Annotated in this window: 49 protein-coding genes and 1 pseudogene (1 of these 50 only partly in view); 37 read left to right on the top strand and 13 right to left on the bottom strand. The window is 72.5% G+C overall.

The genetic code is table 11. The features are described from left to right. From FZ103_RS22890 to FZ103_RS22880, 3 genes are all read left to right on the top strand, one after another. Positions 1-1,378, top strand: partial view of a HAMP domain-containing protein gene (locus FZ103_RS22890; protein WP_156004064.1) — the 3' portion only. The gene continues 2,924 nt to the left of window position 1, outside the view; the window shows 1,378 of its 4,302 coding nt (coding positions 2,925-4,302); its start codon lies beyond the left edge, outside the window; the stop codon is at positions 1,376-1,378. Positions 1,379-1,395: 17 nt separating this feature from the next. After that, positions 1,396-2,034, top strand: a complete 639-nt coding sequence (locus tag FZ103_RS22885; RefSeq protein WP_186356731.1) for a response regulator — start codon at positions 1,396-1,398, stop codon at positions 2,032-2,034. A gap of 444 nt (positions 2,035-2,478) precedes the next feature. Further along, on the top strand, positions 2,479-3,222 hold the full coding sequence (locus FZ103_RS22880) for a hypothetical protein (RefSeq protein WP_156004060.1): 744 nt from the start codon (positions 2,479-2,481) through the stop codon (positions 3,220-3,222). Positions 3,223-3,311: 89 nt separating this feature from the next. Here the strand turns inward: FZ103_RS22880 and FZ103_RS22875 are convergent, their stop codons facing one another. The 4 genes from FZ103_RS22875 to FZ103_RS22860 form a co-directional block, all read right to left on the bottom strand. Then, positions 3,312-4,925, bottom strand: coding sequence for a CocE/NonD family hydrolase (locus FZ103_RS22875; RefSeq protein ID WP_156004058.1), 1,614 nt, complete (start codon positions 4,923-4,925; stop codon positions 3,312-3,314). 290 nt (positions 4,926-5,215) lie between these two features. Next, complete coding sequence (locus FZ103_RS22870; RefSeq protein WP_156004056.1) at positions 5,216-6,085, bottom strand: aldo/keto reductase; 870 nt, start codon at positions 6,083-6,085, stop codon at positions 5,216-5,218. 30 nt (positions 6,086-6,115) lie between these two features. After that, positions 6,116-7,132 (bottom strand): aldo/keto reductase, encoded by a 1,017-nt coding sequence (locus FZ103_RS22865; protein ID WP_156004054.1) that lies wholly within the window; start codon positions 7,130-7,132, stop codon positions 6,116-6,118. Between the two features lie 312 nt (positions 7,133-7,444). Further along, entirely contained in the window at positions 7,445-8,608 is a 1,164-nt protein-coding gene (locus tag FZ103_RS22860; protein ID WP_186356730.1) for a GAF domain-containing protein, read from the bottom strand. 176 nt (positions 8,609-8,784) lie between these two features. On the opposite strand from FZ103_RS22860, the gene FZ103_RS22855 reads away from it, so the two are divergent. Both FZ103_RS22855 and FZ103_RS22850 read left to right on the top strand, forming a co-directional pair. Continuing rightward, positions 8,785-9,537 carry a GAF and ANTAR domain-containing protein gene (locus FZ103_RS22855; protein ID WP_156004050.1) on the top strand — a complete coding sequence of 251 codons (753 nt, stop codon included), beginning with the start codon at positions 8,785-8,787 and terminating at the stop codon, positions 9,535-9,537. Between the two features lie 373 nt (positions 9,538-9,910). Continuing rightward, entirely contained in the window at positions 9,911-10,261 is a 351-nt protein-coding gene (locus FZ103_RS22850) for an STAS domain-containing protein (RefSeq protein ID WP_186356729.1), read from the top strand. Positions 10,262-10,289: 28 nt separating this feature from the next. On the opposite strand, the gene FZ103_RS22845 is transcribed toward FZ103_RS22850, so the two are convergent. Together FZ103_RS22845 and FZ103_RS22840 are read right to left on the bottom strand one after the other, a co-directional pair. Beyond that, positions 10,290-11,252, bottom strand: a complete 963-nt coding sequence (locus FZ103_RS22845) for a sensor histidine kinase (protein WP_156004046.1) — start codon at positions 11,250-11,252, stop codon at positions 10,290-10,292. Between the two features lie 89 nt (positions 11,253-11,341). Next, a complete protein-coding gene (locus FZ103_RS22840) occupies positions 11,342-12,577 on the bottom strand; it encodes a glycosyltransferase (RefSeq protein ID WP_186356728.1) in 1,236 nt (411 codons plus the stop codon). Between the two features lie 676 nt (positions 12,578-13,253). Here FZ103_RS22840 and FZ103_RS22835 point away from each other — a divergent pair. Both FZ103_RS22835 and FZ103_RS22830 read left to right on the top strand, forming a co-directional pair. Beyond that, entirely contained in the window at positions 13,254-14,006 is a 753-nt protein-coding gene (locus FZ103_RS22835) for an SDR family oxidoreductase (RefSeq protein ID WP_156004044.1), read from the top strand. 266 nt (positions 14,007-14,272) lie between these two features. Then, positions 14,273-15,034, top strand: coding sequence for a PP2C family serine/threonine-protein phosphatase (locus FZ103_RS22830; protein WP_156004042.1), 762 nt, complete (start codon positions 14,273-14,275; stop codon positions 15,032-15,034). Between the two features lie 55 nt (positions 15,035-15,089). Here the strand turns inward: FZ103_RS22830 and FZ103_RS22825 are convergent, their stop codons facing one another. Next, the gene (locus FZ103_RS22825; RefSeq protein ID WP_156004040.1) at positions 15,090-15,779 is read right to left on the bottom strand and encodes a copper resistance CopC family protein; all 690 of its coding nucleotides are present in this window, start codon (positions 15,777-15,779) and stop codon (positions 15,090-15,092) included. A 283-nt stretch (positions 15,780-16,062) separates the two neighbouring features. Further along, positions 16,063-16,329: a WhiB family transcriptional regulator gene (locus tag FZ103_RS22820; protein ID WP_186356727.1), complete on the bottom strand. Its 267-nt coding sequence runs from the start codon at positions 16,327-16,329 to the stop codon at positions 16,063-16,065. A gap of 815 nt (positions 16,330-17,144) precedes the next feature. On the opposite strand from FZ103_RS22820, the gene ectA reads away from it, so the two are divergent. The 18 genes from ectA (at position 17,145) to tsaD (ending at position 34,212) form a co-directional block, all read left to right on the top strand. Continuing rightward, positions 17,145-17,648 carry a diaminobutyrate acetyltransferase gene (ectA, locus tag FZ103_RS22815; RefSeq protein ID WP_394350135.1) on the top strand — a complete coding sequence of 168 codons (504 nt, stop codon included), beginning with the start codon at positions 17,145-17,147 and terminating at the stop codon, positions 17,646-17,648. Positions 17,649-17,729: 81 nt separating this feature from the next. Beyond that, positions 17,730-18,995, top strand: a complete 1,266-nt coding sequence (gene ectB, locus FZ103_RS22810) for a diaminobutyrate--2-oxoglutarate transaminase (RefSeq protein WP_156004037.1) — start codon at positions 17,730-17,732, stop codon at positions 18,993-18,995. Between the two features lie 121 nt (positions 18,996-19,116). Further along, positions 19,117-19,533, top strand: a complete 417-nt coding sequence (locus FZ103_RS22805; RefSeq protein ID WP_156004035.1) for an ectoine synthase — start codon at positions 19,117-19,119, stop codon at positions 19,531-19,533. 257 nt (positions 19,534-19,790) lie between these two features. Then, the gene (gene thpD, locus FZ103_RS22800; protein WP_255430263.1) at positions 19,791-20,666 is read left to right on the top strand and encodes an ectoine hydroxylase; all 876 of its coding nucleotides are present in this window, start codon (positions 19,791-19,793) and stop codon (positions 20,664-20,666) included. Between the two features lie 339 nt (positions 20,667-21,005). Further along, positions 21,006-21,920 (top strand): ectoine/hydroxyectoine ABC transporter substrate-binding protein EhuB, encoded by a 915-nt coding sequence (gene ehuB, locus FZ103_RS22795; RefSeq protein ID WP_156004031.1) that lies wholly within the window; start codon positions 21,006-21,008, stop codon positions 21,918-21,920. A 9-nt stretch (positions 21,921-21,929) separates the two neighbouring features. Continuing rightward, complete coding sequence (gene ehuC / locus FZ103_RS22790; protein WP_186356725.1) at positions 21,930-22,655, top strand: ectoine/hydroxyectoine ABC transporter permease subunit EhuC; 726 nt, start codon at positions 21,930-21,932, stop codon at positions 22,653-22,655. Continuing rightward, on the top strand, positions 22,652-23,290 hold the full coding sequence (ehuD, locus tag FZ103_RS22785; RefSeq protein WP_186356724.1) for an ectoine/hydroxyectoine ABC transporter permease subunit EhuD: 639 nt from the start codon (positions 22,652-22,654) through the stop codon (positions 23,288-23,290). Before ehuC ends, ehuD begins: the two co-directional genes overlap by 4 nt. Next, complete coding sequence (gene ehuA / locus FZ103_RS22780) at positions 23,277-24,116, top strand: ectoine/hydroxyectoine ABC transporter ATP-binding protein EhuA (protein WP_156004029.1); 840 nt, start codon at positions 23,277-23,279, stop codon at positions 24,114-24,116. The genes ehuD and ehuA overlap by 14 nt, the downstream gene beginning before the upstream one ends. Positions 24,117-24,421: 305 nt before the next feature. Next, positions 24,422-25,336, top strand: coding sequence for a CPBP family intramembrane glutamic endopeptidase (locus tag FZ103_RS26110; protein ID WP_186356723.1), 915 nt, complete (start codon positions 24,422-24,424; stop codon positions 25,334-25,336). 100 nt (positions 25,337-25,436) lie between these two features. Next, positions 25,437-26,123, top strand: a complete 687-nt coding sequence (locus FZ103_RS22770) for a GPP34 family phosphoprotein (RefSeq protein WP_156004025.1) — start codon at positions 25,437-25,439, stop codon at positions 26,121-26,123. Between the two features lie 261 nt (positions 26,124-26,384). Continuing rightward, complete coding sequence (locus tag FZ103_RS22765; RefSeq protein ID WP_394350134.1) at positions 26,385-28,412, top strand: RNA degradosome polyphosphate kinase; 2,028 nt, start codon at positions 26,385-26,387, stop codon at positions 28,410-28,412. Further along, positions 28,405-29,379, top strand: coding sequence for an NUDIX hydrolase (locus tag FZ103_RS22760; protein ID WP_156004021.1), 975 nt, complete (start codon positions 28,405-28,407; stop codon positions 29,377-29,379). Before FZ103_RS22765 ends, FZ103_RS22760 begins: the two co-directional genes overlap by 8 nt. A gap of 114 nt (positions 29,380-29,493) precedes the next feature. After that, complete coding sequence (locus tag FZ103_RS22755) at positions 29,494-29,958, top strand: SRPBCC family protein (protein ID WP_156004019.1); 465 nt, start codon at positions 29,494-29,496, stop codon at positions 29,956-29,958. Between the two features lie 165 nt (positions 29,959-30,123). Continuing rightward, positions 30,124-31,248 (top strand): alanine racemase, encoded by a 1,125-nt coding sequence (gene alr, locus FZ103_RS22750; protein ID WP_156004017.1) that lies wholly within the window; start codon positions 30,124-30,126, stop codon positions 31,246-31,248. Between the two features lie 129 nt (positions 31,249-31,377). Further along, positions 31,378-31,908: a tRNA (adenosine(37)-N6)-threonylcarbamoyltransferase complex ATPase subunit type 1 TsaE gene (gene tsaE / locus FZ103_RS22745; RefSeq protein ID WP_156004175.1), complete on the top strand. Its 531-nt coding sequence runs from the start codon at positions 31,378-31,380 to the stop codon at positions 31,906-31,908. Between the two features lie 11 nt (positions 31,909-31,919). Then, a complete protein-coding gene (tsaB, locus tag FZ103_RS22740) occupies positions 31,920-32,594 on the top strand; it encodes a tRNA (adenosine(37)-N6)-threonylcarbamoyltransferase complex dimerization subunit type 1 TsaB (protein WP_186356722.1) in 675 nt (224 codons plus the stop codon). Further along, positions 32,582-33,175, top strand: a complete 594-nt coding sequence (rimI, locus tag FZ103_RS22735; protein ID WP_343233664.1) for a ribosomal protein S18-alanine N-acetyltransferase — start codon at positions 32,582-32,584, stop codon at positions 33,173-33,175. The genes tsaB and rimI overlap by 13 nt, the downstream gene beginning before the upstream one ends. Further along, positions 33,175-34,212, top strand: a complete 1,038-nt coding sequence (gene tsaD, locus FZ103_RS22730; RefSeq protein ID WP_156004015.1) for a tRNA (adenosine(37)-N6)-threonylcarbamoyltransferase complex transferase subunit TsaD — start codon at positions 33,175-33,177, stop codon at positions 34,210-34,212. The genes rimI and tsaD overlap by 1 nt, the downstream gene beginning before the upstream one ends. A 923-nt stretch (positions 34,213-35,135) precedes the next feature. Here tsaD and FZ103_RS22725 read toward each other — a convergent pair. Further along, a complete protein-coding gene (locus tag FZ103_RS22725; protein ID WP_186356720.1) occupies positions 35,136-37,253 on the bottom strand; it encodes a hypothetical protein in 2,118 nt (705 codons plus the stop codon). Positions 37,254-37,649: 396 nt separating this feature from the next. Then, positions 37,650-38,921: a class I SAM-dependent methyltransferase gene (locus FZ103_RS22720; protein ID WP_186356719.1), complete on the bottom strand. Its 1,272-nt coding sequence runs from the start codon at positions 38,919-38,921 to the stop codon at positions 37,650-37,652. A gap of 193 nt (positions 38,922-39,114) precedes the next feature. Between FZ103_RS22720 and groES the strand changes: the two genes are divergently transcribed. From groES to FZ103_RS22685, 7 genes are all read left to right on the top strand, one after another. Continuing rightward, positions 39,115-39,426 carry a co-chaperone GroES gene (groES, locus tag FZ103_RS22715; RefSeq protein WP_186356718.1) on the top strand — a complete coding sequence of 104 codons (312 nt, stop codon included), beginning with the start codon at positions 39,115-39,117 and terminating at the stop codon, positions 39,424-39,426. Positions 39,427-39,525: 99 nt separating this feature from the next. After that, entirely contained in the window at positions 39,526-41,139 is a 1,614-nt protein-coding gene (groL, locus tag FZ103_RS22710) for a chaperonin GroEL (protein ID WP_156004011.1), read from the top strand. A gap of 192 nt (positions 41,140-41,331) precedes the next feature. Continuing rightward, a complete protein-coding gene (locus tag FZ103_RS22705) occupies positions 41,332-41,955 on the top strand; it encodes a sigma-70 family RNA polymerase sigma factor (protein ID WP_186356717.1) in 624 nt (207 codons plus the stop codon). 587 nt (positions 41,956-42,542) lie between these two features. Further along, a complete protein-coding gene (gene guaB, locus FZ103_RS22700) occupies positions 42,543-44,036 on the top strand; it encodes an IMP dehydrogenase (protein ID WP_156004009.1) in 1,494 nt (497 codons plus the stop codon). Positions 44,037-44,228: 192 nt separating this feature from the next. Next, entirely contained in the window at positions 44,229-45,335 is a 1,107-nt protein-coding gene (locus FZ103_RS22695; protein ID WP_156004162.1) for a GuaB3 family IMP dehydrogenase-related protein, read from the top strand. 202 nt (positions 45,336-45,537) lie between these two features. Then, complete coding sequence (locus FZ103_RS26105) at positions 45,538-46,422, top strand: lytic murein transglycosylase (protein ID WP_186356716.1); 885 nt, start codon at positions 45,538-45,540, stop codon at positions 46,420-46,422. 191 nt (positions 46,423-46,613) lie between these two features. Continuing rightward, the gene (locus FZ103_RS22685; protein ID WP_156004007.1) at positions 46,614-48,341 is read left to right on the top strand and encodes a glycerol-3-phosphate dehydrogenase/oxidase; all 1,728 of its coding nucleotides are present in this window, start codon (positions 46,614-46,616) and stop codon (positions 48,339-48,341) included. Between the two features lie 370 nt (positions 48,342-48,711). Here the strand turns inward: FZ103_RS22685 and FZ103_RS22680 are convergent, their stop codons facing one another. Continuing rightward, a complete protein-coding gene (locus FZ103_RS22680) occupies positions 48,712-48,900 on the bottom strand; it encodes a DUF397 domain-containing protein (RefSeq protein WP_156004005.1) in 189 nt (62 codons plus the stop codon). Beyond that, complete coding sequence (locus FZ103_RS22675; RefSeq protein WP_186356715.1) at positions 48,897-49,700, bottom strand: helix-turn-helix transcriptional regulator; 804 nt, start codon at positions 49,698-49,700, stop codon at positions 48,897-48,899. Before FZ103_RS22675 ends, FZ103_RS22680 begins: the two co-directional genes overlap by 4 nt. 178 nt (positions 49,701-49,878) lie before the next feature. Here FZ103_RS22675 and FZ103_RS22670 point away from each other — a divergent pair, with 178 nt between their 5' ends. The 4 genes and pseudogenes from FZ103_RS22670 to FZ103_RS26240 all read left to right on the top strand — a co-directional run. Then, entirely contained in the window at positions 49,879-50,535 is a 657-nt protein-coding gene (locus tag FZ103_RS22670; protein WP_156004001.1) for a hypothetical protein, read from the top strand. Between the two features lie 393 nt (positions 50,536-50,928). Then, on the top strand, positions 50,929-52,431 hold the full coding sequence (locus tag FZ103_RS22665) for a 3' terminal RNA ribose 2'-O-methyltransferase Hen1 (protein ID WP_186356714.1): 1,503 nt from the start codon (positions 50,929-50,931) through the stop codon (positions 52,429-52,431). A gap of 140 nt (positions 52,432-52,571) precedes the next feature. Continuing rightward, positions 52,572-55,124 (top strand): polynucleotide kinase-phosphatase, encoded by a 2,553-nt coding sequence (locus tag FZ103_RS22660; protein WP_156004156.1) that lies wholly within the window; start codon positions 52,572-52,574, stop codon positions 55,122-55,124. Between the two features lie 101 nt (positions 55,125-55,225). After that, positions 55,226-55,336, top strand: a pseudogene (locus FZ103_RS26240) (addiction module antidote protein, HigA family); the annotation flags it as partial. 708 nt (positions 55,337-56,044) lie between these two features. Here FZ103_RS26240 and FZ103_RS22650 read toward each other — a convergent pair. Continuing rightward, positions 56,045-56,803, bottom strand: a complete 759-nt coding sequence (locus FZ103_RS22650; RefSeq protein WP_186356713.1) for an SDR family oxidoreductase — start codon at positions 56,801-56,803, stop codon at positions 56,045-56,047. Between the two features lie 150 nt (positions 56,804-56,953). Between FZ103_RS22650 and FZ103_RS22645 the strand changes: the two genes are divergently transcribed. Continuing rightward, positions 56,954-57,643 carry a GntR family transcriptional regulator gene (locus tag FZ103_RS22645; RefSeq protein ID WP_156003999.1) on the top strand — a complete coding sequence of 230 codons (690 nt, stop codon included), beginning with the start codon at positions 56,954-56,956 and terminating at the stop codon, positions 57,641-57,643. Positions 57,644-57,671: the final 28 nt, after the last annotated feature.

Genomic DNA, 57,671 nt, shown 5'->3' with positions numbered 1-57,671 from the left:
CCTGGCGCGGCTGCTGGCCGACAACAGCGAGCAGAACCTCACCTCCAAGCAGGTGGAGTTCGCCCAGACCATCCACAAGGCGGGCAACGACCTGCTGCAGCTCATCGACGAGATCCTGGACCTGGCCAAGGTCGAGGCCGGCCGGGCCGAGGTGCAGGCCGCCGACGTGTCGATCAGCCAGCTGGTCGACTACGTCGAGGCGTCGTTCCGGCCGATGACCGCCGAGCGCGGCCTGGCCTTCGGCGTGGAGGTCTCGCCGGACATCCCGAGCTACCTGTGGACCGACGAGCAGCGCCTGCAGCAGATCCTGCGCAACCTGCTGTCCAACGCGGTCAAGTTCACCAGCACCGGCGAGGTCCGGCTGCTCATCGAGCCCGCGTGGGCCCTGGAGGACGCCGATCTGGACATGTTCGGCGAGAACGACGAGATCATCGCCTTCTCGGTGGCCGACACCGGTATCGGCATCCCCGACGACAAGCTGCAGGTCATCTTCGAGGCGTTCCACCAGGGCGACGGCGGCACCAGCCGCCGGTTCGGGGGCACCGGGCTGGGCCTGTCGATCAGCCAGAACTTCGCCCGGCTGCTCGGCGGCGAGATCCGGGTGCAGAGCGTCCACGGCGAAGGCAGCACGTTCACCCTGCTGCTGCCGGTGCGCGTGCCCGAGGGCACGGCCGAGCGGCTGGAGGCGTCGCTGGACTCCCCGCCCGAGCCGGTCACCGGGGCCCGCGCCGACATCGAGCCGCTGACCGAGGTCGACCTGCGGGTGCCCGACAGTCCCGCCGACCTGGGCCCGGTCGAGCCTGTCGAGCCCACCGAGGTGGAGGAGGAGGCCGACCCCGGTACCGGCGTCGAGCCGGTGCAGGTGCCCGCCCTGGCCGAGCCCGCCGAGGGCGCGCCCGAAAGCGAGGCCGGGGGCTCCTCCGAGACCGGGGCCTCGCCCGACCCCGACCGCGACGCGGTGCTGGCCGGGCGCGAGGTACTCATCGTCGACGACGACATCCGCAACGTGTTCGCGCTGACCAGCGCGCTGGAGGCGCACGGGCTGCGGGTGCACTACGCCGACAACGGCCACTCGGGCATCGAGAAACTGGAGGCCAACGAGAACGTCGAGCTGGTGCTGATGGACATCATGATGCCCGAGCTCGACGGGAACGCCACCACCCGCGCGATCCGGGAGATGCCGCAGTTCGCGGATCTGCCGATCATCTCGCTGACCGCCAAGGCGATGCAGGGCGACCGCGAGCGCAGCCTGGAGGCGGGCGCGTCCGACTACGTGACCAAGCCGGTCAACCTCGACCACCTGCTGGACGTGATCCGCAAGTGGTTGGACGGCGACGGCGAGTCGGACGGGGCGGACAGCCCGGACAGCACGGATTGAGAGCAGGAGCAGAAGACGTGCCGCAGAAGGCCAACATCCTCCTCGTGGACGACCGCGACGAGAACCTCACGGCCCTGGAGGCCATCCTCACGTCCCTGGACCAGAACCTGGTCCGGGCGAACTCGGGAGAGGCGGCCTTGAAGGCGCTCCTCGAGGACGAGTTCGCGGTCATCCTGCTCGACGTTGTGATGCCGGGCATGGACGGGTTCGAGACCGCCTCCCACATCAAGCAGCGGGAGAAGACCAAGGACGTCCCGATCATCTTCCTCACCGGTGCCGGCATCGACCGGCACCGGGTCTTCCGCGGGTACGCCTCGCGGGCGATCGACTACCTGACCAAGCCCTTCGATCCGTGGGTGCTGCGCTCCAAGGTCGAGGTGTTCGTGGAGCTGCACCAGATCAAGCAGCGCCTGCGCACGCAGTCGCAGATGCTGCAGCGCGACCTGGCCGCCGAGACCGGCGAGGCGGCGGCGCCGGTGGCCGAGCAGCTCTCCCGCCGGGTCGCCGACATCACCGCCAACCTGGAGTCGCTGCGGGAGCGGATCGTCACCGAGGAGCACGACTCCGACCCGAGCACGATCGAGGCGGTCCGCGACCTCGACCGGTCGGTGGCGCGGCTGACCACCCTGGTCGACGCGATCCGCGGGCCGCAGTAGCGGGGGCGCGGGTGGCGGCCGGGCCCCGGGGCGGCCGGGGCCGCCTCCGGCCGTCTCGCGCCGCCGGGCCGGGTGTCCCGCGAACGGGGGGAACCGGTCCGTGCGCGGCGGCGTCTGAGTCGGTGAAGAACGGACAAGCCGCCGGGCGGCTGCCCGGGAAGCCCTGGGACCTGCGGTCTCGTGTGTGTAACGAAGGGCGAATCATCCCTTTTCGGGACAACCGATTCGCTTAGCATTGCACTTCGTGACAGCGCCGGGCCGCGAGGGCCCGCTGCGCAGCCCGTGGTAGCTTGACCCGGTCTTCCTGCCACATACCGCATACTTCGCCGCCACTGTCAGGACCGCTCGGTTCCCCGCCTTGGTTGAGTCGCTACACGTGGTGCGGCGCGGATTCCAGTTGCCACTTCCCTCAGACTCATTGGAGCGACAACCGTGTCCCGTACGATGTCCCGCACAGCCCTCGGGCTCGCCGCCGTCTGCCTGGGCCTGGGATACTCACTGAGCGCGACGGCCGCCGCGGCCGACAGCTTGGAGGGCTCGTCGGCCACCTACAGCTACACCTGCGACGACCAGGCCGGCGACCTCGCGGAGACGATGGACATCGAGATCTACGTCGCCGCTCCCGCAGAGGCCGAGGTCGGCCAGGAGATCGAGTTCCAGGTCGAGCCGAGCGACTACAACTACTACTCCTACACCGACGGCGGCGAGATCACCTCGGGCACGCTGACCGCCGACGTCACGCTGAGCGGCGACGCGGCCCCGTCGCTGACCGCCTCCGCCACCACCGAGGCCCAGGGCGGATTCGGGACCAACAACGAGGAGACCTTCGACGAGACGGCGCTGCGGGGCACCTTCACGCCCACCGCGCCGGGCGAGGTGACGCTGGCGCCGGGCGACATCACCATCGACGTCGAGCAGAGCGCCGGACCCTCGACCACCATCTGCTCGCCCGACAGCACCACCGACTCGCTGGCCACGGTCACCGTCACCGGCGAGGCGGTGCCCACCGAGACCCCGGCCGAGGAGACCCCCGACAACGGCGTCACCACCGACGAGCCCGCCGCGGGTGCCTCCGACGGCGGCATGGCGCAGCCGCTGCTGATCGGCGGCGCCGTCGCCGGCGGCCTGCTGGTCATCGTCGGCATCGTGATGCTGGGCCTGATGTTCTACTTCATGCGGCGCACGTAGCGCTCGGCCGCGGCCCGCCGGGCGGGCGCGCGGGCGGGGGCGCCGGCACGGCCGGCGCCCCCGTTTTCGCGTCGGGTCCCGCCGCCCGCTCAGGCGGTGGGCACCGTCAGCGTGGACGGGGCGGACTCGGGGGAGCCGAAGACCACCCGCTCGCCCAGGTCGGATTCGTCGGTGTAGCGGGCGTCGCGGGTGTCGACGACCAGCGCCAGGCGGTGCCCGGCCGGGACGTCCCACACGACCGGCTCCAGCTCCACCCGCACCCGCTGCGGCTCGCCGGGCTCGGCACCGCGCAGGGTGACGGGCTTGTGGGTGACCAGCGCCCCGGTGCCGTGCCTGTCGACGGCATAAAGGTAGGCGTAGAGCGACTGCTCGGTGTCCGTGGGCGTCACCGTCAGTCGGGCGCGCGGCGTGCCGCTGACGCGCACTCCCTCGGAGTAGGGCTCGCTCGTCCACACGCCCGCGCGGCGGCGGTCCACCAGCGGCAGCGCGACCCCGGTGGGGATGTCGGCGAACTGCTGCAGTGCGCCGCTGAGCATCAGCGTGCCGCTCTCGGCGGTGGTGCCGATGCCGCTGCGCACGCCGTAGTCCCAGCCGGTGCGCGGCTCGGCCTCCAGCCCGCCGGTGGCCTGCCAGTTGCTCCAGGAGCGCTCGGGTTCGCCCAGGTGCAGCGTGGTCTCCTGCTCGGTCACCGCCTGCCAGTCGGGGTAGGCCCTCCAGTCGCCGCCGCTGTTGGGCTTGACCCGCACCGGGTCCTCGGCGGCGATGCCGTTGTCAGCGCCGCGCAGGTGGTGGTCGAACCAGCGGGTCAGCGACTCCCAGGTCTCGTTGGGCAGCCCGAACGCGCCGAAGGCCTCGGGGGTGGCGTGGTCGCCCGGCGAGAGCATCAGCCGCTTGGGGCCGGTGTAGGCGGAGTAGAAGTCGGTGAGCTGGCTGGGCGGGAAGATGCCGTCGTTCCAGGCGTGGCCGATCATGATGGCGGGTCCGCTGGCGTTGAGGGCGGCGAGCTTGGTGGCCGCGGAGCGCTCGGGGGCCAGTTCCAGCGCGGGCCGGACGTCGCCCCGGCGGTAGGCCGACTCCATCTCCAGCAGGTCGTCGCCGGGCCGCCCGGTGAGGTGGGCGGAGGTGAGCAGCAGCTCCACGGCCTGGAAGTTGATGGTCTCGCCCGGGTAGAGGGAGGCGGCCAGGTCGCTCCAGCCGCTCATGGCGCCCACGGCGCGCACGCGCTCGTCCGCGGCGGCGGTGAGCAGGCTGATCCCGGCGCCGTAGGAGATGCCGGCCATGCCGATGCGCTCGGGGTCGGCGTCGGTCTCGCGCAGCGCCCAGTCGATGACCGCGCGGGCGTCGGCGACGTCCTGGGGCCCGGCGACCTCGATCTCGCCGCCGGAGTCCCAGAATCCGCGGGAGGTGTAGCTGACGACCTGGTATCCCGATTCGTAGGCCAGCCGCTTGGCGGCGCCGACGTAGAGCAGGTTGTTGGTGGACCAGGCCGCAGGCATCACCAGCAGCGGCCGGGGGCCGTCGTAGCCGGTCGGGGTGATGACCATGGCCCGCAGGTCGATGCCGCCGTGGCCGGGGATGGTGCGGTAGGCGATCCGGGCGCCGGTCGCGGTGTCGGCAAGGGCGGTCGATGCGGGCAGTGACAGGGAGAGCACGAGGAGTATCGAGGCGAGCGCGGTCGCCAACAGGGTGCGGGATGCGTGCATGCTGACCTCGGACGCGGTATCCGGCCCGCGGGCCGGCGGGGGCGGGGAGTCGTAGGGACGGGGGACTGCTGCGCGGCGGCGGACGCGCCTTCCGCTCGGCCGCGCTCTCTACTCGGGGGTAAGTTACTAGAGAGTTAAATTAAACCGTCGGCTCGGCTGTGTAAAGGGCCACCCGGAAGGCGAGGAATGGGCCCCGCAACGACGCCGCGGCCGGCCGGCGGCCCACGCCTCGGGGGCGCCGCCGCCGACCGGCCGCGGGAAAAAGGAGCAGTGGCCGGGTGGGACCGGGCTCAGGCCAGCGCGGTGAGCCGGTCGACCTCCTCACCGCTCAGGCCGATCTCGGCCGCACCGAGGTTCTCCTCCAGGTGCGCGGTCGAGGACGTGCCCGGGATCGGCAGCACCACCGGCGAGCGGTGCAGCAGCCACGCGAGTGCCAGCTGGGCCGCGGACGCGCCGTGGTCGGCCGCCGCCGAGGCGAGCACGCTGCCGGGGCGCGCCAGCTCGCCCGTCGCCAGCGGGAACCACGGGATGAACCCGATGCCGTTGCCCTCGCAGTACTCCAGCACCTCCTGCGAGCCGCGCTCGGTCAGGTTGTACAGGTTCTGCACCGTGGCGATCGGCGCGATCACCCGTGCCGCCTCGATCTGGGCCACGCTCACCTCCGACAGCCCGATGTGGGCGATCTTGCCCTCGGCCTGCATCTCGGCGAGCACGCCCACCTGGTCCTCCAGCGGCACCTGCGGGTCGATGCGGTGCAGCTGGTAGAGGCCGATGCGCTCCAGCCCCAGCCGGCGCAGGCTCATCTCCACGCACTGGCGCAGGTACTCCGGTCGGCCCACGGGCAGCCAGATGTCGGGGCCGTGCCGGGTGAGCCCGCCCTTGGTCGCGATCAGCAGGTCGTCGGGGTAGGGCGCCAGCGCCTTGGCGATCAGGTCCTCGCTGACGAAGGGTCCGTAGGAGTCGGCGGTGTCGATCAGCGTCACCCCCAGCTCCACGGCGCGGCGCAGCACGCGCACCGCCTCGTCGGGATCGGAGGGCACCCCCCAGATCCCGGGACCGGTGAGCTGCATGGCCCCGTATCCCAGGCGGTTGACGGTCAGGTCGCCGCCGATGTCGAACGTCCCCGCGGCCGCGGCGGGCCGCGCGGTGGACTGCGTCATGTCGTGCTCCTCGTGGTGTAGGCGTGCGGGTCAGCGGCGGCGGGCGGCCGGCTGCAGCTCCGGCGGCGTCCAGCCCGCGTCGGCCGGGTTCAGGTTGGTGCCCGGCGGAACGATCTCGTCGATGCGGTCCAAGACGTCGGTGGACAGGCGCACATCCGCCGCGCTGAGCTGCGACTCAAGCTGCTCCATGGTCCGCGGGCCGATGATCGCCGAGCTGACGGCCGGGTGCTCCAGCACGAAGGCCAGCGCCAGCTCGATCAGCGTCAGGCCGCTGTCCTCGGCCAGGCCCACCAGCTGCTCGACGGCCTCCAGCTTGGCGGCGTTCTGCGGCTTGGCGGGGTCGTAGCGGTCGGGCAGCCGCTGCATCCGCGGGCTGTCGACCTCGGCGCCCTTGCGGTACTTGCCGGAGAGCCACCCCCCGGCCAGCGGGCTCCACGGCAGCACGCCCATCCCGTACCGGCGCGCGACCGGCAGGACGTCGGCCTCGATGCCGCGCGCGAGGATCGAGTAGGGCGGCTGCTCGGTGACGAACCGCTCGCGCCCGCGCCGCTCGGCGACCCAGTGCGACTCCACGATCTGGTGCGCCGGGAACGTCGAGCATCCGGCGTAGCGGATCTTGCCCGCCCGGACCAGGTCGGTCAGCGCGCCCAGCGTCTCGTCGAGATCGCAGTCGGGGTCGGGCCGGTGGATCTGGTAGAGGTCGATGTGGTCGGTGTTCAGCCGGCGCAGGCTGTTTTCCACCTCGCGGACCAGCCAGCGGCGGGAGTTGCCCCGCATGTTGGGGTCCTCGCCCATGGGGGCGTGGGCCTTGGTGGCCAGCACCACGTCGTCGCGGCGCCCGGCGAGGGCCTTGCCCACGATCTCCTCGGACTCCCCGGCCGAGTAGACGTCGGCGGTGTCGATGACGTTGATGCCCGCGTCCAGGGCCCGATGGATGATGCGTACCCCGTCGTCGTGGTCGGCGTTCCCCCAGGAGCCGAAGTTCATGGCGCCCAGCGTGAGCGGGCTGACCTTGACGCCGGTGCGGCCCAACGGTGCGTATTCCATGGCCGGCGGCCTTTCGTGACGTCCGTTCAGCAATCGGCGGGCACACGGTCCGCCTCCAGCCAACGTATGCGACCGTCCCGAAGGTCTCCGCTCCCATGCCGGGGCCGACGATTGCCGACCGTCAACTATCGACTCGAAGTCGAGGGTTCGGACGACGTCCTGTTTAAGAAGCCGGGCACCACAGACGACCTCTTGGCCCAGTGCGGTGTAGTTGAGCGTGCCCCTCGTGTGTCACATCGCCGGCAAATCGGACGGAGCTCCTGCGCCGCCCCGCCGCAGGCACCGTTCCTCCTGAGGAGTGGAACGGGCCTGTCACCCCTCCGTACGGGGCGGCAGGGCCAGGCCGATGTGTTCGCCGATCTCCTCGATCAGGCCCAGGTCGGCCAGGCGGAAGCCGCCGCGGTTGCTGCGGCGGATCAGTGTCAGGGCGCCGCGCACGCCGCGGCTGCCCTTGAGGGGGACGCACATCAGCGAGCCCGCTCCCAGGGCGCTGAGCAGCGGTGCGCCGCCGGCGGCCGCGCCCAGCACCGTCTCGTCCTCGATGAGCTGGTTGAGCACCGACTTGCCGTTCTTGAGCACGTCGCTGGGGATCTCCGACCGCAGCGGGTCCAGCGACTCCACCAGCGCCTTCTGCCCGTCCTCGCCGGAGGGCCCGGCCACCACCGCGCGGCGGGCCTGCTCGGCGCTGTCGGGAAGGTCGCACACGTCGATGACCACCCAGTCCGCGTAGGAGTCGGCGAGCAGCGCCGCGGCGTCGTCCAGGGCCAGGGGCCGCCCCGCGCCGCCCGGCCCCGCGCTGGCCAGCAGCAGCCGCGTCATCCGCGTCAGCACGTCCAGCCGCCGCGCCGCCAAGACGACGACCTGGTCCTCCACCTCGGGTTCCAGCGGCGCCGGCCCCTCGTCCTCGCCGCTGGACAGCGGCGGCGACATCACCACCAGCACCAGCGGCGCGGCCTCGGTGGGCACGTCCAGCCGGGTCAGCGTCAGGTGCACGTCCTCGGCCCATCCGCGCTGCGCCAGCCGGGAGTCGAACGAGGCCGACTCCCCGTTGCGCAGGACCGCCGCCAGCCGCGAGCGCATCGCGGCCCGGCGGCGCAGGTCCACGAAGTTGGCGAACGGCTTGCCCGAGAGATAGCCGCTGGAGCTGCCCAGCCGGTCGGCGCCGATCGCGTTGATGCGCCGGATGTAGCCGTCGTGGTCGAGCAGCACCACCGGCACGCTCAGCTGCGTGAACACCGCGCGCAGCACCGCGCGCTCGTCGTCGCCGTTGGACCGGCGCGGCGCGGCGGACTCGGCCGCGGCCAGGCGCCGACCGCAGTCCTGGAGCAGCTCCTGGGCGAAGCCCAGCTCGGCCAGGGCCGCCTCCGCGGTCTCGGCGGAGTCGTCGGGGTAGGCGGTGTGCGTGCTGCGCAGCGCCGCGACGCGGTCGCTCAGCTCGGCGATCTCGCGCTGCAGGTCGGCGAGGTTGTCCGGCACGCTTGGACTCCTGACGTGGACGGGCGCGGGCCGCCGGGAGAGCCCGACCCCCGCCATGACGCTAGCGCATGGAACAGGCGCGGTGAGATCACGGTTACCGTTGAGTCACACGGTCCGCCCGCCAGGCCATTCCCGGCCGCCGCGGCGGCGCTGGGACCGGGAAGGGGGACGTGCCCATGTGGGTCGACCGCCTCGCGCGCGAGATCGGCGCGCTGGGCCAGGCGGAGACCGCCACGCCGGAGCGCGCTTTGGACCGGATGAGCGCGGCCGCGGCCCGCGAGGTGCCCGGATGCTCCGCGGCGCTCGTCGTCATCTGGCACGACGTCGCGCCCGGCGACGACCGCTCCGAGGAGTCGGAGCAGGTGGCGGGCCGGCACGTGGTGGTCGACTACGGCGCCTCCCACCCCGACCTGGCCACGGCCTTCGAGCACCAGTACACGATCGACGAGGGGCCCGCGGTCGAGGCCGTGCGCGAGATGCGCCCGGTTGCTGTGGGCGACGTGCTGCGCGAGGAGCGCTGGCCCTCCTATACCAGCATGGCCGTCCAGTGCGGGGACCGCTCCTCGGTGACCTTCCCCTGCGAGCTGGAGGGAGAGGTGGTCACCTTCGGGGTGCACGCGGGCCGGGCGGACGCCTTCGACGAGGCGGCGGTGACTCCGCTGATGGCGCTGCTGGCCGAGCACGCCGCCGTCGCGCTGCACAGCGTCGGCCGCTACACCGACGTCGCGCGCGAAGCCGCCCACATGCGCCGCGCCATGTCGGTGCGGGCGGTGATCGATCAGGCGAAGGGCATCATCATGCACGCCCGGGGGTGCGACGCCGACGAGGCCTTCGCGGAGCTGCGCCGGGTGGCCCAGCGCAACCGGCTGAAAGTGGCCGACGTGGCGCGCAGCCTGGTGGCCGAGCACGGCGAGGCCGGCGGCCGGTAGCGGCGGCCGCCCCGGCGCCGGCGCGCGGCCGGGTCCGACTACGATGAGGCGGCCCGTCCTCCCGCCGCTCGGCAGCCTGGGGACAGCCCGGGACACGGTGCGGCCACGGACGGGCCAAGAGGCGGGTACCGCGCCGTATCAGTGCGGTGACGCTGCGCTGCCGGCTCTGTATCGCCCGCTGTCACCGGGCTAATGTTGGCGGTACCGCACCCCCGCGGGCGCGTTCGCGCCGACCGGGGAACCGCGGCCCGCCCGCCTTCGTTGCGAGGGCGACCCGTCGGCCGCGGCGCGCAGCGTCTGCCGTCGAGGGCGGTGAGTGAGGATGGATCAGTCCGCGGCGCGAAGCGCCTCCAGCGGGAATCGAGGAACTACTGTGGCGACGGATATCCCGGTCCGGTCGGAGGGCGACGTCGTGGTGGTCTCCCCCGAGGGCGAACTGGACGCCGTGACCTCGCCCGGCCTCGCCGAGGTGCTGGACCGGATCCTGGCGGCCGAGCCCCTGTGCCGGGGGATCGTCATCGATCTGTCCGGTGTGGGCTTCTGCGACTCGCGCTGCATCGGCGTGCTGGTATCGGCCTACCGCCAGGCGCGCGACCTCGGTGTGGGCCTGGCGGTCGCGGCGCCGCAGCGCAGCGTGCTGCGGCTGCTGGTGATCGCCGGAATCGACCAGGTGCTGCGGATCGAGGAGGACACCGGCCACGCCGTGGAGACGGTGCTGGCCTGAGGCGGCCCGGCCGCGGGTGTTCCGCGCCTCACACGCGGAAATGCGCCCGGACCAGCGTCCCGTTCGCCCCGCCGCTGATCTCCATGAAGTCGCACACCTGCCGGGTGATCCACAGGCCGTAGCCGCGCGGGCTGACCGGCTCGGTCGGCCGGTAGCCGCAGAGCGGGTCGAGCAGTCCGCCGCCGCGGTCGGCGACGTCGCACACCACCCACCCGGGGCTGCGCCACAGCGTGAGCGTGCCGGTGCCGCCGCCGTGCTCCACGACGTTGGCGGCCAGCTCGTTGGCGGCCAGCACCAGATCGCCCAGCCGCTCCCGGGGGACCTCGGCCTTCTCCGCCAGTTCGCCGACCGCCGTGCGCAGGGAGGCCAGGTCAGGGCCGATCCGCAGGCTGCGCTGCTCGCCGGCGGGCGCCGGCAGTGGGCGCGCGGCGTCGGGCGCGCTGAAGGCCGCAGGGTCGACGTAGTCGGGGCTGCCGTACTCGTCGCCGCGAGCGAGCAGTACCGGGTGGGTGCGCCGCACGTCGCTGCGTACGCGTTCGGGCAGTACGCGCTCGTCGTGCAGGCACAGCAGCCGCATCCGGGTACCGGCCAGCGCGTGCGTCAGCACCGAGTCCAGCCGGTGCCACTCGCGCAGCCGCATCGGGTCCTCGACGGGCATCGGGGGCTCGCCGACCACGAGCACCGGGCGGGGGTGCTCGGCGCGGGCGCGGCGGTGCAGGGCGGCCAGCGTGCGCCCGGGAGCGTCGTAGAGGTCGCGGCGATCCACCCGCTCCACCGCGGCCGCGTCGGCGGCGGGCAGGCCCGCCAGCAGCGCGGCCCGCGTACGCGGCGCGACCGCCAGGATCGCGCGGTCGCCGCTGTCCAAGGCCGCGCGCAGCCTCGGCAGGACTCGGCCGCGCAGCTCCTCCGCGGAGGAGAAGAAGGCACCGCGGTGCTGGAAGTCCCCGGTGCGGCCCGCGTCGGTTCCGGCCGACTCCGCGCGCGACGTCATGGCGTCATCCCGCAAGCCCTCCAGCCGGAGCACCTGCCCCGTCCGTTCGGCGGTGTGCGCCGGCGCACCCGCGTGCGCCCGATCGGCGACTAGTGTGCACCATCGCCCGCGGCGTAGGGCAACGCGCCCTCCCGGTCCGGGAGTGCCTGCTGGTAGACGCGCTCGGTCTCGGCCGCGACGCGCTCCCAGGTGTAGCGGGAGGCCGCCCGGTCGGCACCGGCGATCCCGTAGGCGGTGGCCATGGTCGGCTCGGCGGTCAGCGCGTGCACCGCGCGGGCGAGCGCATCGGGGCGGGCGGTGCGCAGCAGCGTCCCGGTGGTGCCGTTGAGCACGGCCTCGTTGACGATCCCGGCGCCGCGGGCCACCACCGGAAGCGCGCAGGCCATGGCCTCCAGGACGGCGCCGCCGCAGGGCTCGTAGGCGGAACCGGAGACGTAGACGTCGGCGGAGCGCAGCAGCCGCGGCAGCTCCTTGCGGTCGACGGGGCCGGTGAGGCTGATGCGGTCGTCGACGCCGGCCTCCTTGGCGAGCAGCTCCAGCCGCTGCGCGTCGGCGCTGAGGGGCAGCTCCACCTGGGCCGGACCGGCGACGACGGTCAGCTCGGCGCCGGCCAGCCGGCGCAGCGTCCCGATCAGCGTCTCCGCGCCGCCGCCTGCCAGGTCGGTCACCGAGATGATCCGCGTGCGGCCGTTGCGGCGCGGACTCCAGGTCTCGGCTGTGGTTGCGCCCTCGGGCGTGAAGTGGTCGGTGTCGACGCCGAAGGGGACCACGCTGACGCGGTCGCGGGGCAGGCCCATCCGCGCCAACTCGAAGCGCTGGTCGGCGGAGCTGACCGCGACATGGTCGGCGCGGCCGGCGATCGCGGCCTCGATGCGGGAGCGGTCGCGCTGCTGGGGCAGGCCGGCGCGGCGCTCGGCGGCGTTGAGCGAGTGGAACGTCTGCACGATGGGCGGCGCGCCGCCGTCCTCGGCGGCCGAGACGGCGGCGAGGCCGCTGGTCCAGCCGAAGGCGTGCAGCACGTCGGGGCGGTCCTCGGCGAGCCGGCCGCCCAGCGCCGCGGCGAAGGCGCCGGTGTGCTCGGTCGCGGCGCTGTCCTCAAGGCGGCGCTCGGGTCCCGCTGACAGGTACTCGACGGTGACGCCGCGCCCCATGCGCGATCGTTCGGGCAGGTCGGGGGCGTTGCGGCGGGCGTAGACGGTCACACGGTGGCCCGCCTTGGCCAGCTGGCGGGAGAGGGTGGCGATGTGGACGCTGTCGCCGCAGGCGGGCTCCCCCTTGTGGGCGGGAAGCGGGTTGGCGTGCTCGGCGACCATGGCGATCTTCACGTGTGACTCCTCACGACGAGACGGCGACCCGATGCGTAGGCAGGAGCCGGGCCGCAGGGGTGCGGTACCGCGCGAGCCGCGGCGCCGGACGGGGCGGCGGGACGCGCGGCGTCGCGAAGCCCTCCGTCGGCGGCGGCGGTGAGGGATGAACGGTGGCCGGGTGGCGCGTGGGGCCCCGTCTCCTGGAAGGAGGAGGACCCCTCCGCCGAACCGCACGGGACCGGGACCACCGGGGTTGCGGGATCGGGGCCGCGTGGCGCGCGCAGCGCCGCGGAGCGGCGGCGCGCGCCGCCTCCGTTGGTGGAGGGGGTGCAGCAGGAACGGGGCAGACGCATGGAGATCACACCTTCGAGCGTTCGCAGAGATACGAAAAGCGCTCGCTGGAACACAGGCGCGATGATGCGCCGCGGCGAGCGCGCGAACGTCGGTGTGTCTGCGTCTTAGACACCCAACGAGTCCGATTATGCCAGAGCCGCGGAGTGGTGGACAAGGCGCTGCTACCTGCGGCTACGCGGCGGGGCGACGCGTGCAACGCCTGGTGCGCGTTTGGCCGGTGGTCCCACGGGCACGGTTGCCGCGTAGGCGTCGCCTGTGACCGGAGAGCGAGGAAGCGATGACTGCGCGGCCACCCCGGAGCGCCCGCGCGGCGGGCATCCCCCAGGGGAGGACCGCCGAAGTGCGGGACCCGCTGCCGGACTACACACCCTCCGGGTCCCTGCACGGCTGCCGGGCCCTGGTGCTCGGCGGGCTGGCCCAAGACGGCTCGGGCAGCGCCGTCGCGGCGGCGCTGGCCAAGGAGGGCGCCGCCGTGGCGCTGGCCGACAACACCGGCCTTCCCGGCCGGGCGGCGGGGGCGCGCCCGGTGCCCAGGCGGCGCCTGGCCGACGACCCGGTGGTGCTGGCCGCCGGGCTCGTCTCGGCGCTGGGCTCTTGGTCGCTGCCCATCCACTGCGACCCGGCCAGCGAGAGCGACGGCCGGGCGGCGGTCGCCTACACGGCGCTGGAGTTCGGTCCCCTCGACCTGCTGGTGGTCCACGCGGCGGCGGGTGCCGCCCGGGGAGCGCAGCGCAGCGGCGGTCTGGGGGCCGCCGTAGCCTCGACCGCCCCGGCGCCGCGTCCGCTGCGAGGGCCTCCCGAGCTGGGGTCCGCGCTGCGCGCGGTCCGGGCCGCGCGTCCGTTCCTGAGTGAGGGCGCCGCCGCGGTGGTGCTGGGCGAGCGGTCCGCGCCGGGCGCCGGCCGGCCGCGGGAGAACGCGGCGCTGCGCTCCCTGGCGGGATCCCTGCGGGAGCGGGGAGTGCGGCTGAACTGCCTGGTGCCGCGGCCCGCCGACACCGATGCGGCCGTCGCGGCCGCCGTCGCGGACCTGGCCGCCGACGACGGGCGCACCGGAGAAGTGGTAGGAGTAGCCCAGGTTCCGCATCCGCGGTAGCGGCGGAATCCGAGCGTATAGGCGGGATTCGTCGTATCCGGCGGACGGATGCTCGCCGAAGCGGCGGGGCGGCCCGTACTTTGGGTGCGATGAACCGATCGGGAACTGCGTATGAGGGCGATTTCCGCCATGATGTACGCGGATTTTGACCACGATCAGCGGTGCCCCGATACGGTTGCATGATCAACGCGCCGCGGCCTCCCGAACGGCCAGGCGCCGCTTGGACTGTTCGGCAGGTACTGCCGTTGAAACAGGAGGTTGGGCGTATGGGTGTCGCTGGTGGGGAAGTCACGGTCACAGCCCTCACACACCGGGGCGCCGTACGCTCGGCCAACGAGGACGCCGTGGTCATGGGTGCGCTCACCATCGCCAGCGCCAACATGACCTTGCCGGTGAGGTGCGTACTGCCGGTCAGCGAGCCGGTGATCCTCGCGGTCGCCGACGGGCTGGGCGGGCACGCGGCCGGCGAGATCGCCTCCGAGCACGCCGTCCACCGCATGGCCGAGATGAGCCCGCGGCTGGCCGGCCCCGACGACGTCGACGTCCTGCTCAAGAACATCGACGAGGAGATCAAGGACCACGCCACCCAGCACACGGAGTTCTCCGGGATGGGCACCACCGTGGCGGGCCTGCTGCTCAACACCGACGGCAACTACTGGTTCAACGTCGGCGACTCCCGCACCTACCGGCTGGAGGGCACCCGGTTGCGGCAGCTCTCCCAGGACGACTCGCCGCCGCTGCCCCCCTCCGACGACGGCAAGCCGGTCACCACGAACTTCATCACCCAGTCGCTGGGCGGCAGCGGCAGCACGGCGATGGTGCCCCACGTCGGACGCGACCACGAGCCCGACCCCGGCACCTGGCTGATGTGCAGCGACGGCCTCTCCGACCTGGTACCGCTGGAGGAGATGGAGCGCATCATCGCCGAGGCGGGCAGCGACGAAGGCGCCGTGCACGGCCTGTGGCAGGCGGCCATGGAGGCCTCCGGCCGCGACAACATCAGCATTCTGCTGGCCCGCCGCGTCTGAGGGGTGCCGGGGGCGGGCGCCGCCCGCCCCCCGGCACCCGCCTGCGGTCGGGGCGCTAGCTGTCGCCGCCCCCGTCGCCGTCCGCGCCGTCGCGGCCGCCGGGGCGGTTGCGTATGCGGATGAGCAGGATGGCGATCAGCGCGAGGACGGCGATCGCCGCGATCACGCCGCCGACCGGCCCGAGCAGGGACGACATGGGGTCGGTCGGCGACTGGGCCGCGGGAGCCTCCTCGGCGTCGGCGCCGCCGGTCTCGTCGCCGCCGGTCGGCGGGGCCGAGGGCGACTCGGCTTCGGGGGAGGGGCTGGGTTCGGGCACGGCCGCCTCGGTGACGGAGAAGGCGATCTCGTCCTCCAGCGTGTGGCCGTCGGAGGAGACCACCCGGTAGGCGACCGTGTATTCGCCGGCGGCCGGCAGTTCCTTCAGGCCGACGGCGGCTTCGGGGCCGTCGATCTCGACCGGGCCCTCCTCGTGGGTCTCCCCCTCGGGACCGGTGACCACGATCGCGTTGCCGCCCTGGCCGATGTCGTTGCTGAAGGTCAGCACCACCTCGTCCGGCGCGGTGTCCAGTTCGGCGCCGTCCTGGGGCGAGGAGTCGATGAGGGTGTCGTGGGCGAGCGCGGCGGGAGCCGTCGCGGTGGCGAGCGCCAGGGAGCCCAGCAGCGCGGCGGCGGCGACGCCCGGGCGCCGCGCCGCGCGTCGGCGCCGCTGTGCTGGGGACGCGGCTGCGGGGTCGGCCAGGTTCATCGGCGGGTCCTTCGAGGGGTGAGCGTGTCCGGTGGGCGGGCTGGAACCGGCGCGCACACGGCCGGTCGGCCGCGCGGCCCGGTACACGGCTGCTGCCGCGGGCCCTGCGGCGCCCGCGCGCCCCAACCCTCGGCGCGGAGGCGGTTCGCGGAGCCGGGCGCGTGGACGCCGCACGACTCCTCAACCTAGCCGACGCCGCCTGAGGGACCGCGCGCACCGGTGCGTCCGGCGCCGCCTCGGCGGACCGGTGCCCCGGGAATCCGGTCGGCGGAAGGGCAGGAGGCTAGGAGGCCATCGGCAGCGGCTGGCGCCGCATGTAACGGCGGTCCTCCGGCGTGGTCCCGCCCCAGACGCCGTGCGGCTCGCCCGCGCGCAGCGCCCAGCTCAGGCACTCTGAGCGCACCGCGCAGGTGCGGCAGATGGCCTTGGCGAGCTCCGCGTCGTTCTGCCCGGGGCCCGTCGTGCTGACGGGGAAGAAGAGTTCCGGGTCGTACTGCCGGCATGCGCCCTGCGCGACCCAGTCTTCGCTGTCGTGGTAAAGGCGGTTCACCAGGAGCCTCCGTTCCCTGGCCGGTCCCCCGCGCGGGGCCGGTCGGCCGGTGCCGCACGCGGGACGTGTCTGGTCGCGAGCCGGAGGGCGGTGGCCGCCGCTCCATCGCGATGCGACCCATCGTAGTACTACGTGTGGTCGTACTACGAAAAGTCTGCCAAAATTTCGGGCTGTGCTTCAAGTTCCGCCGCACCTGCGGCGCCGCCTTCGAGCCCGCACCGGCGAGCGGGCTCGGCTCCCGCGGCCCGCTACCCCGAAACCGCGCGGAGTCCCGTTCTTCGTGGGCTTTCGCCCGCGGCGGCGGGCCTTGCGGCACTCGCCCGAGGGACGCGGGGGCGGGGGGCACGGGGTCGATGTCCGTAATCGGGGTGGAATGTCGCGAGCTTTCATCCGAATCGGTGTGACTTAACACACCCTTAAAATCGGCTGCGAGTCCCTCTATGTTGGCCTGGTATCAGGAACAATCTCCGCTGGCCGCAGGCGCCGCCGCCCTCTCGGGCCGCTCCCGGACGCCGCCCCGAACCTCCTGGTGAGCATGGCGTAGAGGGCAGTCTCCGTAGGCGCCCGCGCGTCTCCCGCGCTGCGACGCAAAGTAACCGCTGTGACAAACCCGCGGGTCATACCCGGTGGCATCGGGCTGAAACATTCGCCGTCGGCGCGCGGGACACGCAGCTCAGGAACGTTCGCTATGTTTCTTCGACGTGCCTGACCAACAGACCGACGACGAGACCAGGACCGTGCCCGGTGCTGGAGATGAGCCCGCAGTAGTCGGCGGGCGGGCGGCTTCCGACGGCATCAGCCTGGCCGAGCCGACCATTGCCGACGGCCCCGACCTGTGGCGGCTGGCCCGCGACACAGGGCTCGACATCAACTCGCCCTACGCCTACACGCTGTGGGCCCGGGACTTCGCCGACACCAGCGTCATCGCCCGCGACGAAGCCGGGCAGCCGCGCGGTTTCGTCACCGGTTTCATCCGCCCCACACGCCCCGACACCTACTTCCTGTGGCAGGTGGGCGTCGACCCCGGATTCCGCGGGCGGCGGCTGGCGCGCCGGATGCTCGACCACATCGGCGAGCGGATCGCCGCGCGCGGGCTGGTCCACCTGGAGGCCACGGTGACCCCGGACAACGCGGCATCACGCGCGCTGTTCGAATCCTTCGCCCGTTCCAGGGAATGCGAAGCGGTGTGGACCCCGCTGTTCGGGCGGGAGCATTTCCCAGCCGACGGAAGCGAGGAGCACGAACCCGAAGACCTGGTCCGGATCGGCCCCCTGGGTCGACCGGGCACCGACGACAAGCACGTCCGCCGACACACCTGACACCCGATCCTGACCGACCCGAACCCCAAGCGCCACACACGTGAGCCCATGAAACTGGGGAAAGGACTCAAGGAACTCACGATGGAGATCTTCGAACGCCTCGAATCCGAAGTCCGCAGCTACTGCCGTAGCTGGCCGGTCGTCTTCAACGAGGCGCGGGGCAGCTACGTCTACGACGAGTCGGGGCGACCCTACCTCGACTTCTTCGCGGGTGCTGGTTCGCTCAACTACGGGCACAATCACCCGGAGTTGAAATCCAAACTCATCGACTACCTGATGAGCGACGCGATCGTGCACAGCCTCGACGCGTACTCCACCGCCAAACGCGACTTCCTGGCGACATTCGGCGAGACGATCCTCGGCCCGCGCGGACTCGACTACAAGGTCCAGTTCCCCGGCCCTGCAGGCAACAACGCCGTCGAGGCCGCCCTCAAGCTCGCCCGCAAGTACACCGGCCGCGAGACGGTCATCAGCTTCACCAACGGCTTCCACGGCATGACGCTGGGCGCCCTCGCGGTCACCGGCAACTCCATGAAGCGCGGTGGAGCGGGCGTGCCGCTGAGCCACTCGGCGACCATGCCCTTCGACCGCTATATGGACGGCCAGACGCCCGACTTCCTCTGGCTGCGCAGCCTGCTCGAGGACAGCGGCAGCGGTCTGGACGCGCCCGCCGCGGTGATCGTCGAGACCGTGCAGGGCGAGGGCGGCATCAACGTCGCCAGCGCCGAGTGGCTGCGGGGCCTCCAGGAGGTCTGCCACGAGTACGACATGCTGCTCATCGTCGACGACATCCAGATGGGCTGCGGCCGTACCGGCCCGTTCTTCAGCTTCGAGACCGCCGGCATCGAGCCCGACATCGTCACCCTGTCCAAGTCCATCAGCGGCTACGGCCTGCCGATGGCGCTCACGCTGTTCAAGCGCGAGCTGGACGTGTGGGAGCCCGGCGAGCACAACGGCACCTTCCGCGGCCCCAACCCGGGCTTCGTCACCGGCGCCGAGGCCATGCGGCTCTTCTGGCGCGATGACGCCCTGCAGAAGGGCACCGAGGCCAAGGGCGAGCTGCTCGACCGCGGCCTGCGCGCCGTGGCCGAGGAGCTGGGCCCCGACGAGGCCCACGTGCGCGGTCGGGGTATGGCCCGCGGCCTGGTGCTGGAGCGCCCGGGCGCGGCCAAGGCGCTCAGCCGCGAGGCCTTCGAGCGCGGCCTGCTCCTGGAGACCTCCGGGCCCGAGGACGAGGTCGCCAAGCTGCTGCCCGCGCTGACCACGACCGAGCAGGAGCTGGAGGAGGGCCTGGAGATCATCGCCGACGCCGCGCGCGCCGCGATGAAGACTCCGCAGCCCGCATGACCGGCGCTGGGCGCGGGGCATAGACGCCCCCACAATTGGCAGTGAAGGAGTACCGGGGTCCCGGACGGCCCGTTCGGGACCCCGCCTTCGGCCACACGAGTAAGCAAGAGGAGTAGGCACCTTGATCGTGCGCAGTCTGAGTGACGTCGACGGCACCGACGCCGACGTCCGGACCGAGACCTGGCGCAGCCGCCGGGTCGTCCTGGCCAAGGACGGAGTGGGCTTCTCGTTCCACGAGACCGTCCTCTACGCGGGCACCGAGACCAGCATGTGGTACGCCAACCACATCGAACTGGTGCACTGCATCGAGGGCGAGGCCGAGGTCACCAACGACGAGACCGGCGAGACCCACCTCATCACTCCGGGCACGCTGTACCTCCTCAACGGCCACGAGCACCACACGGTGCGGCCCAAGACGGACTTCCGGGTGCTGTGCGTGTTCAACCCGCCCGTCACCGGCCGCGAGGTGCACGACGAGAACGGTGTGTACCCCCTGCTTTCCGAGACGGGGGAGCGGCTGGACACCCCGCCGCAGTAGGACCCGTGCGGGGCGCGGCCGCGGCCGCGCCCCGCACGCTTGGGACCGGCACGCCCGGCGCGCCGGTCCCCGCCCCGCGCGAACCCGCGGCAGCGCCGCGGGCCGCGGCGCGCGAGCGCCGCACGGCAAAAGGTCGAAAATCCGCACAGAAGCGAGGACGAACGACGGCGCGGCCACCGGACGCCGCGCGCACACCGAAAAGGAGCGAATCCCTCCGGGGTATGGCCATGACTGCGTTGACCATTCAACAGCCGACCATGGACGACTACCCGACCCGCAAGGACCAGGCACCGGCCCTGCTCTACCGCAAGGACCCCACCGTCTGGGGCGAAGCGGCGAGCGGCCCGATGGACGCCGCCACCCTCGACTCCTACGACGCCAAGGGCTACCTGCAGTTCGAATCCCTGATCACCCGGGACGAGCTGGAGTCCTTCCGCGCCGAGCTGACGCGGCTGAGCTCCGACGACGAGCTGAAGAAGGACGAGCGCGTCGTCGTGGAGCGGGCCAGTGACGAGGTGCGCTCGGTCTTCGAGGTGCACAAGATCAGCCCGGTCTTCGCCGATCTGGTGCGCGACCCCCGCCTGGTCGACCGCGCCCGCCAGATCCTGGGCTCCGACGTCTACATCCACCAGAGCCGGGTGAACTACAAGCCCGGGTTCTCCGGCACCGACTTCTTCTGGCACTCCGACTTCGAGACCTGGCACGCCGAGGACGGGATGCCGCGGATGCGCGCGGTGAGCATCTCCATCGCGCTCACCGACAACTACGAGCACAACGGCTCGCTGATGATCATGCCGGGCTCGCACAAGACGTTCGTCTCCTGCGTCGGCGAGACGCCCGACGACCACTACCGCGCGTCGCTGAAGAAGCAGGAGATCGGCACGCCCGACCAGAGCAGCCTGTCGATCCTGGCCGACCAGCACGGGATCGACGTGCTCACCGGGCCCGCCGGCGGGGCCGTCATGTTCGACTCCAACTGCATGCACGGCTCCAACGGCAACATCACGCCGTTCCCGCGCTCCAACGTGTTCATCGTCTACAACAGCGTCGAGAACACCTGCGAGGCGCCCTTCGCCGCATCCAAGCCGCGGCCCTACTTCCTGGGCGCCCAGGACTTCACCCCCGTGAAATAACCCCGCAACACCGAATCGACACCGCGAAGCTAAGGCTTCCGTGGCCTGATCGTTACGGGGCCGGTCCCGGCCAAGTATCGGGATAACCAGTGCATAACGTGCTATTCCGACGCCGTTAGCCCTGGGGGATCGTGGGCACGGAGTCGGCAGGCACCGGTTGGTGCCGGGCGCCGCGCGTGACCGGGGGTACTGAGACGTCCCGATCCCTGCTCGACCGGGGACCGTCCCAGGGGCCGCGCATGTCCGTACCACCGCACGGCGCTTCCTCCCGCGCCCCCGCGCGGGGGGAGGCGCCGCGCTTTTCGCCTCCCCCCTTAGTTTCGCGACGAGGAGAAACCAATGAGCAACAGCAGTCCCCTGAGCCACCTCGGCCGCCGCGACCTGCTCCGCGTCGGCGGCGTCACCGCCGCGGCGCTGGCCGCGGGGCCAGGGCTGGCCGCGTGCTCCCGCACCGAGCCCGCCGAAGGGCAGACGCTGCTGGAGAGCCTGCGTGAGAAGGGCTCCATCAAGGCGGCGATCAACAACGAGCCCCCGTTCGGCTTCATCGACGACAACGGCAAGGTCACCGGCGAGGCGCCCGAGCTGCTGCGGGCGATCGTCAAGGAGATGGGCATCGACAAGATCGAGGCCGAGACCGTCAGCTGGGACGGCCTGATCCCCGGACTCAAGGCGGGCCGCTACGACGTCGTCGCCGCCGGGATGTACATCACCCCGGAGCGCTGCCAGGAGGTCGCCTTCGCCGAGCCCGACTACAAGGTGCTCGAGGCCTTCATGGTGCCCAAGGGCAACCCGAAGAACATCTCCGACTACAAGTCCGTCGCCGAGAACCCCGACATCAAGATCGCGGTCCTCAACGCCTCCGTCGAGCAGAACTACGCCGAGGGCAACGGCGTCACCAAGGAGCAGATGACGCTGGGGGACAACGCCGTGCAGATGCTCGACCTGCTGGAGCAGGGCCGCGTGGACGCCGTGGGGCTGAGCACGTTCTCCCTGAACTACCAGATGGAGCAGCGCGGCATGCAGGACGACTACGAGGTGACCGAGGGGTTCACCCCCGTCGTCGACGGCGAGGAGGTCATCCCCGCCGGCGGGTTCGCCTTCCGCAAGGAGAACGACGAGTTCCTCAAGGAGTTCAACAAGGTCCTCGCCGACTTCAAGGAGAGCGGGCGGCTGACCGAGATCGGCAAGCCGTTCGGCTTCGACGAGGCCGCCCACCCCGGCGACCTCACCACCGAAGAGCTCTGCTCGCAGTAAGGCCCCGGCGTGGAATTCTTCCTCAACAGGTTCCCGCTCTACCTGGACGGGGCCCTGATCACACTGCTGATGACCGTGCTGGGTTCGGCGGTGGCCTTCGTGCTGGCCATGGTGATCGGCATCCTCGGCACCCTGCGCAACCCGGTCGCCCGCGCCGTCGCCACGGTCTACACCGAGGCGTTCCGCGGTGTGGCGGCGCTCATCCTGCTGTTCTGGTTCGCCTACGCGGTCCCGCAGATCACCCCCTACCAGCTGTCCCCGATGTTCGCCGGCGTCCTCGCGCTGGGGCTGAATGTGGGCGCCTACGGCGCGGAGGTGGTGCGCGCGGCGATCAACGCGGTGCCCAGGGCTCAGACCGAGGCCACCATCGCGCTGAACATGTCGTGGGCGCGGCGGATGTGGCTGGTGGTGCTGCCACAGGCGTGGGCGCAGATGCTGCCGACCTTCGGCAACCTGATCATCGAGCTGATGAAGGCGTCGGCGATCGTGTCGCTCATCGGGGTCGCCGACCTCACCCAGGTCGCCGAGGAGCAGCGCTCCAGCTCGGGTGAGACGGTGCTGGCATTCGGCAGCGCCCTGGTCATGTACTTCGTCATCGCCCAGGTGCTGATCTTCGGGATGCGGCTGCTGGAGCGCCGGGCCAACCGGCGGCTGGGCAGGGCGCCGGCCGGCGGCGGGCTCCTGGACCTGCTGCGCCCGCCGACACCCGGAACGAAAGTGGGGGCGGCCAAGTGACCTGGGACACCGAATTCGCGATCAGCATCATCCCCCGGCTGCTGGAAGGCCTGGCCGTCACCATCCAGGCGACGGTGATCGGCTACCTGGTGGCCGTCGTCCTGGGGCTGTTCGTGGCCATCCTGCGCCGGATCGACTACATCGGGCCGGTCGTCTTCGTGGTCTTCGAGTTCATCCGGACCACACCGGTGCTGGTGCAGCTGCTGTTCGTGTTCGCCCTGGCTCCGGCGTCCGTGGAGCCGCTGACCATCGGCGTCGCGGTGCTGGGCGTCCACTACGCGGCCTACACCGCCGAGGTCTACCGCTCGGGGATCGAGGGCGTGGCCAAGGGCCAGTGGGAGGCCTGCCGCGCGCTGAGCCTGCCGCCCTGGCGGGTGTGGGGCGCCGTGGTGCTGCCCCAGGCCATCCGCAAGGTCGTTCCGGCCCTGGGCAACTACCTCATCTCCCTGTTCAAGGACACGCCCTACCTGTTCGCGATCACCGTGGGCGAAATGCTGTTCGTGGCCAACGCGATCGGCACCGAGGCCTTCCGCAGCATGGAGGCCTACACCCTGGCAGGGCTGTTCTTCCTGGCCGTGAGCGTGCCCTCCGCGGTCATCATCCGACGTCTGGAGCGCCGTTATGCAGCAGTCTGAGAGTACGCACAGTACGGAGACCGCCGGCGTGCAGTCCGCACAGGAGGCACCCGGCGGCGAGATCATCCGGTTCGACAAGGTCGTCAAGCGCTACGGCAGCAACGTCGTGCTCAACGAGCTGGACTTCTCGGTCGCCCCGGGCGAGCGGGTCACGCTCATCGGGCCCAGCGGGTCCGGCAAGACCACGATCCTGCGCCTGCTGATGACCCTGGAGGACATCGACGGCGGCGTCATCTGGGTCAACGGGGAGCCGCTGTCGCACATGCGCCGCGGCGACAAGCTGGTCAAGGCCAACGAGGCCCACCTGCGCAGCGTGCGCAAGAACATCGGGATGGTCTTCCAGCAGTTCAACCTGTTCCCGAACATGAGCGTGCGCAAGAACATCACCGAAGGCCCTGTGCACAGCCTCGGCGTCTCCAAGGACGAGGCCAACCAGCGCGCCGAGGAGCTGCTGGATCTGGTCGGGCTGAACGAGAAGATCGACGCCCACCCGACCCAGCTCTCCGGCGGGCAGCAGCAGCGCGTGGCGATCGCCCGCGCGCTGGCCATGCGGCCGCAGATCCTCCTGCTCGACGAGGTCACCTCGGCGCTGGACCCCGAACTGGTGGCGGGCGTGCTGGACGTGCTGCGCAACATCGCGCAGACGACCGACATCACCATGCTGTGCGTGACGCACGAGATGAGCTTCGCGCGCGACGTCTCCCACCGGGTGCTGATGTTCGACGCGGGCCAGGTGGCCGAGGAGGGTCCGCCCGAGCAGATCTTCGGCGACCCCCAGGAGGAGCGCACGAAGTCGTTCCTCAAGGCCGTGCTCGAACACGGCTGACCCGGCCGGCCCCCGGCGCGGCTCCCTACGCCCCCTCCCCGCAGGGAGCCGCGCCCGTCCCGCCCCCTCGCCGCCCCGGCGCCGCGCCCTGCTGCGCGCCGCGGCAGGCCCGCGCCGCGGCTGCGGCGCCCGCGGCCCGTCCTCCCCTTTGCACCTGCCTTGCCGTTGACGGCCGCCGATGGCGCCGCCAACTCCACTTTCCTCTGCGGAAAGTAAAAAAACGGAGAGTAACGACATACCGTTGCCATTGCGTCACCTTTCCCTTCGCACAGGAGAGACTGAGGCCCTGAGCTGGGGGGAGGCCGGTGGCGAAGTCATTGGAACCATTGCTGAAATGGGGCGTCGCCGTGGCGGTGGCGGCCCTTGCCGCCGTGTTCATGCTGAATCCGGCCATGCATCCGGAGGCGATCGCACCCGGGGCGGACGCGCGCAACCACCTGCTGGTGCCGCTGGCGGTCGGCCTGGTGCTGACTGCCCTGGTGACCGACCGGCGCAAGAGCAGGCGGCTCGACCAGCGGGTGCGGGCGGCGTTGGAAGGGCACTCGATGCCCTACGAGCTGACCTGGCTGCTGCTGCTCCTGGTGCTCTTCCTCATCGCGACCCTGGGGGTCTCCTACTTCGCGGAGACCTTTCTGCCCGGGGTGAGCTGGGAGGTCATGATGCCTCCCGTCCGCATCCTGTTCCTGTTCGTGCTGCCGCTGGTCGTGGTGGACCTCGGGGGGTTCACCATCGCCGGCTACAGCACGGTGATGCCGAAGATCGCGATGAACGTGAACGAGCCCTGGCGCTGGATGGGGCTTGTCCCGGGCGGGGCGGTTCTGGGGCTGACGGCCTTGGAGGTCTTCCCGGGGCCGGTGCCCAACCCGGCGATCCTCATCGCGGCGGCGGTCGCCATCGTCGCCGCCGTGGCCGTGCCCGAGGAGATCTTCTTCCGCGCGCTGCTGCAGACGCGGCTGGAGCGGATCCTGGGGCGCTGGCCCGGCATCCTGCTGACGACGGTGCTGTTCACGGTGGTCAGCGTGTTCCTCTCGGAGTACGGCGACTTCTCCTCGGAGTCGGAGCTGTTCGAACTCGGTCCCGCCTACGCGGCGGTGTTCTACGTGGCCGTCGGGCTGTTCCACGGCTATGTGTGGGCGTGCTACCGAAACATCTGGCTCAACGTGCTGCTGCGCAGCGGGGTGCTGCTGATGCGGGTACTGCCGACGCTGCAGTTGCTGTAGACGCCGCGCCGCACAGCCCGGTGGCCGGATCCGGCTGTAGGCGCCCGGCGGCGGTACTGCGATACTCCTGGGGCGAGTCCAGGAGAAGGGCAGGAGGCCGATGACCCCCCACGCACACCCGCGGATCCTCACCGACGACCTGCTGCTGCTGGCCTACCGGCCTGACACCGGTCGCCCCCTCGTCGACGGCAACCGCCTGCAGTGCGCGCTGGCCGGGGCGCTGATCGCCGAGGCCGTCCTGGCCGGCCTGGTCGCACTCGACGGCGGCGGGCGGCTCCAGGCGGCGGGTCGCCACCGCACCGGCGACACCGACGTGGACGGCCTGGCCGCGCGGGTCGCGGCCGAGCCCAAGCCGCGCAAGATCAAGTGGTGGGTGCAGAAGCTGAACAAGGGCGCCCAGCGGCAGCGCCTCCTCGGCCGGGCCGTGTCCGTGGGCGCGCTCTCCCGCGAGGCGAGCCGGGTCCTGGGGATCTTCCCCGTCGACAACTACCGCCCAGCTCAACCGGGCAGCCGGGACGAGGCGGCCGGGCGCGTGCGCGCTGTCCTGCTCGGCCATCCCGCGCCCGACGCGCGCACGGTCGCCCTGCTCGCGCTGGTCGGTGCGGCAGGGCTGGACGGCAAGCTCTTCGCCGACGTGCCCCGCGGCGACCGGCGCCGCGCCATCAAGGCGGTCGTGGCCCGCGACGACATCGGACGCGCGGTGCGCGAGGTGATCCAGTCGATCGAGGGCGCCGTGGCCGCCACCATCGCCGCCAGCGGGGCCGCCGCTGCAGGTGGAGGCTCCTGAGCGGTCACCTCGCCCGATGCCACCCGATATGCCGGAGAAGCGGGCCGGTGACGGTCATGCCGGAGTCCGCGCCGCCCTGAGCGGGAACAAGGACGGCATCAGGCGGACGGCGGGCACCGGCGCTGCGGCGATCCGGGCGGTGTTACCGGGCGGACACCGCGCGGCCGGAGCCCGTTCAGGGGGATGGGGGAGTCTGCGACCGTGACTGCGGAATCGGTGATTACGGGACAAAACAGCGAACCCCTGCCCGCCGATCGCTTCCTGGACCGCGAAGTGGGCTGGCTGCGCTTCAACCAGCGGGTGCTGGAGCTGGCCGAAGACGCCGACATCCCGCTGCTGGAGCGCGCCCGCTACCTGTCGATCTTCTCCGGCAACCTCGACGAGTTCTTCATGGTCCGCGTCGCCGGGCTCAAGCGGCGCCTGGCCACCGGCGTGGCCGTCACCTCCGCCACCCGGCACCACCCCGACGACCTGCTGCAGAACGTCTCGGAGGTCTCCCGGGGGCTGATGCTGCGCCAGGCGCGCTGCTTCCACGAGTCGGTCGCGCCGGCCCTGGTCGAGGCCGGAATCCGCATCGTCCGCTGGGACGACCTCGACACCGGGGAGCGGGAGCGCATGCGGTCCCTCTTCCACGCTTCGGTCTACCCGCTGCTCACCCCGTTCGCCGTCGACCCCGCCCATCCCTTCCCCTACATCTCCGGGCGCTCGCTCAACCTGGCCGTCACCGTCCGCGACCCGCGGACCGGCCACACCACGTTCGCCCGCGTGAAGATGCCCTCGGCCCTTCCCCGGTTCATCGACCTGGGCGGCGACCGCTTCGTGCCCACCGAGGACGTCGTCGCCGGGCACCTGCCCGTGCTCTTCGAAGGCATGGAGGTGCTGGAGCACCACGCCTTCCGCGTCACCCGCAACGCCGACCTGGAGGTCGACGAGGACGAGACCGACGACCTCGTGCAGTCGCTGGAGAACGAGCTGCTGCGGCGCCGGTTCGGCCCGCTCGTCCGGCTGGAGGTCGAGGAGACCATCTCCGACGACGTGCTGGCCATCCTGCGCCGCGAGCTGGGCGCCGAGGAGCGCGAGATCTACCGCGTGCCCGGACCGCTCAACCTCGCCGGACTCGACCAGATCGCCGACCTGCCGCGCCCGGAGCTGCGCTACCCGCCCGTGGTGCCCGCCGAGCCGCAGGCCCTCGCCCAGGACGGCTTCTTCGACGCCGTGCACAGCCGGGAGCTGCTGGTCCACCACCCCTACGAGTCGTTCACCACGACCACCGAGCGGTTCCTGGCCCTGGCCGCGGCCGATCCCCGGGTGGTCGCCGTCAAGCAGACCCTCTACCGCACCAGCGGCGACTCCCCGATCGTGGAGTCCCTCATCGACGCCGCCGCCGCGGGCAAGGAGGTCGTCGTCCTCGTCGAGATCAAGGCCCGCTTCGACGAGCGCAACAACATCGTGTGGGCGCGCAAGCTCGAAGCGGCGGGCTGCCACGTCGTCTACGGCGTCGTCGGCCTGAAGACCCACTGCAAGCTCGCGCTGGTGGTGCGCCAGGATGAGGACGGCGTCCTGCGCCGCTACTGCCACGTCGGCACGGGCAACTACAACCCCAGCACCGCGCGCGTCTACGAGGACTTCGGCCTCTTCACCGCCGAACCCGAGGTCGGCGAGGACCTCAGCGACCTCTTCAACCACCTCACCGGCTTCTCCCGCAAGTCCGAGTACCGCAGGCTGCTGGTGGCGCCCTCGGGGCTGCGCGACGGGCTGATGCGGCGCATCCGCCGGGAGATCGACAACCACGAGCGCGGCGCGCCCGCCCGCATCCGCATCAAGGTCAACTCGCTGGTCGACGAGGAGATCGTCGACGCCCTCTACGCGGCCTCGCGCGCCGGAGTGCCCGTGGACCTGTGGGTGCGCGGCAGCTGCGTACTGCGGCCGGGCCTGGAGGGGGTCTCCGAGACGATCCGGGTGCGCAGTATCCTCGGACGGTTCCTGGAACACTCCAGGATCTTCGTATTCGAGAACGGAGGGGAACCGCAGGTGTGGATCGGCAGCGCCGACCTCATGCCGCGCAACCTGGACCGGCGGGTCGAGGCGCTCATCCGGATCGAGGACCCCGGACAGCGCGCCCGCCTGGTGGAGCTGATGGACCTGGCCATGGCCGACGGCACCGCCTCGTGGCGGATGGCGCCCGACGGCACCTGGCAGCGGGCCGCCCAGGGGACCGCGGGCGAGAGGCCCCTGGAGCTGCAGAGCGCTCTGCGCGGCGACCGCCGCCTGCGGGCCGTCGATGGCTGAACACCCGGACGACCCGATCACCGTCACCAGCGCCTTCCCGCCGCGCGACACCGCGCCCGGCGGCTACCTGGAGCCCATCCGCGCGGCCGGCGCCGTGCTGTGGCGCGGCGACCCGACCGCGTGCGAGGTCGCGCTGGTGCACCGGCCCGACCGCGACGACTGGAGCCTGCCCAAGGGCAAGGTGAAGAACAGCGAGCACCTGCTCACCGCGGCCGTGCGCGAGGTCGCCGAGGAGACGGGCCTGCACCCCGTGCTCGGGCGGCGCCTGCCGCCGCAGCGCTACCTCAAGGACGGCTGGCCCAAGCAGGTCGAGTGGTGGGCCGCCACCGCCTCGGGGGAGTCCGACTTCGTGCCGGGCGACGAGATCGACGCGGTGGAGTGGCTCCCCCTCGCCCGGGCGCGGCGCCGGCTCACCTACGGCCACGACATCCAGGTGCTGGACAACTTCGCCAGCGGGCCGGCCGAGACGTTCCCGCTCATCCTGCTGAGGCACGCCTCGGCCGGCGACAAGGGCTCCTGGGACGACGACGACCTGCTGCGCCCCCTCGACGCGACCGGCCGCGGCGACGCCCGCGAGCTGGCCCGCGTGCTGTCCTCCCTGGGAGCCCCGCGCGTGGTCAGCTCGGCGGCCGCGCGCTGCACCGAGACGATGATCGCCTACGCGGTGGCCGGCGGGGTCGAGGTGCGCACCGAGCGCGCCTTCACCGCCCAGACCGCCGGTGCGGAGACGGTCTTCGACACCGAGGCCGCGCGAGAGGCGTTCACCGCGCTCATCGAGGAGGCCGTGCCCACCGTCGTGTGCACCCACGGCGAGCTGGTGCCCCGCCTGATGCGCGCCGCGCTGGAACGCCTGGATGCCCCGGTCTCCCAGCAGCTGTCCCTGCGCAAGGGAACCTTCTGGGTGCTGCACCTCTCCCGCGCGGACCTGCGCCTGGCCGCCGTCGAGCGCCACAGCGTCCGCGGGTGAGTGCGCGCCCGCCGACGGCCCCCGGCCACGTCGGAAGGGAGGGTCGGAGCGGACGGGCGGAGGCGGACGTCGGGCAGGCGAACCGGCGCCGGACGTGGGTGGAATGATGCCGGTATGGCCAAGCATCAGGTATCGCGCAGCGTCGTGATCGACGCCCCCGCCGAGCGCATCTTCCGCATCGTCAGCGACCCCCGGCGCCACCACGAGTTCGACGGCTCCGGCACCGTGCAGCAGGCACGCGGACCCGGCGAGCGGCTCGGTCCCGGCTCGACCTTCGGCATGGACATGCGCATGGGCCTGTCCTACCGCACCGCCAACCGGGTCGTGGAGTACGAGGAGAACAGGCTGATCGCCTGGCGCCACGTCGGCCCGCACATCTGGCGCTGGCGGCTGGAGCCCTTGGAGGACGGCACCACCCGCGTGACCGAGACCTTCGACTACTCGCGGGGGACGCTGTTCTACGTCCTCGTCGGCTACCCGGCCCGCAACGCCCGCGGCATCGAGCGCACCCTGCCCCGGCTCAAGCGCCTGGCCGAGGAGGGCACGCCGGACAAGGACACCTCCGAGGGCTCGGAGTAGCTCCGGCCGACCGGGCCCCCGCCGGGAGCCTCGGCGCCGGAAACACCGGGGCCGCGCGGCCCGCCCGCCGCCGAACCCGCGCAGGGGTCGGCGGGTGGAACCGCGCCCGCAGCACGCTGCACCGATGGGCGCGCCGCGGTCGGATCGGCGTGCCAGACTTGAAGCATGCCATCCTCGTTCGCCGAAGCCCGCGTCGACCTGGGCGCGATCAGTGAGAACATCGCCGCCCTGGCGCGGCGCGCACGCGGCGCCGCGGTCATGGGTGTGGTCAAGGCCGACGGCTACGGCCACGGCATGCTTCCCGCCGCCCGCGCGATGCTGGCCGGGGGCGCCGAGTGGCTGGGCACCGCCTTCATCGAGGAGGCGCTGGAGCTGCGGGAGGCGGGGTTCACCTGCCCCGTCGTCGCCTGGATCCTGCCGCCGCGCGCCCCACTGGCGGCGGCCGTCGCCGCCGACGTCGACCTGGGCGTCAGCGCCCCGGGGCTGATCGCCGACATCGCCGCGGCCGCCCGCGAGACCGGCCGCCCCGCGCGCGTGCACCTCAAGGCCGACACCGGGCTGAACCGCGGCGGCCTCACCGCCGAGCAGTGGCCCGAGACCGTCGCGGCGGCCGCGCGCGCCGAGGCGGCGGGGCTCGTCCGCGTGGCCGGGGTGTTCTCCCACTTCGCCTGCGCCGACGAGCCGGGCCACCCCTCCATCGCCGCCCAGATCTCCGCCTTCCACGAGGCGCTGGAGATCGCCGAGAAGGCCGGACTGGACCCCGAGGTGCGCCACCTGGCCAACTCCGCGGCCACCCTCACCCTGCCCGAGACCCACTTCGACCTGGTGCGACCGGGCATCGCCGGCTACGGGCTGAGCCCCATCCCCGGCCTCGCCGACACCGGCCTGCGCCCGGCCATGACCCTGCGCGCGGCCGTCGCCCTGGTCAAGCGCGTTCCCGCCGGCAGCGGCGTCTCCTACGGGCACCGCTACACCACCGACAGGCCGGCGAACCTGGCGCTGGTCCCGCTCGGCTACGGCGACGGCATCCCCCGGGCCGCCACCAACACCGGCCCGCTGCTCATCGGCGGCAGGCGCCGTACCGTCTCCGGCACCGTGTGCATGGACCAGTTCATGGTCGACCTCGGCGACGACACCCTCGGCGACGAACCCGAGGCGGTGCTCTTCGGCCCGGGCGACCACGGCGAACCCACCGCGCAGGACTGGGCCGAGGTGCTGGGGACCATCCCCTACGAGATCGTCACCCGCATCTCCCCGCGCGTCCCGCGGGTCTACGACGGCGCCCCGTAAATCGGGCCGCCGAGCCGTCCACGCACCCGGGCGGCTCCTGTGGACGCGTCAGCGCCGGTGCTCCGACCGGCCTACCCTGGATACGTGGACGGATCCACCGCCGCATCAGACCCAGACACCTGCGAGCCCATGACCGAGACCACCAGCGCCGCCGCAGCGGCGGCCGGCACCGGCACGGACGCCGGCACCGCGGACGCCGCGGCGAACACCGCCTTCGTCACCGCCGAGACCGACACCGCGATGCGCGCGCTGGGCCGCCGCATCGCCGCCCGGTTGCACCCCGGCGACCTGCTGATCCTCAGCGGGCCCCTGGGCGCCGGCAAGACCACCCTCACCCAGGGCATCGGCGAGGGGCTGGGGGCCCGCGGCCCCATCACCTCGCCGACCTTCGTCATCGCCCGCGTGCATCCCTCCGAGACCGGCGGCCCCTCCCTCGTGCACGCCGACGCCTACCGCCTCGGCGGCGCCGAGGAACTCGACGACCTCGACCTCGACTCCGGACTGGGCGAGTCGGTGACCGTCATCGAGTGGGGCGAAGGGCTCGCCGAGCACCTCGCCGACGAGCGGCTGGAGATCACGATCGCGCGCCGCCCCGACGACACCCGCGGCATCACGCTCACCGGCATCGGCGCCCGCTGGGCCGACCTCGCCCTGGAATAGGCTGAACGACCGTGCTCCTACTGGCTTTCGACACCGCCACCCCGGCCATCACCACCGCCGTCTGCGAGGCCGGCGACGACGGCGTGCGGGTGCGCGCCGCCGCCTGCACCGTGGACGCCCGCCATCACGGCGAGTTGCTGAGTCCGCAGATCAGCGACGTGCTGGCGCAGGCCGGCGCCGCCTTCACCGACCTCACCCACGTCGCCGTAGGCATCGGGCCCGGCCCCTACACCGGCCTGCGCGTGGGTCTGGCCACCGCGCACGCCCTGGCCGAGGCCCTGGGCATCCCCTGCCACGGCGTGGCCACGCTCGACGCGCTCGCCTGCGCCTCGGGACGCGACAAGCCCTTCGTCGCCGCCACCGACGCCCGGCGCAAGGAGGTCTTCTGGGCGCGCTACGCCGACTCCTGCACGCGCGACTCCGACATCGCCGTCGACCGCCCCGCGGCGGTGGACACCGCGGGCCTGCCGGTGATCGGCCACGGCGCCCACCTCTACGCCGAGGTCTTCGGGCCCCAGGCCGCAGACGCCGAGCCCCACTACCCCCGCGCCGAGGCGCTGGGCGAGGTGGCGCTGCGTCGGCTGGCCGCCGGCGAGCCGCTGCCCGAACCCCGCCCGCTCTACCTGCGCCGCCCGGACGCCGCCGAGCCGGGCGCGCCGAAGAAGGTGCGCCAGTGGCAGGCGTGAACCCCGGCTTCCGCGTGCGGCCCATGAGCGAGTTCGACGTACCGGCCGTGATGGAGCTGGAGCGCGCCCTGTTCCCCGACGACGCCTGGACCGAGGACATGATGCGCTCGGAGCTCGCCGAGCCCACCCGGCACTACGTCGTCGCCTGCCCCGGCGGCGGCCCGGCGTCGGAATCCGGCGACGGCGCCTCCGGCGGCCCCGTCGTGGCCTACGCGGGCCTGCGGGCCGTCCCGCCGGAGGGGGACGTGCAGACGATCGCCGTCGATCGGGAGTGGTGGGGCCGCGGCATCGCGACCGCGCTGCTGCGCGAGCTGCTCGGCCAGGCCTACACCCGCGGGGTGCACGAGATCTTCCTGGAGGTGCGCTCGGACAACCCGCGCGCCCAGGACCTCTACCGCAGGTTCGGCTTCACCGACATCGGCGTCCGGCGCGGCTACTACCGCGACGGCGTCGACGCGATCGTCATGCGCTGCTCCGCGCCGGCGGCCGCGATCGCGCGCACGGGCGGGGGCGAGCAAGGCGAAGTGCTGGAGTTCACGGAGCCGGACGACGGAGCCGGCGGCGACGAGGAGAGGCTGTGATGAGTGCGGCGGAGCTGCCCCTGATCCTGGGGATCGAGACCTCGTGCGACGAGACCGGGGTCGGGCTGGTGCGCGGCTGCGAGCTGCTCAGCGACGAGGTCGCCTCCAGCGTCGACCAGCACGCCCGCTTCGGCGGCGTCGTGCCCGAGGTCGCCAGCCGGGCGCATCTGGAGGCGATGACCCCGACCGTGCACCGCGCCCTCGACAAGGCCGGGCTCACCCTCGCCGACGTCGACGCGATCGCGGTCACCGCCGGACCGGGCCTGGCCGGCGCGCTGCTCGTGGGCGTCTCGGCCGCCAAGGCCTACGCCATGGCGCTGGGCAAACCGCTCTACGGCGTCAACCACCTGGTCGGTCACGTCGCCGTGGACCAGTTGGAGCACGGACCGCTGCCCAAGCCCACGATCGCGCTGCTGGTCTCGGGCGGGCACACGTCGCTGCTGCTGGTGCGCGACCTGGCCACCGACGTCACCCCGCTGGGCGACACCGTCGACGACGCGGCGGGCGAGGCCTACGACAAGGTCGCGCGGCTGCTGGGGCTGCCCTATCCGGGCGGCCCGCCCATCGACCGCGCCGCACGCGAGGCCAACCGGGCCATCCGCTTCCCGCGCGGCAAGTGGGGTGACGGCACCTACGACTTCTCCTTCTCCGGGCTGAAGACGGCCGTGGCGCGCTGGGTGGAGGACGGTGTGCGCGACGGGCGCGACCTGCCGGTCGCCGACATCGCGGCCGGGTTCCAGGAGTCGGTGGTCGACGTGCTCACCCGCAAGGCCGTCGACGCCTGCCTGGAGCACGGCGTGGAGCACCTGGTCATCAGCGGCGGCGTGGCGGCCAACTCCCGCCTGCGCGCCCTGGCCGAGGAGCGCTGCGCCGACGCCGGCGTCACCCTGCGCGTGCCCCGGCCGCGGCTGTGCACCGACAACGGCGCCATGATCGCCGCCCTGGGAGCCGAGGTGGTGGCCGCCGACCTGCCCCCCTCCAGCCTGAACCTGGCCACGGACACCTCCCTGCCGGTCGACCGCCCGCTGGCGGCGTAGGCAGGCAGACCACGAACGGCGGCCGTCCGCGGTGCGGGCGGCCGCCATCGGGGTTGCGGCAATCGGTGCGCTTCGCGTCACGTGCCCGCCCGTCAGCCCGCCACCGCCCCATCGGAGACGCTTCGCGTCACCTGCTTGCCTGCCGCCGAGCGCACGCTGAACTCATCAGGCGGATTCGTACCACCGGTGGCGGGGATCCGAGGGAAGGGTGCACCGCCGCTCGGCGGCAAGCCGGCGCAGAACAAGTACGTGGCGCGAAGCGCCTCCGTTAGGGGCGGTGGCGGGTGACGGGTGGGATTCGCGCATCTCAGCCCCATTGCCGCAGCCGCTGTGGTGCCCGCCCTGGGTGGTCCCCGGAGGGTTCCTCCTGTCGCCAGGGCAGAGGAACCCACCGGGTACCACCTGGGGCGGTGAGCATCGGGGTTGCGGCAATGGGCGCGGTTCGCGTAGCGCGGCCCGCCCGCCCGTCAGCCCGCCGCCACCCCAACGGAGACGCTGCGCGTCACGTGTTTCCTTGCCGCCGAGCGCACGCGGTTCTTCCCAGGTGGAGCCGCACTATCGGTGGCGGGCCTCCGACGCAAAGGTGCTCCCGCTCGGCGGCAAGCCGGCTCTGAACAGGTACGTGGCGCGAAGCGCCTCGGTTGGGGCGGTGGCGGGTGACGGGTGGGCGCTTCGCGCAATCCGGCACCATCGCCGCAGCCATTGTGGTGTCCGGCTTCTTAAACAGGATGTAGGCCCTGTCTGAGACGTCGCGACGGTGGGGCGGGGGCCGCGGCTGCGGTAACCACCGGCACGGGAAACCACTGCGGCCGCGGCAATCGGTGCGGTCGGCCGGCGCGGCCCCCTCAGCACAAACCAAGGGCGGGGCGGGAGCCCCGACGGACTCCCGCCCCGCCCTTCAGCCCTGCCGGTCGCCCTGCGGCCTACTCGTCCTCGTCGTCCTCGTCGTGGCGGCGCTTCTTCTTGCCGTCGCGGCCGGGGCGCAGCAGGGCCTCGGCGAGGGCGAGCATGGTCTCCTCAAGGGCGGCCAGGCGCTTGGTGATGTCGTCGTGGGAGGTCTCGACGGCCTCGGTGATGGCCTCGTCGAACTCGTGGCGGTCCGGGCGGGCCTGCACCTCGCGCAGCAGCGGGTCCAGCCCCTCCTTGAGGCGGCCGTCGAGGCCCTCCAGCTTCTCGGTGGGGTCGATGACCGGGCGCTCCAGCAGCTCGGTGAGGCGGCGGTGCACCTCGCTGAACTCCAGGGTGGCCGGGAGCTGGGCCAAGCGCTGGTTGAGCGCCTCAAGGCGGTCGTCCACCGCCTCCAGCCGGCCGTCGACCCCGTCGATCTGGCCGTTGATCCCCTCGAACTGGCCCTCGACGCCGTTGACGCGGCCCTCGATGCCGTCGAGGCGCCCGCTGACCCCGTCGATCTTGCCCTCGACGCCCTCGAAGCTGCCTTCGAAGTGCCCCTCGAAGGTGTCGAAGCGGTCGGTCAGGCGGCCCAGGCCGTGCTCGAACTGCCCGTTGATGGCCTCCAGGTGGCGGTCCACCCGCTCGGCCAGCTCCTGGCGGGCCTGCTCCAGCCGGGCGTCGACGGCGGCGCGCTGCTCCTCGGCGGCGGTGGTCAGCGCGCCGTGGCGCTCGTCGCCCTGCTCCTGGAGGGCGGTGATGCGCTCGTCCACGGCGCCGCGCAGCTCGCCGATGCGGGCGTCGACGGCCTCGCGAAGTTCGCCGGTGCGCTCCTCGACGGTGCCCCGCAGCTCCGACAGCGCCGCGGTGGTGGCGGCCAGGTCCTCCTCGGTCTTGGCGCGCAGGCCCTGGGCCGCCTCGTCGAGCTTGCCGGCCAGTTCGGTGCGGTGCTGGTCGTCGCGCTCGCGCAGCTCGGAGCGGTGCAGCTCCAGCTGCTCGTGCAACTCGGCGAGCCGGTCGCGGACGTGGGCGCGGATGTCGCCCAGGCGCTCCTCGGTGGACTCGGCGAGCTTGACCACGGCGCTGTTGGCGTCGGCGACCGCGGCGGTGGCCTCGACGTGGTTCTCCTCGGCCTGGCTGCTGAGCCGGGCGACGCTCTCGCTGAGCTGGGCGGTGACCTCGGTGTGGTGCTCGGTGGCCCGGCCGTCCAGGCGCTCGATGCCCTCGCGCAGCTCGCCGGTGCGCTCCCGGGATGCGGTGTCGAGCCGCTCGACGCCCTCGGACAGGGCGCCGGTCACGGCGTCGCGGCTCTGCTCGGTGGCGCCGCGCAGCGACTCGGCGGTGGTGTCGAGCTTGCCGCTGAGGGCCGTCTGCTGCTCGCGCAGGGCCGATTCGATGCCCTCGCGGCTCTCGCCGATGGCGGCCGCCAGGCTCTCGCGGCCCTCGGACACCGCGCGCTCGATCGAGGCGCGGCCCTGCTCGACGGCCGTGGTGAGGGCCTCGCGGCCCTCGCTGAGCTGGGCGGTGACGGCCTCGTGCCGCTCGGCGGCGGCGCCCATGGCGCTGTCGTGCTGGGACTCCAGGCGCTCGGTGATCGCCGACAGCGACTCGCGCAGCTCCTGCGTGCCGGTGCTCAGGCCCTCGACGGCCTCGTCGATGCGGCCGAACCGGGCCTCGGCGCCGGCGGCCAGTCCTTCGATGCGCTGGGCGAGCGCGTCGATGCGGCCGGAGGTCTGCTCGCCGGACTCCGACAGCTCCTGCAGCCGCGACAGCGCGGTGTCGAGGTGGCCGGTGATGGTGCGGATGTCGGCCCGCAGCGCGGACATCTCCGCCAGCGGCTTGACGCGCTCGCCGACCAGCGCGATGTGCTCGGCCAGGGTCTCGGCCCACTCCGGCGGACGCGAGGAGAGCTCGTCGACCCGGGCCTGGACGCCGGCGACCGACTCCGCGAGCGTGGCGAACTCGCGTTCGCGGAACTCGCGCAGCAGCCACTCCATGCCTTCCAGGCGCTGGCGCATCTCCTCGTTGACCGCACCTTGGGACTTCTGCTCGGAGATCTGGTCCTGCGCGGCCCGTGAGAGCAGGTCCCGCATGCGGTCGGAGATCCCGGTCTGACCTCCCCCGTTGAGGAAGTTGTGGTTGGTCTGTTCCACCGAGGTGCTCCTTAAGATCTGGCGCCCCCACCCGTTTCGGCCGTGGATGGGCGGTTTGCTCCCGGATCACCGGCACGGCGCCGAGGGGCGGGCGCAGCCGAGCCGCCGCAACGTACGGAGGTGCGGCGAGCACGCAGGGTGACATTCGAGGCACGGAGGGAGTGCAGGCGAATCGGCGGTCGCCGACCACCCTGGCGCGTCGCCGGTGGAATCCAGGACAGGGAGGAAGGGATTCAGCGGGGATCAGTTTAACGACATGAGCCTCGTTCACCGTGTTCAAGTGGCAAAGATGGCGGAATGCGGCATGACCGGTCTTGCTGCGTCACGCTAGTACTGATCGCGGCCTTAGTCACCCCTGATGCGGGAGTTCCGCATTGCCCGATTGGTGCGGTGTGTCTACGGCAAAGCCGTGACCTCGGAACACAGCAGGCACAACGGGTGATCCCCCACCCGGGTGAGCACCACGACAACGGATTCCGAGCCCTTCGGCTTGAGGTCGCGGAGCAGTTTGTCGACGTCCACGGCCGATCCGCGTTTCTTAATCGTTACCGACCCCGCGTCTTTGGCACGCAGTGCGGAACGCAGCCGCTTGAGTGAGAACGGCATGGTCTCGTGCACCTCGAAGGCCCGGGCGAACGGTGTGGCGACGAGTCGGTCGGAGGTGATGTAGGCGATATCGGGGTCGAGCAGCGCGCCCTCGACCCGTGCCGCCGCCTCGGCCACCAGGTGCGCGCGCACCACGGCGTTGTCGGGCTCGTAGAGGTAGCGCGCCGGCGGGCCCACCGGCGCGGTGGGGGCGCCGGGGTCCTCGGCCAGCACCGCCGGGGCCGAGCCGTCGCCGCGCAGCAGGACGGCGGCCCGGCGCGGCCGCGCCTCGGCCAGGCCCTGCCACAGCGCCGTCTCCTTCAGTTCGCCGTCCACCGAGATCCACTCGGCGGCGGCCTGTGCGGGGATGCGCTCGTGCGGGATGCCGGGAGCGGCCTTGACGCAGGACGCCGGCGCCCGCGCGGCCAGGTCCGTGACCGCGTCCCAGGAGGGGGAGTAGGCGTCGGGGTCGAAGACCCGCCCGCGCGTCGTCCGGCGCGCGGGGTCGCAGAAGACGGCGTCGTAGTCCTCGGGGCGCACGGCCGCCGCGTCGCCCTCGCGCACGCGCATGCGCTCGGACAGGCCCAGCGCCTCGGCGTTGGCCGCGGCGACGGCGGCGGTCAGCGGGTCGGCCTCGACCGCGTCCACCGTGAGGCCGGCCTCGGCCAGGCCGATCGCGTCGGCGCCGATTCCGCAGCCCAGGTCGGCCACCCGTGCCCCCGGTCCCAGTGCGGCGGCCATCCGCCCCGCGCGGTAGGCCGTGACAGAGCGGCGCGTGGCCTGCTCCAGCCCGGGGGAGGTGAAGAACATCCGCCCGGCGCGCTCGCCGAACTTCCCGCGCGCCCGCTCGCGCAGCCGCGCCTGGGTCAGCGCGGCCGCGGCGAGGTCGGCGGGCGCCACGTCGGGGGCGCGGTCCGCGGCGGCGGCCGCGAGCGCCTCCTCGGCTTCGCGGCGCAGCGCGGTGGCGGCTTTCAGCGGGTCGGCGGGAGCCGAGCCGGCGGCGGTCAGCACCCGGCGGCCCGCGGGGGTGGACAGGGCGGCGAAGGCCGCGGCCGCGTCAGCCGCGGTTTGCCCGCTGGACACCACAACGTCCCCCTGTGACCTGTTGTTTGACGCGCCCTCAGGGCCCGACTAATGTTCCATACTGGCACTCTCAAAGGTAGAGTGCTAATCGCGACGAGGCCGGTCTGGCACCCGCGACGGCAGGCCGCCGTGGTCGCCCCTTTACCAAGCATGCCGTTTCGATGGATCGAACCTGAAGGGGGAGGTCACAACCGTGTCGACCGCCACCAAGACTGTGCTGAAGCCGCTTGAGGACCGCGTCGTCGTCAAGACCCTCGAAGCCGAGCAGACCACCGCCTCCGGCCTTGTCATCCCCGACACCGCCAAGGAGAAGCCCCAGGAGGGCGAGGTTCTCGCGGTGGGCCCCGGCCGCTGGGACGACGAGGGCGAGAACCGCATCCCGCTCGACGTCAAGGTCGGCGACGTCGTCCTGTACAGCAAGTACGGCGGCACCGAGGTCAAGTACGACAACGAGGAGTACCTGGTGCTCTCCGCCCGCGACCTGCTCGCGGTCGTCGAGAAGTAGGACCTCGACTCTCGAAGCAACCTCCCGCCCCGGCCGGCACGCTGCCGGGCGGGGCGGTTTTCACATCCGCCGTAGCTGTACGGACAGGGGAAGCTCACCATGCCCAAGATCCTGGAATTCGAGGACGAAGCCAGGCGCGCACTCGAGCGCGGTGTCGACCGCCTCGCCGACTCCGTGAAGGTGACGCTGGGCCCGCGCGGCCGCAACGTCGTCATCGACAAGAAGTTCGGCGCCCCCACCATCACGAACGACGGCGTCACCGTCGCCCGTGAGATCGAGCTGGACGACCCGTACGAGAACCTGGGCGCCCAGCTGGTCAAGGAGGTCGCCACCAAGACCAACGACGCGGCCGGCGACGGCACCACCACCGCCACCGTGCTCGCCCAGGCCCTGGTCCGCGAGGGCCTGCGCAGCGTGGCCGCCGGCGCTTCGCCGATGTCGCTGAAGAAGGGCATCGACGCCGCCGCCAAGAAGGTCGCCGACGTGCTCGTCGAGCGCGCCCGCGAGGTCGGCGAGCGCGAGGACATCGCCTACGTCGCCACCAACTCCGCCCAGGACGCCCAGATCGGCGACATGATCGCCGAAGCCTTCGACAAGGTCGGCAAGGACGGTGTCATCACCGTCGAGGAGGCCCCCACCATGGGCCTCGACCTCGACTTCACCGAGGGCATGCAGTTCGACAAGGGCTATGTCTCGCCCTACTTCGTGACCGACCAGGACCGCCAGGAGGTGGTGCTGGAGGACGCGCTCATCCTGATCAACCAGGGCAAGATCTCCAACCTGAACGATCTCCTGCCGCTGCTGGAGAAGGTCGTCCAGGCCAAGAAGCCGCTGCTGATCATCGCCGAGGACATCGAGGGCGACGCGCTGGGCGCGCTGGTCCTCAACAAGATCCGCGGCGCCCTCAACGTCGCCGCGGTCAAGGCCCCCGGCTTCGGCGAGCGCCGCAAGGCCATGCTGCAGGACATCGCGACCCTGACCGGCGGCCAGGTCATCGCCGAAGAGGTCGGCCTGACCCTGGAGAACGCCGAGGTCGACGTGCTGGGCAGCGCCCGCCGCGTCACCGTCACCAAGGACGACACCACCATCGTCGACGGCGGCGGCGAGCAGAGCGAGGTCGACGACCGGATCAACCAGATCCGCAAGGAGATCGAGAACAGCGACTCCGACTGGGACCGCGAGAAGCTGCAGGAGCGCCTGGCCAAGCTGGCCGGCGGCGTCTCCGTGCTGCGCGTGGGCGCGGCCACCGAGGTGGAGCTCAAGGAGAAGAAGCACCGCCTGGAGGACGCGATCTCGGCCACCCGCGCCGCGATCGAGGAGGGCATCGTCGCCGGCGGCGGCGCCTCGCTGGTGCACGCCGCCGCGGAGCTGGACGACCTCGGCCTCAGCGGCGACGAGGCCACCGGCGTCAAGATCGTGCGCCAGTCCCTGGTGGAGCCCGCCCGCTGGATCGCCGAGAACGCCGGCGCCGAGGGCTACGTGGTCACCTACCGCATCGCCGAGATGCCGGTGGGGCAGGGCTACAACGCCTCCACCGACTCCTACGGCGACCTGATGGCGGCCGGCATCCTCGACCCCGTCAAGGTCACCCGCTCCGCGGTGCAGAACGCCGCCTCCATCGCCGGCATGCTGCTGACGACCGAGGCGCTGGTCGTGGAGAAGCCCGAGGAAGAGGAGTCCGAGGAGGGCCACGGGCACGGCCACGGCCACTGACCCGCTTCCAGCTCGGCTCTGAGCCTTCGACCCCGCGCCCGCAGCCCTGCGGGCGCGGGGTTTTCACTATCATCGGACCCCGGTTTTCGGCAGGCAACGCGCGCCACGTATCGGGCTTTTCCGCCAAATGTGATCATTCTGTAGCCGCGGTCGGTGACGTGTAAACCCGCGCTGCGGGGCATGATGCGATACGTGACGGATCTACGCGCAGCGGGGGGCGCGCTCGCGAGCCGAGCCGAGGCCCTGCGCAGAGCGAACGAGACGGAACTGAACTATCTGACCTCGCTGGCCGTGCAGGGCGACGACGGCGCGGTGGACTCCCTCATCCGCGAGGTCCGCCCCATGGTGCTGCGCTACTGCCGCGCCAAGCTCTCGCGTGTCTCCGGCTACGTGCACTACTCCGACGACGTGGCCCAAGAGGTCTGCATCGCGCTGCTCGCCGCGCTGCCCCGCTACGAGGACAAGGGGCGCCCGTTCGCGGCGTTCGTCTTCAAGATCGCCTCCCACAAGGTCGCCGACGCGCTGCGCCGCTCCACCCGCGCCGACGTGCCCACCGACGCCGTGCCCGACTGCCCCGACAGCGATCCCGGCCCCGAGGAGTCGGCCGTCCGCACGGCCGAGGCCGAGCGTGCGCGCGCCCTGCTCGACGAACTGCCCGAGCCCCAGCGCCGCCTGCTGGTGATGCGGGTCATCGCCGGCCTCTCCGCCGACGAGACCGGCCACGCCCTGGGCATGTCACCCGGCGCCGTGCGCGTGGCCCAGCACCGCGCCCTCGCCCGTCTGCGCAAGGTCGCAACGGCCAACCGGCTGATCTGAGGCCCGCGTGCGCAGGGCTGCGCGTCCCGCCGCCGAGGAACCCCCCGGGAACCACCGGAGCCGGGGACCACAGCGGTTGCGGCAATGGGGCTGTGATGCGCGTAGCGCCCGCCCGTCACCCGCCACCGCCCCTAACGGAGGCGCTGACGCGCCGCGAGTTCATCGTGCCCGTCACCCGCCACCGCCCCTAACGGAGGCGCTGACGCGCCGCGAGTTCATCGTGCCCGTCACCCGCCACCGCCCCTAACGGAGGCGCTGACGCGCCGCGAGTTCATCGTGCCCGTCACCCGCCACCGCCCCTAACGGAGGCGCTTCGCGCCACGTACCTGTTCAGAGCCGGCTTGCCGCCGAGCGCACGGCGCGCTATTGCGCCGGAGGCCCGCCACCGGTGGTGCGGCTCCACCGGGGAAGGACTGCGTGCGCTCGGCGGCAAGCTGCCAGACACGCTTCGCGAACCGCGCCCATTGCCGCAACAACGATGGTGGCCGCCCCGGGCGGTGCCCGGTGGGTTCCTGAAAAACGGCGCCCCCACCGCTCTTAAGCGCGCCCTAGGATGAAACAACACGCGCGAGTGGTTGGGAAGAAACATGACGCAGCTCTTCACGGGGGACGGCGGCAAGGTGCTGCCGCCGGGGCTCACCTACGACGACGTACTGCTGGTCCCGTCCTACTCGGACCTGCAACCAGGCGAGGCCGACACCACGAGCAGGCTCTCGCGCAACATCGAACTGCGCATACCGCTGCTCTCGGCCGCCATGGACACGGTCACCGAAGCCCGGACCGCGGTGGCCATGGCCCGCCAGGGCGGCGCCGGCGTGCTGCACCGCAACCTCTCCGCCGAGGACCAGGCCTCCCAGGTCGACCTGGTCAAGCGCTCCGAGGCGGGCATGGTCACCGACCCGGTCACCTGCAAACCCGACGACACCCTCGCCGACGTCGAGGCGCTCAGCGCCCACTACCGCATCTCCGGCGCCCCCGTCACCGACGACGACGGCCGCCTGCTGGGCATCGTCACCAACCGCGACATGCGCTTCGAGCTGAACCGCGAGCGCCCCGTCCGCGAGGTCATGACCCCGATGCCGCTGATCACCGCGCCGGTGGGGGTCAGCCGCGACGACGCGTTCCGGCTGCTGCGCGAGAACAAGGTCGAGAAGCTCCCGCTGGTCGACGCCCGGGGCCGGCTGCGCGGGCTGATCACCGTCAAGGACTTCATCAAGAGCGAGCAGTTCCCCGACGCCACCAAGGACGCCGACGGCCGCCTGGTGGTCGGCGCGGCCGTGGGCGTCGGCGACGACTCCGAGCTGCGCGCGCGTGCGCTCGTCGAGGCCGGCGCCGACTTCATCGTCGTGGACACCGCGCACGGCCACTCCTCCGGTGTCGCCGAGATGGTCGCCAAGCTCAAGGCCAACTCCTCCGCCGACGTCGTCGCGGGCAACATCGCCACCCGCGCGGGCGCCCAGACGCTGATCGACGCCGGGGCCGACGCGGTCAAGGTCGGCGTGGGCCCGGGCTCCATCTGCACCACCCGCGTGGTCGCCGGCGTGGGGGCGCCGCAGGTCACCGCCGTGATGGAGGCCGCCAAGGCCGCCGGCCCGGCCCAGGTGCCGGTCATCGCCGACGGCGGGCTGCAGTTCTCCGGCGACATCGCCAAGGCCATCGTGGCCGGCGCGAGCACGGTGATGCTGGGCAGCCTGCTCGCCGGCGTCGAGGAGAGCCCCGGAGAACTGGTCTTCATCAACGGCAAGCAGTACAAGACCTACCGCGGCATGGGCTCGCTGGGCGCTATGCGCGGGCGCTCCTTCTCCAAGGACCGCTACTCCCAGGCCGACGTCGCCACCGAGGAGAAGCTGATCCCCGAGGGCGTCGAGGGCCAGGTGCCCTACCGCGGGCCGCTGTCGGCGGTGGCCCACCAGCTCATCGGCGGGCTGCGCCAGTCGATGTGGTACGCGGGCGCGCGCACCGTCGACGACCTGCGCGAGCACGGGCAGCTCATGCAGATCACCATGGCCGGCCTCAAGGAGAGCCACCCCCACGACGTCCAGATGACCGTCGAGGCCCCCAACTACCACGGCCGCCGCTGAGGCGGCCGTCGGCCGGCGCGTCGGCGGGACCGCTCGGACCGCGGGGCCCTGCGCACGGCCGGGATCCGGGAGCGGGTGCCGCGGTCGCGGGGCGCGGCGGCGGCGCGGCGGTAAACTCGCCGCTGGTATCCGCCGGCGGTTCGCATCCGCAGCCGGTGAAGCACGCGAGAGGGGACCCAAGCGTTGGCTCAGCTGGAGATCGGGCTCGGCAAGAACGGGCGGCGCGCCTACGAACTCGAGGAGATCGGGATCGTGCCGGCCCGCCGCACCCGTGACCCCGAGGAGGTGTCGATCACCTGGCAGATCGACGCCTACCGCTTCGAAACGCCGCTGATGGGCAGCCCGATGGACAGCATCGCCTCGCCCGAGACCGTGATCGCCATGGGGCGGCTGGGCGCGCTGGGCGTACTCGACCTCGAAGGGCTGTGGACCCGCTACGAGTCCCCCGAGCCGCTGCTGGCCGAGATCCGCGAGCTGGGCGACGAGGCCGCCACCCAGCGGCTGCAGGAGATCTACGCCGAGCCGGTCAAGGAGGAGCTGATCGGGCGGCGCATCGAGGAGATCCGCCAGGCCGGCGTGGTCACCGCCGCCCGCCTCTCGCCCCAGCACACCGCCCAGTACCACAAGGCGGTCATCGACGCCGGGGTCGACCTGTTCGTCATCCGCGGCACCACCGTCTCCGCCGAGCACGTCTCCGGGCGGGCCGAGCCGCTGAACCTCAAGCAGTTCATCTACGAGCTGGACGTGCCCGTGGTCGTGGGCGGCTGCGCCACCTACACCGCCGCCCTGCACCTGATGCGCACGGGCGCCGCGGGCGTGCTCGTGGGCTTCGGCGGCGGGTCCGGCCACACCACGCGCTCGGTGCTGGGCGTGTCGGTGCCCATGGCCAGCGCGATCGGCGACGTCGCCGCCGCCCGCCGCGACTACCTCGACGAGTCGGGCGGCCGCTACGTGCACGTCATCGCCGACGGCGGCATGACCCGCTCCGGCGACATCGCCAAGGCGCTGGCCTGCGGCTCCGACGCCGTCATGATCGGCTCGCCGCTGGCGCGCGCCGCCGAGGCGCCCGGCGGCGGCTACCACTGGGGCAGCGAGGCCCACCACGGCGAGCTGCCGCGCGGCGAGCGGCTGCAGGTGGGCACCATCGGCTCACTGGAGTCGATCCTGCACGGTCCCTCCGCCACCAGCGACGGCTCGATGAACCTGACCGGCGCGCTGCGCCGCACCATGGCCACCGCCGGCTACAGCGACCTCAAGGAGTTCCAGCGCGTGGAGGTCGTGGTCAACCCCCACCGCTGACACCGGCCGCGCGACCCGGCCGGGTGGCCCGGCCGGGTGGCCCGGCCGGGCGCGTCCGCGCCGTCGCGGCAGCGCGCTGAGCTGCGGCGACGGGCGGGTAGTTGACTCGGTCCCCGATGATCGGGTGCACTATCACGTCGGCGCCCCATGCGCCCAGCCGACACACGTCAATCCGGCTGATCGTTTCCGCGACGTTAATGAGGTGTCCGTGAGCGGTCCCCCCGTCATCGATTCCGAGGCCCCCTCCGCCTCATCCGGCGACTCACCGAGCCCCGCCCCCTGGAAGCGGGCCGCCGCTGCCGGCGCAGCGGTGGTCGCGACCCTCGGGGTGGCGGCGGGAGTGGCCGGGATCGTCGGCACGTTCGAACCGGCGCCGGCACCCGAGCTGCCGCCGGGCCCGGACCAGGCCGCGGGCAGCATCGACACCGTCCCGGGTACCGGGGCGGCGGGCTCTGCGGCCCGCAGCGCACCGCCGGCCGACGACCGGCCCTCGCCCGACGCCGCCGCTGGAATCGCCGACCCCAGCCCGCAGTGGCTGGACACCGTCTCCGAGGCCACGGGCGTGCCGCGCCGGGCGCTGGAGGGCTACGCGCGCGCTCAGCTCACCCTCATGCAGGAGCAGCCCGACTGCCTGATCTCGTGGCCGACGCTGGCGGGCATCGGGGCGATCGAGTCCGACCACGGCACCATCGCCGGCGGCGAGATCGGCTCCGACGGGCGCACCACCGAGGACGTCATCGGCATCCCGCTCGACGGCACCGACAACACCGCCGCGATCTCCGACACCGACGGCGGATCCCTCGACGGCGACGAGCGCTGGGACCGCGCGGTCGGGCCCATGCAGTTCATCCCCAGCACGTGGGACCGGTGGGGCACCGACGCCGACTCCTCCGGCGCGGCCGACCCGCACGACATCGACGACGCCGCCCTGGCCGCGGCGCGCTACCTGTGCGCCGAGGACCGCGACCTCACCAGCGACAGCGGCTGGTGGGATGCCATCCTCACCTACAACGAGTCCCGCAGCTACGGCGAGGACGTGCTGGAGGCCGCCGACCGCTACGCCAGGGCCGCCGCCGACGCGGTGTGAGGCACGGGAGCCGCACCGGGGCGGCCGGGGCGGGTCCGGTACGGATCGGCAGCGGGTGTGCGGCACCGCCCGCCCCTGCGGCCCGCGATACAGGCGCGCGCCAGGCGGGTTGGCCCGGGCGTGTCGGGTTAGCCTGACGGTGGGACGTCCGGGCGCTCCCCGGCAAGGCACCGGTCTGAGGAAGGCGTGTGATGACTGCAGCGCGCATGGGGCCCGAACAGCGAACCGAGGCGCTTGCGGCCATGGCAGGGGGTGAACTGGACGTTCTCGTCGTCGGCGGCGGCATCGTCGGGGCGGGTGTGGCCCTGGACGCGGTCTCCCGCGGGCTCTCCGTCGGCCTGATCGAGGCCCGCGACTACGCCTCGGGCACCTCCAGCCGCTCCAGCAAGCTCATCCACGGCGGGCTGCGCTACCTGGAGCAGTTCGACTTCGAGCTGGTCCGCGAGGCGCTGGTCGAGCGGGGCCTGCTGCTGCACCGCATCGCGCCCCACCTGGTCCAGCCCGTGCCGTTCCTGTACCCGCTGACCAAGCACTGGGAGCGGCCCTACATCGGCGCCGGCGTCACCCTCTACGACGCGCTCTCGATGTCGATGGGCAGCGCCCGCGGGCTGCCGCGCCACCGCCACCTCACCCGCGGCAGCGCGCTGCGGCTCGTGCCCGCCCTGCGCCGCGACGCGCTGGTGGGCGCGGTGCAGTACTGGGACGCGCAGGTGGACGACGCCCGCTACGTCCTCACTGTGGTGCGCACGGCCGCGACCTACGGGGCGCACGTGGCCTCGCGGGTGCAGGCGGTGGGCTTCCTGCGCGAGGGCGAGCACGTCACCGGCGCCCACGCCCAGGACCTGGAGACCGGGGAGCGGTTCGACATCCGCGCCAAGCAGGTGGTCAACGCCGCCGGTGTGTGGACCGACGACATCCAGGAGATGGTCGGCGGGCGCGGGCAGATCCACGTCCGCCCGTCCAAGGGCATCCACCTGGTGGTGCCGCGCGACCGGATCCAGGCGTCCTCGGGGCTCATCCTGCGCACGGAGAAGAGCGTGCTGTTCGTGATCCCGTGGGGCAGGCACTGGATCATCGGCACCACCGACACCGACTGGAACCTGGACAAGGCCCACCCCGCGGCCAGCCGGCGCGACATCGACTACGTGCTCGACCACGTCAACGAGGTGCTGCGGGTGCCGCTGACCAGGGACGACGTCGAAGGCGTGTACGCGGGGCTGCGGCCGCTGCTGACCGGGGAGTCCGACGAGAGCTCCAAGCTCTCGCGCGAGCACACCGTCGCCCACCCGGTTCCGGGGCTGGTGCTGATCGCGGGCGGGAAGTACACGACCTACCGGGTGATGGCCAAGGACGCCGTGGACGCGGTGGCCCACGGGCTGGACGGGCGCATCCCGCCGTCGGTGACCGACCGGCTGCCGCTGGTCGGCGCCGAGGGGTATGCGGCGATGTGGAACCAGCGCCGCAAGCTCGCCAACGAGTCGGGGCTGCACCGCTCGCGGATCACCCACCTGCTGCGCCGCTACGGGACCATGGTCGAGGAGATCCTGGGGCTGATGGAGGAGCGGCCCGACCTCAAGGAGCCGCTGACCGGCGCGGACGACTACCTGCGGGCCGAGGTCGTCTACGCCGCCGCCTACGAGGGCGCCCGGCACATCAACGACGTGCTGACCCGGCGCACCCGGACCTCCATCGAGACGTGGGACCGCGGGATCGCCGCCGCCGAGGAGGCCGCCCGGCTGATGGCCGACGTGCTGGGCTGGAGCGAGGAGCACATCCAGCGCGAGGTCGCCTACTACCGCAAGCGCATCGAGGTCGAGCGCGCGGCCCAGGAGCAGGACAACGACAACGAGGCCGACGCCATCCAGCACGGAGCCCCGGAAATCGTCCCGGCGGCGGGGCTGCACGCGGGAGTGCACTGACGGCCGGCCGGCGTTGAGGAACCCACCGGGCAACCGTCCGGATGCGGCGGCCCACCGAGGAGGGGGTGCACTGGCGCCTCCCGGCGTTGAGGCACCCACCGGGCAGCCGTCCGGCTCCGGAAACCACTGGGGTTGCGGCAATGGGGCTGTGCTGCGCGAAGCGCCGATGCCAGCTTGCCGCCGAGCGCACGGCGCTCCTTCGCGGCCGGGCTGCACCACCGGTGGCGCGGCTCCGGCGCAAAGGTATTGCGTGCGCTCGGCGGCAAGCTGGCGCACACGCTTCGCGAATAATGCCCCATTGCCGCAGCCTCCTGTGGTGGCCGCCCCACGTGGTTCCCGGTGGGGCCTCGCGGACTTGCGGAGAACTGGCTCAGAGGCGGTCACCCTTGAGGTCGGCGAGGAAGGCGGACCACTCGGCGGCGGGGAGGGAGAGGTGCCCGGCGTCGCGGTGCTTGGTGTCGCGGATCTTGACCTGGTGGGGGGATTCGGCGACTTCGACGCAGTCCTGGTGGACCGCACCACTGTAGCTGGATTTGTGCCATTCTCCCATGTCGCTCATGCTCCATACCCTTCGATCGTCTTCATGATGAGTCGCTTGGACTCCTGCGGCGACAGCGCAGCCGCTTGGACGGCACCATAAACCAGGCGGAATCGGCGGACATCGTCGGGGGAGTCGATGATCTGTCCGGAGTGTGCGGATTCCGCGTACACGACGTCCGGTGCTCCATCCGGCGAAATGATCTTGAAAGATCCGAGGAGCCCAGGGTGCTGGCCGCGAACGATCTGTAGTGAAACACGACCGCGTTCGGTCAAATCGGCCACGTGCTCCAGCTGAGCTTTCATCAGGTCATGGCAACCGACCTCGCGGGCGATCACAGATTCGTCGATTACAGCCCAGTAGATCGGGGTTTTTGATGAAGTGAACCATTCTGTCCGCTTCTTTCTAAGTTGAACGCTCGCTTCGATCTCTTCAGTAGTGGCCCAAGGCGACAGAGTGGTCATTACCGACTTCGCGTACTCCTCCGTTTGAAGGACGGAGGGAAGTATGGAGGTCTGCGACTCTACGATCGAGACGGCCTTGCGTTCGATATCGGCCAACTCTTCCAGCCACGCTGACCGGCCGCTGCGGGTGAGGTCTTCCCAGAGTCGGACAAGCCGTCCCTCTGCGTTGAGCGCCTTGTCGAGTCCGCGGATCACCGGGGCCTTGGGGGTTCGGTAGCCCCGCTCCAGGTTCGAGAGATGCGAGGAACTGATCCCCAGCTGACTCGCCAATTTTCCTTGGGTGATTCCCGACATTTCACGCAGACGCGTCAGTTCGCGCCCGAACCGGCGCGATGCTTCTTGAATTTCTTGTCCCATGCACCACATGTCAGCACGGATCTATTCGTCCTGCCCCATGCTTTCCCAACATTGCCCGGTATCCAGTTCGCTATAGATTTCTCACCTGCTGGGCCTCAATGTGGGTGGACATGAAAGACCCCGGCGACGGCGGGCACCGTCCCGGGGCTTGGCCACCAGCTGAAGTGGAGCTGATGACATGTCCGACCCTATCCGGCCTGCCCTGACGGCGGATCCGAATCCATCCCGCACTCCCGACCGCACCCGCCCCTACCTTCCCGAGCCGCCCGTGCCTCCCGACTACGGGCGGTTCTGTGAGGTCCACACCCGTCACCGGCAGAACTGGAGCCTCACCTACGCGCCCGGGCAGCCGGCCCCCTACCGGGCACACCACCGTCAGTGCGACGGCATCGCGCTCGCCGCGGCCGACCTCGATTCGCTCGATCTCGCCCTCACCGCTTTCGCTCCGCCGCCGCGTACACGGCCCTACCTGCCGACCCCCGACAGGCCCGCCGCGCCCCTCGCCGCGCCTCGGCCCGCTCGGGTGGTCGACTCCCGCGACGCCCGGTGCCTGCACCAGTTGGCCGACGACCTCGCCGCGAGCACGTCTGAGCACTCCTACTGGACCTCCGCCGTCCGCGACGCCTCCCTGGAGATGCTGGCGCGCATCGCCGCCCTGCTCGGCGACGCCTGCGCACTCCCCGTGCCCGAGCCCGCACCGGCATCGCCCGCCTGCCCGACCGCCCACCACCCGCTCTGCCTGCGCCCGGCCGCACACGACGGGCACCACCTCGACGCCCTCGGCCGCACCTGGGCCGCCGACAACGCCGACGACGCCGAGGAGAACGCCCGATGAGCATCGCGACGCGGCCCGCCTACGCCCGGCGGCAGCCCGCCACCGTTCACCCCGGCGCTCTGCGGCTGCGGCGGATCTTCCCCGGCGCGACCGCCTGGTACGGCACCCACACCGGCACCTGGTGGGCCATGCTCCCGGGACACCCGCACCTGCTGGAGGCGGCCACCGCCGCGGACCTCGAACTGCTCCTCGCCGCGCTGGTCCTCGGTCACCCGCGGCCGCCCGCGCCGCCGCCCGGCCACGCCGCGCGACCGGAACCGGTCGCCGGACGCACCGGTACCGGAGCGCCGCGGCCGGTCACCGGTGCCGGAGCGGCGGGATGGGCGCCCGGTTGTCCACAGGGCGGGAAAAACGCATCGAATCCCGCCTTAGGGGTGCACCACACTTGGTCCCGTGCTGCTCACGATCACCACCACCCGCGAGCCCGCCACGGACCTCGGCTTCCTGCTGCACAAGCATCCTGACCGGGTCCAGCGGTTCACCCAGTCCTACGGCACGGCCCACGTGTTCTACCCCGAGGCCGTGCCGGAGCGCTGCACCGCCGCGCTGCTGCTGGAGGTGGACCCGCAGGAGCTGCTGCGCACCCGCAAGCCGGGGTCGGGCGCCGCCGACTTCTCGCTGGCGCAGTACGTCAACGACCGCCCCTACGCGGCCTCGTCGCTGTTCGCGGTCGCGCTGGGCGACGTCTTCCGCACCGCGCTGCGGGGGCGCAGCCAGGCGCGGCCCGATCTGGCCGCGCAGCCGCTGCCGCTGCGGCTGAGTCTGCCCGCCGTGCCCTGCCGCGGCGGGCCGGACCAGGCGCGCCGCCTGTTCGAGCCGCTGGGCTGGGCGGTGGACGCGAAGCCCGTGGCGCTCGACCCCGGCCTGCCCGACTGGGGCGACTCCCGCTACATCGGCCTCACCCTCACCGGCGAGGTCCGCGTGGCCGACGCGCTGAGCCACCTGTACGTGCTGCTGCCGGTGCTCGACGGCACCAAGCACTACTGGGTCGGCCCGGACGAGATCGACAAGCTGCTGCGCGCGGGCGAGAGCTGGCTGCCCGGACACCCCGAGCGCACCTGGATCACCCGCCGCTACCTCGCGCGGCGCGGTCGGCTGGTGCGCACCGCCATCTCCCGGCTGAGCGAGCTGGACGACCTCTCCGCCGCCGATCCCGCCGACTCCGCCGACACGGCGGCCGTGGCGACCGAGCCGGGGGAGGAGGAGCCGCCGCCCGTCGAGTCGGCGGCAGCCGGGCAGGGGGGTGCCGACGCCGGCGCCGGCGCCGGCACCGGCGGCGAGGCCGGCGAGTACGAGCCCTCGCTGGCCGCGCGGCGGGCGGGCGCGGTGCTGTCGGTCCTCAAGGCCGAGGGCGCCCGCTCCGTGCTCGACCTCGGCTGCGGGTCGGGCAAGCTGCTGGAGCGGCTGCTGGCCGATCCCGCGTTCGAGCGGATCGCGGGCGCCGACGTCTCGGCCGCCACGCTGGAGCACGCGCTGCGGCGGCTGCGCCACGACCGCCTGCCCGAGCGCGACCAGCGGCGCCTGGAGGTCTTCACGGCCTCCGCGCTCTACGGCGACCCCCGGTTCCGCGGCTACGACGCCGCCGTGCTCATGGAGGTGATCGAGCACATCGACCCGCCGCGGCTGCCCGCCGCCGCCCAGGTCGTCTTCGGCGACACCGCGCCGCGCACGGTCGTTGTCACCACGCCCAACGCCGAGTACAACGCACGCTACGAGTGGCTGCCCGAGGACTCCTTCCGGCACACCGACCACCGCTTCGAGTGGACCCGAGCCGAGTTCCGCGCCTGGGCCGAGGGCGTCGCCGCCGCGTACGGCTACCGGGTGCGCTACCTGCCCGTCGGCCCCGAGGATCCCCACTGCGGGGCATCGACCCAGATGGGAGTGTTCACGAGGTGAGCGCCTTCGACCCCACCGATCCGGCGGCCCCTCCCGCGGCCGATCCCGGCCCCGGTCCGGCGGACGCCCGCGCCGCCGGTCCCGGCGACTCCGGCGGTACCGGTGCCGATTCCGGCGGGCGCGTGCTGTCCGTGCCGGAGATGGGCCTGGTCGTGCTGATCGGCGTGTCGGGATCGGGCAAGTCCACCTTCGCCGCCCGGCACTTCCGCCCCACCCAGGTCGTCTCCTCCGACTTCTGCCGGGGGCTGGTCAGCGACGACGAGAACGACCAGAGCGCCACCGGCGACGCGTTCGAACTGCTGCACCACATCGTCGGCACCCGCCTGCGCCGCGGCCTGCTGACCGTCGTCGACGCCACCAACGTGCAGCAGCGCGCCCGCGCCGAGCTGGTCCGCATCGCCAAGAAGCACGACGTCATCGCCACCGCCATCGTTCTGGACGTGTCCGAGTCCGTCGCCCGCGAGCGCAACGCCTCCCGCCCCGACCGCGACTTCGGCCGGCACGTCATCCCGCGGCAGCACCGCGAGCTGCGGCGCGGCGTCGGCAAACTGAACAAGGAGGGGTTCCGCCGGGTGCACGTCCTCGACGGCCCCGCCGAGATCGACTCCGCCACCGTGGCTCTGGAGCGCGGCTGGAGCGACAAGCGCCACCTCACCGGCCCCTTCGACATCGTCGGCGACGTGCACGGCTGCCGCGCCGAGCTGGAGGAGCTGCTGTCGTCGCTCGGCTACGCGATCGCGCGCGACGATCAGGGGCGCGCGGTGGGCGCGCACCACCCCGAGGGCCGCACCGCGGTGTTCGTGGGCGACCTCGTCGACCGCGGCCCCGACACCCCGGGCGTGCTGCGCCTGGTCATGGGCATGGTCGGCGCCGACGACGCCCTGTGCGTGGCCGGCAACCACGAGGACAAGCTGGTCCGCGCGCTCAAGGGCCGCAAGGCGCAGGCCCGCCACGGGCTCGCCGAGACCCTGGAGCAGCTCGGCGCCGAGTCCGAGGAGTTCCGTGCCCGCGTCCGCGCCTTCTGCGACGGCCTGCTCAGCCACTACGTCCTCGACGAGGGCCGGCTCGTGGTGGCCCACGCCGGGCTGAAGGAGGAGTACCACGGGCGGGCCTCGGGCCGGGTGCGCTCCTTCGCGCTCTACGGCGAGACCACGGGCGAGACCGACGAGTTCGGGCTGCCCGTCCGGCTGCCCTGGGCGCGCGAATACCGCGGCTCGGCCGCGGTCGTCTACGGCCACGTGCCCACGCCCGAGCCGGAGTGGATCAACAACACCATCTGCCTGGACACCGGCTGCGTCTTCGGCGGGCGGCTCACGGCGCTGCGCTACCCCGAGCGGGAGCTGACCGCGGTGGCGGCCCGGCGCGTCCACTACGAGCCCGTGCGCCCCTTCCCGGCCTCCGGTGGCGGCGACGGCGAGCGGTCCGGCGCCTCCGGCGACGGGCGCGGGGCGGCGCTGATCGGGATTGGCGACGTCCTGCCCGACGGGCCGGTCGGCCGCATCCAGACCGGTTTCGGCACGGTGTCGGTGCCCCGCGAGAACGCCCTCGCGGCGCTGGAGGTGATGAGCCGCTTCGCCGTGGATCCGCGCTGGCTGCTCTACTTGCCGCCGACCATGCCGCCCGCCCCCACCGCCGCCGACCCGGGCGTGCTGGAGCGCCCCGACGAGGCGTTCGGCAGTTACCTGGACCAGGGGATCGGCCGCGTCATCTGCCAGGAGAAGCACATGGGCTCGCGCGCGGTGGCGGTGGTCTGCCGCGACTCCGCCGCCGCCGAGCGCCGCTTCGTCCCGGGCGCCGAGGGGGCGGTGTTCACCCGCACGGGGCGCGCGTTCTTCCCCGACCCGCAGGTGGAGGCCGCCGTGCTGGCCGAACTGCGCGCGGGGATCACCGCGGCCGGGCTGTGGGAGCGATTCGGCACCGACTGGATCGCCTTCGACGGCGAGATGCTGCCCTGGTCGGCCAAGGCCGAAGGGCTCATCCGCGAGCAGTACGCGTCGGTGGGCGCGGCCGCCCGCGCCGCGCTGCCGGCGGCCCGGCAGGTGCTTGAGGCCGCGGCCGAGCGCGGCCTGGACGTCGCCGACCTCGCCGAGCGCACCGAGCGGCGCGACCGCGACATCGAGGCGTTCAGCGCCGTGTACCGCGGCTACGCCTGGCCCACCGACGGCGCCGCCGGACTGCGCTACGCCCCCTTCCAGGTGCTGGCGGCCGAGGGGCGCGAGTTCTCCGCCGAGGACCACCTCTGGCACATGGGCGTGGCCGAGTCCCTGGCCGAGCACTGCCCGATGGTGCTGGTAACCCGGCACCGCACCGTCGACACCACCGATCCCGAGGCCACCGCCGCGGCCGCCGCCTGGTGGCGCGACCTGGTCGCCGAGGGCGGCGAGGGCATGGTCGTCAAGCCCGTCGGCGGCCCCCGCGCCACGGGGGCCAGGGGGCTTGCACAGCCGGGCCTCAAGGTGCGCGGCCCGGAGTACCTGCGCATCATCTACGGCCCCGACTACCTCGCCCCCGACCGCCTGGCCACCCTCCGCGACCGCCGCCTGGGCCGTAAGCGCCGCATGGCCCTGAACGAGCACCGCCTCGGCCTGGAGGCCCTGGCCAGACACGCCTCGGGCGAGCCGCTGTGGCGCGTCCACCAGCCGGTGTTCGGCGTCCTGGCCCTGGAGTCGGAGGCGGTGGATCCGCGGCTGTAGGCGAGGCGGGTCCGGGGCTGCCGATCTCAGGCCCGTCCGGCTTCGGGAGCGGCCCAGGCCCTGAAGACGTCGAGCTGATCGACCACCACTGAAGGAGGCGCATGACGGTCGACAAGGCACATGAGCCGATCACTCCCGGAGAGATCCTTCTGCCGGACTTCCTCGAACCCATGGGCGTCTCCCGGTACCGACCGGCTCAGGCGATCGGATTACCGCCTCGCCGGATCAACGAGATCGTGCACGGCCGGCGCCGGATCACGCCGGATCACGCCGGAGACCGCCCTGCGGCCGTCCAAGGCGCTCGGTTTGAGCGAGCGGTACCGGCTCAACGTCCAGGCCGACTACGACATCGAGGTGGACAAGGACCGCCACCAGGCCGAGATCTACGCCATCACCCCGCTCACCGCCTGACAGGCACCGCCGCGCTTCCGCCATCGGAGAGCGGGACATCGTGCCTGGTCTCCGGATGCCCGGCCGGACGGAAAGGGGCGCCGGGGAACGGTCTCGCGGACGGGACGAGGCCGGTCCCCGGCGCGTTCGGGGGTGGTTGTGCGGGCGCTCAGGCCGGTGCGGGCCGGGCGCCTGAGATCTCTTCGGGGTGGCGGGCGGGTCGGCGCGGCATCGGGGACGGGAGCGGGCGCCGCCGGCGGTGCGGATCGCGGCGGCCCGCGTGCGGGTTCGGGTCGTGCGAAGGGGCTACCCGGATACGCGCCGGTATAGCCGATTCGGTCCGCCGTTCTGCGGCGAAAACCGCCGGATGCCGCGAATGAGCAGGTGAAGCGGTATAAATCGGTTCGGGAAAACCCGGGCGCGCGATCGCGCGGATGCCCTGTTCCGGTCCCGGCCGCCGATCGCCGTCCCCCGCCATGTCGCAACCGCTCCTTTTCGTCCAGTCGCGGGCTCGGCCGCTTCGGTATCCGCTATCGCAGGTGTGAGGCGCCGTTGACGTCCAGGACCGCGCCCGAGGTCCATACCGCCTCCGGCGACGCCAGATAGGCGACCGCGTCGGCGATCTCGGCGGGTTCGGCCACCCTGCCGAACGGGCTCTGCGCGTGGATCGCGGGCCCCTCCTCGGCGAGGCGCGCCTCGACGCGCTCGGTGGCGGTGAAGCCCGGCGCGACCGACGCCACGCCGATGCCGTAAGGCCCCAGCGACACCGCCAAGGACTGGCCCAGGGAGTGCAGGGCCGCCTTGCTCGCGCCGTAGGCGGGCATGCCGGGTTCGCCGCGGTAGGCGCCCCGCGAGCCCACGTTGACGATCCGCCCCGCTGCGCCGCGCTCGATCATGTGCCGCGCCGCGCAGTAGCTCAGATTCGCGGCGCCGACCACGTTCACGCCGATGATCCGCTGCCAGGCGGCCTGCCAGTCGGCGAAGGAGGTCTCCGGCAGCGGGTGCGGGATGACCGCGGCGGCGTTGTTGACCAGGACGTCCAGGCCGTCGAGCCCCTCGACGGCCGCCGCGGCGACGGCTTGCGCGGTCTCGGGCTCGGCGATGTCGCCGCGGACGAGCACGTGCCCGGTGCCCTCCAGGGACGCCAGGGTGGCCTCGCCCTCCTCCTTGCGCGACGCGTAGTGCACGGCCACCCGATCGCCGTCGGCGGCGAAGCGCTGCGCGATCGCCCGCCCGATACCGCCCGAGGCCCCCGTGACCAGGACGCCGCGGCCTCCCCCGCCGCTCACGCGGCCCTGATCCGATGGCCGAGGGCGGTGGGTGGCGTCCTGTTCACCGGCTGCCGTCCTTCCTTCACGGAACCCCCGCGGAGACCGTGCTCGCAGTGCATGCGGCGACCATCGTTGACCGCCTGATGTCCGAATGTCAACATTCCGCACATGACCGCATTCGGCAACGCACTGCGCAAAGCGGAGCGCCGAGGGCTGGGCCAGGAGGCCGCCGATCGGATTCGCGACGCGATCTTCGGCGGTGTCTTCCCGCCCGGCGCGGTGCTGCGGGAGGTGGAGCTGGCCGCCGGCCTGGAGGTCAGCCGCGGATCGGTCCGCGAGGCCCTGGCGCAGCTGGAGCAGGAGGGCCTGGTCCGCAGCGCCTGGCACCGGGGCACGCGGGTGATCGACCTCTCGGTCGCCGACGTCGACGAGGTCTATGCCGTGCGCGCCGCCCTGGAGCGCCTCGCGGCGACGAGCGCGGGCCGGCGGGTCGACGGCGAGGCGCTGGCCGCACTGGAGGACCTGGTCTCCGAAATGGACAGCGCACTCCGGGCCGGCGCCGCAGGGTCCGACCTGCTCGCCCTGGACATCGCGTTCCACGACCGGATCTACGCGGCCGCGGGCAACCGGCGCCTGCTGGACGCCTGGCACGCGGTGCGCTCGCAGGTGTACCTGTTCCAGCTGACGCGCGTGGCCCGCGACGACGCCGACTACCGGTCGATCCTGGTCGAGGAGCACCGGGAGCTGCTGGCCCTGCTGCGCGCCGGCGACACCCCCCGGCTGGCCGAGGCCGCCGAGGAGCACGTCGACTCCGCCCGCCGCCGGCTGGTGCGGATGCTGGCCGCCGCCGAGTCCTGAGTCCGCGCTGCGAGCCGCTGCCGGGCCT

The organism is Streptomonospora sp. PA3 (assembly GCF_009728995.1).
GTDB lineage: Bacteria > Actinomycetota > Actinomycetes > Streptosporangiales > Streptosporangiaceae > Streptomonospora.
This window is presented reverse-complemented; position numbering and strand designations above follow the sequence as displayed.

Coding starts and splice junctions, on each gene's coding strand:
- FZ103_RS22675 (WP_186356715.1), bottom strand. CDS start 49,700: ATGGGACAAGAAATTCAAGAAGCATCGCGCCGGTTCGGGCGCGAACTG.
- tsaE (WP_156004175.1), top strand. CDS start 31,378: ATGACCGAGACCACCAGCGCCGCCGCAGCGGCGGCCGGCACCGGCACG.
- guaB (WP_156004009.1), top strand. CDS start 42,543: ATGACGCAGCTCTTCACGGGGGACGGCGGCAAGGTGCTGCCGCCGGGG.
- ehuB (WP_156004031.1), top strand. CDS start 21,006: ATGAGCAACAGCAGTCCCCTGAGCCACCTCGGCCGCCGCGACCTGCTC.
- FZ103_RS22755 (WP_156004019.1), top strand. CDS start 29,494: ATGGCCAAGCATCAGGTATCGCGCAGCGTCGTGATCGACGCCCCCGCC.
- FZ103_RS22865 (WP_156004054.1), bottom strand. CDS start 7,132: ATGGAATACGCACCGTTGGGCCGCACCGGCGTCAAGGTCAGCCCGCTC.
- FZ103_RS22670 (WP_156004001.1), top strand. CDS start 49,879: ATGTCCGACCCTATCCGGCCTGCCCTGACGGCGGATCCGAATCCATCC.
- FZ103_RS22685 (WP_156004007.1), top strand. CDS start 46,614: ATGACTGCAGCGCGCATGGGGCCCGAACAGCGAACCGAGGCGCTTGCG.
- FZ103_RS22870 (WP_156004056.1), bottom strand. CDS start 6,085: ATGACGCAGTCCACCGCGCGGCCCGCCGCGGCCGCGGGGACGTTCGAC.
- alr (WP_156004017.1), top strand. CDS start 30,124: ATGCCATCCTCGTTCGCCGAAGCCCGCGTCGACCTGGGCGCGATCAGT.
- groL (WP_156004011.1), top strand. CDS start 39,526: ATGCCCAAGATCCTGGAATTCGAGGACGAAGCCAGGCGCGCACTCGAG.
- FZ103_RS22880 (WP_156004060.1), top strand. CDS start 2,479: ATGTCCCGCACAGCCCTCGGGCTCGCCGCCGTCTGCCTGGGCCTGGGA.
- FZ103_RS22645 (WP_156003999.1), top strand. CDS start 56,954: ATGACCGCATTCGGCAACGCACTGCGCAAAGCGGAGCGCCGAGGGCTG.
- ectB (WP_156004037.1), top strand. CDS start 17,730: ATGGAGATCTTCGAACGCCTCGAATCCGAAGTCCGCAGCTACTGCCGT.
- FZ103_RS22760 (WP_156004021.1), top strand. CDS start 28,405: ATGGCTGAACACCCGGACGACCCGATCACCGTCACCAGCGCCTTCCCG.
- FZ103_RS22660 (WP_156004156.1), top strand. CDS start 52,572: ATGGGCCTGGTCGTGCTGATCGGCGTGTCGGGATCGGGCAAGTCCACC.
- FZ103_RS22770 (WP_156004025.1), top strand. CDS start 25,437: ATGACCCCCCACGCACACCCGCGGATCCTCACCGACGACCTGCTGCTG.
- ehuA (WP_156004029.1), top strand. CDS start 23,277: ATGCAGCAGTCTGAGAGTACGCACAGTACGGAGACCGCCGGCGTGCAG.
- thpD (WP_255430263.1), top strand. CDS start 19,791: ATGGACGACTACCCGACCCGCAAGGACCAGGCACCGGCCCTGCTCTAC.
- FZ103_RS22855 (WP_156004050.1), top strand. CDS start 8,785: ATGTGGGTCGACCGCCTCGCGCGCGAGATCGGCGCGCTGGGCCAGGCG.
- tsaD (WP_156004015.1), top strand. CDS start 33,175: ATGAGTGCGGCGGAGCTGCCCCTGATCCTGGGGATCGAGACCTCGTGC.
- FZ103_RS22830 (WP_156004042.1), top strand. CDS start 14,273: ATGGGTGTCGCTGGTGGGGAAGTCACGGTCACAGCCCTCACACACCGG.
- FZ103_RS22875 (WP_156004058.1), bottom strand. CDS start 4,925: ATGCACGCATCCCGCACCCTGTTGGCGACCGCGCTCGCCTCGATACTC.
- FZ103_RS22825 (WP_156004040.1), bottom strand. CDS start 15,779: ATGAACCTGGCCGACCCCGCAGCCGCGTCCCCAGCACAGCGGCGCCGA.
- FZ103_RS22680 (WP_156004005.1), bottom strand. CDS start 48,900: ATGAGCGACATGGGAGAATGGCACAAATCCAGCTACAGTGGTGCGGTC.
- FZ103_RS22845 (WP_156004046.1), bottom strand. CDS start 11,252: ATGACGTCGCGCGCGGAGTCGGCCGGAACCGACGCGGGCCGCACCGGG.